This window comes from Pseudomonas sp. O230 (assembly GCF_045447035.1).
GTDB lineage: Bacteria > Pseudomonadota > Gammaproteobacteria > Pseudomonadales > Pseudomonadaceae > Aquipseudomonas.
Genome location: NZ_JBJGXN010000019.1, coordinates 1 through 48083, shown reverse-complemented (window position 1 = coordinate 48083; position 48083 = coordinate 1). Strand labels below are relative to the sequence as shown.

Genomic DNA, 48083 nt, shown 5'->3' with positions numbered 1-48083 from the left:
GATTGTTGCCTGTCGCAAAGGGCTGCAACCGGCCAGTAATGGCCGTTGGCGGAAAGCTCACATGACTGAATGACAAAACGCTCAGGTTTGCCATCTCTCATGACGCCGTCAAACAGGCCAAGCACGATTTCGCAGGCCTGCTCGGCGGTTAGCACGACGTTGATCTTTGTCACGCTTTGCCAAAGCCGAACAATGAACGCAGCCAGCCTGCCGACTTCCGTTCATAGAAGGGTGCGGTTTGCTTGAGGAAGTAATCGCTAAGGCCTGATTCCCCTTCGTGAACGCGATAGAGGTCAACGGGGTCGCCATCCGGAGCGGTATCCCCGGCAACGTTGCCGGCTTCGCGCATGACCAGTTCAATATCTCCGTCCGCTTCAATACCAATGATTAGATGAGGCTTTTGATCAGACGATGCGTCATGCATCAACGCCAGAAATGCACGCTTTACGTTGCGATGTTTGGCGAGTAATTGTGTGAGCGAGTTGACCATCTTCGACGGATATTGCGACGGCTGTCCGAGCAGCACTTTGGTGTCTTTTTCGACCGTGCGCTGCACCGGCTTTTGGCCGATCTCGTCGGAGAGCAGATGGCGCACTTCCTCCGGGAAAAACTCTTTCCCGTAAGGAGACTTTGGATTGAGGAAAAGAGGGGTGCCCAGTGTGATTTCAAACAGCGATCTGGCCGGGATCTCTACGTAGGACTCTTCGCTATCTATGGATCTTAGTAGTGTTTGCAACGAAGAAAAAAACGGGATGACAGCGGAGCCGTCAGGCTTTTGCCAATGCGCGATGCTGATGTTGCTACCAGCCTCGAGGTTGACTTGACCTTCGCCAGTGCCGGCAGTGCCAAGGACGTAGATAGTGGAATTCAACAGAGTCTTGAAAAAGTCAGGTCGATTGGCCGGTTCATCCGCCGCCAGCCTGAGTGATTTTTCGAGGGTGTTTTCTTGCTTGGTATCCATGATGTCCATCGGCAGTTCCATCAAAACAGACAAAAAGTGAGCGGCAAAGAGCGCGCAGTTTTTCACGCGACGGTGAAAACAGGAAGAACAGCAGGCTAATAAATCTGGAGCATACGGAGAGTCACCCTGAACGGTTTTCCAAGGATAGCTCCTCCATATCAGTGGTGTATGAAGAGCCAAATGCGGTTAACCTCGAAGGGCTGCTTCTGGCCGATTCTGTTGAAAAAGTCGGCTTCGGTTTCCAGGGCAGAAAAGTACGCGTCGTAGATTGAAATCCTAACTTTCGGCAGTGGCTTCCTAGCTCAGATTTCACGTAGCAGCGCGCAGACAAGGCGTTTTCACGAGTCAATACGCGGGTGGTTCGAGCAAACCGACTTTTTCAACACAATCGGCCGATTACTGCCTATGAGGGAGCAATCGGCTGAGCGGTCATTAAAGTATGCTGGCCTTCGCGATTTCAAGTTCGCACAGCAACGACTCGGGCAAAGCTTGCAATGCTTGCGGTCGCTGCGAATCCAGCGGCTCCCCATAACGCTAACGTTGCTCCATGCTCGCTCGATAACATGAAGCAATACGCAACCAGCGCCGCACCAATCGCCTGTCCAACCAATCTTGACGTAGCAACCATTCCGCTTGCACTGCCAGCACGTGTCAGTGGCGCGCTGCCCATAAAACCTTTGAGGTTAGGAGCTTGGAAAAAACCAAACCCAATGCCTGACATAGCCATGCGCCAGCTAATGTTCAAAGTCGACGGGGCATCAGGCATAAGTACTAGAGCTACCAACCCAACCGCCAGTATTGAAAGGCCAATTCCGCCTAATGCGCCGGGAGAATAGTGATCACTCAAGCGTCCGGCAATTGGGGCCATTATCGCTACCATGACAGCCCATGGCGTCATGAGAAAACCAGCCTCTACTGGGGATTTTCCAAGCGCCGTAAAGAAATAAAACGGCAGGGCTACGAACGCCAGTCCTTGTGCTGCGAAGGTGCATACGGACGTCACGACAGAAAGCGCAAACATGGGCCGACGCAGCAGATCAATCGGCAGCATCGGCGCCTTATGGTCTGCCTGCCGATTCAAGAGCAGTGCGAAGAACAAGGCAGTTGCGGCCAATTCCAATGCTAGGGTAGTGAATTTTTCTTGGTGGGCAGCATCCCCGAATAACAAAATCAAAAAGCTGAACGCGACTATGTTGTAGAGGGCAGTCAGACCATCAAACTTGTGAGTCGCCCGGCGGGTATCAGGCAATACTTTACGCCCCAGGAAAAGTGCAACCAAGCCAAGCGGAACGTTGATTGCGAATAACCATGGCCAACTGGCAACTGACAAAATGAGGGATGACATGGTCGGTCCGATTGCAAAAGCAACCGCAACAACCAAGGCATTGGTTCCGTAGCCACGTCCTAGCATGCGCGTCGGATAAATAGCTTTAAGCATGGCTGTATTGACACCCATAACGGCGCTAGCCCCTATTCCTTGGAATAACCGAGCTATGACCAGTGAAGGCAACGACCAGGCCAGAGCACAGGCAAGCGATGCCAATGTGAATAAAAACAGTCCGAAAAGTAGAACCCGCCGGTAGGAGATGATTTCACCCAGCGCAGCGAATGGAAGGAGCGTTGCAACCATCGCTAACTGATAGACGTTGATGATCCAAACCGATGATGCAGGTGTTGTCTGCAATTGAGTGGCTATTGCAGGTAAAGCGACATTGGCAATTGCGGTGTCGAGTGACGCCATGGCGACACCGATCGCCAAAGAAAATATAGCGAGGCGGCGGGCGTTTTCAGGCAACCCATCTGGCTGAGAACTGATGGTCTCCGCATCCATTGTTGTTAGTCTGGACATGCTGGCTCCTAGATGTAGAAGAGCTGGTTTCTTCTATCAAGTTTGCTTCGTTGGAATTGCTTAATGGGTGGTGCTCAGGTGTGAAGCAATCTTCTGTCGCTTGCTTGATAGCGTCCAAGACCGATATGCAATCCTTTAGATAAGTCCAGCCTATAGATGTAAGTCGTGTCTTCTTGATCGCAGAGAGACACCCATTGGCCAACCGCCTTAAGTGAAAGTCAGTTTTGTGGCGGTTAGCGGCCACCATGCACTGCGACTGATCCACCTTGTTCTCCCCCGACGAGGAGGACAAGGCATAAGCACAATCATGAGAAGAAATCATCTGTCCAGGATCAACTCAAAGCTTGGAGGGCAGAAGTCCTCGATCCGAGTCGGAGTAATCGAGTCCTTGGTTAAGTCTTCAGCTTGCTGAAGGAGGCTTGCCGAGCTTTACCTGGCCATCGATACGAAACTGAGTACCTGAGACTGTCAGTTACTCGGAGTATTTTGTGAAGATCAGATCCGTCGCCGGGGGTAATTTTGTATGGCAGGCGAAGCAGCCGTTGATGATTTGTTCACTGGGATTGGGTTTGCCTTTTTCAAACTGCCCGTAGCCCCAACCGCCCGTACTGGCGTAGCGTTTTGAGTCTTTGACTTCAATCTGGACGTTGGTGGGCTCCCCAGCGATGAAAGACTGTTCCCGGCCAAAGGCGGCGTTGTTTTGCGCGGAAGACTCATACTTGTAAGCGAGTCGAGCGATGATCGTGCCATCTGGAAATGGAAGAGTTCCATCCCGGAACGCCTTCATGGCGACATCATTTCCCAGAATGACTCGAATGTCAGGCTTGTCACCTTCTTCATGAGCGATGCTGACGAACTGCCAATTTCGGTAGCCCGGTGGGAGTGTTACGCCAAACACTGGCGATCCTTCTGCGACTGGGCCCGGGGTTGAATCAGCGGATGCAGCAACTGAAAAAACTAGCCCACAGAGAAAACTGACGGTCGCGGTTAGAACAAGCAATTTTGAAGTCATCACACATTCTCCAACGATGAATGTACGCAGTTTTGTCGACTACATTGTCGAGGGTCTGTAAGTGCATCCGGCCTTGCGGCCAGATGCGGTAGATCGAATGCCGCGACCGCTCCATTGACGGTTGCGAGCAGTCGTCATTTGGCGGAGGCAGCCGTTTCAATCAGGCTGGCGACAACCTTCGGATTGGACACCATCACGACATGGGACGCGCCTTTGACCACAACGGTCTTTTTAGCGTGCGCACGTTCAGCCATGAACACTTGGGCTTGTGCCGGGATGTTCTTGTCCTTGTCACCGTAAACGAACCATGAAGGGATTGTTTTCCAAGCGGGTTCGCTCGACTTTTCATTGAGCGCTGCTGCGGTCACAGGGCGTTGGGTCGCAGCCATCACTTTGGCGTCGGCGTTCGAGACGTCCGCAGCGAACTGATCGTGAAACTTGTCCTGCTGGATGTAGAGGTCCTTACCGCCGTCGGCCAATTCAACCGGTGGCGCCAGGGTTGGACCCAGGGTGTTACCGGGGAAGCGGCCAGCCAAGTCGGCAGTGGATTCACCTGCATCGGGTGCAATACCGGCGACATACACCAGAGCTTTGACGTTGGCATTTCCATAGGCAGCTTCGCTGATGACCGGACCGCCATAAGAATGACCGACCAAGACGATTGGTGTCTTGATGCTCGCCAGCACATCGGCTACCGACTGTGCATCGCCCTTGAGCGAACGAAGAGGGTTGGAGGCTGAGATCACCGGGTAGCCATCTTTCTCTAAGATCTTAACTACACCGTTCCAAGAGCTGGAATCGGCGAAGGCACCGTGCACCAGCACCACGGTCGGTTTGACCGGAGCGGCGAGCGCGGCGGTCGAACTGACCATTGCCGTCGCCAAGGCCAGACCTGCGAATAACTTGTTCATCTAATGTTCCTGTACGTGAAGAGGATTGATGCAGGTAGGGCAATTTGAAATCGGTGCAAAGGCGCCTATGCCTTCCTTGGGAAAATGCATACCTTCTGTGGAGCATTTAGGGCTCGCGCCTCTACGACCGGCTGCAAATCGATAACTGCGAGGGTCATGGTCTGCTTGAATCAAGCACGTGAGAACGACCAGAAACTACAATCGACTGTTTCACTCACTGAAATGGCCGAGGCGCTCGCATTGGCCTCGCCAGGCACACTGTTGTGGCTTAGCAATACGATGGGCACGGCTGTTAGTCCACTTGGTTCTGACGGGCACTGTCTAGCGCCCAAGCTGTCCATTGGCAGGGCCGATTTTCGTCCTCGCGGATGAGATGACACCGCTCAAGCAGAGGTGTGGTGCGCTGAAAGATTTCAATGCGCTGATCAGGCTACACAGAGCCGTACTCGATGCGTCTCGGCGGCAAGGAGAGTGCAGGTCCCTCAAGGGATTTACAGCGAATAGCTGTAGTTAAAAATAATGCGTGTTTGATCTTGGTCCGGCACCACGGAGCTATCGCCGCGATAAGTGCCATGGCGCAATGTTGTTCCAAAGCCTTTCAAAGGGCCTTCTTGAATGACGTAGTCCACCCGCATGTCGCGTTCCCACTCCTCGTGATCGCTTCCCCCGGCAACATCCTTAATCTGGTCACCCTTGAGATAGGAGATCGAGGTTTTCAACCCGGGCACACCCAGCTTGGAAAAATCGTAGGAATACTGACCAAAGTTCGTCTGTTCGCCGGCTCGGGAAAAGTTGCCCACGATGGCATCCGTAAACAGGTAGAAGGCAGTACCGCCGTTACCCTCCGGTCGATTTCGGCTATCTACGACGTTGCCTTGGTTGAGCCAAACGAACCCTCCATCGTCGCTGACGCTTTCGTGACCGAGCAAGAACGCATGTCCTCCAAGGGTGTAGGTGAACATTGCAGACCAGGTCTTGTTATCAACCTCTCCAGGTGTTTTCGCAAAGCCGCCGTTGTTGTTGAAGCGGTACCCGACGTCGCCGTTTTTCCCATCAGAGTTGCTGTCGAAGTATCGCCGATCTGTTTTGAATGATTGCTCATTGCCTAGGGGTAATACGTGTACCAATCCCAGGTAACTCTGTGTGTAATAGTTTTCAAGTTTGGCGAAGTAGTACTGGAGTAGTAGATCCTTGGTAGGCTTCCAATCGCCGCCTGCAAAGCGGAAATCGTTCGAGTCCTTGGTGCCACCTGCAACAGCCAGTCCAGTGGGGTTGCTGGTAGCCCTACCAGAAGACTGTTCAATTTTGCCGGCGGTAATCGTAAGGCTGTCGATTTCCTTGGAAGTGATTATCCCCCCCCCGAAATTTTGTATGACCAAACGCGAGTCTGTAGCTAAGAGTATTGGCAGACTGGGCGTGAAAATATTACCGACTGCTATCTCGGTTTTTGAGAAACGCGCTTTGACGTTAGCACCCGCTCTGCTCCATGAATGAGCTGCTGAGCCATCCGTGTCACTGGGGAAGAAAGTGTTAGCGTCGGGGTGATGCCCCTTACCCCCGTCCAAGTGAATAGCTACCAGAGATGCCACGTCGAGGCCGAAACCTACTGTGCCTTGTGTGAAACCCGAAACGAACCCGAACTTGAGTGCTGTAGCTGTTTCACGTTAGTCGGCACCACCTTCGTGGTTGTCATTTGAGTAATACATGGTGCGATTGCTGATGGTCGTCAGACTGTCCTCGATGAACCCATGCCCGTTAGCGTCAGCGGCATTGGCCCCAATTGAGAAGCCGGCGAGAACAATCGCGGCGGGCAGGGTTGTTCTTTGCATAAAGACTCCCGAGTAGCCGGCGCTAATGAGAACTGACCTATCCCTGCCTTTTGAAAACTGACCCAATGCGGACTGCCGATTTTGTTACTGCAATTGAAGGAGCTTAGCAGCAGACCCTCGGTTGAAAAGCAAGGAAGCCAACTTTCCCCTTTGAGCATTTGAGGTATTTCAAACCTCTGCAATGCCTGCTAGCGCCAAGCATTAGGATGCTTTGCTGGAAGCCGGCTATGCCGGAACCTGCCATGGGGCCGCGCAATGGTGCTCTCTGCTCACTTAAAGGAGCCGCTTACAAGCCGACGGATCAGGTCAGAAAATCAATTCCAACCCCCACCAACATCAGGGCGAAAAGCAGCTTCAATGTCCTGGGTGAAAGCTTGTGTGCCAGCTTCGCTCCAAGTGGGGCAACGAACATACTGGTGAGTGCAATACCGATCACCGCAGGCAGGTAAATAAAACCAAGGCTATGCGCTGGAAGCAGTGGGTCGTGCCATCCAAGAATCATGAAACTAATCGTACCCACAACCGCAGTAGGAAATCCGCAAGCGGCGGATGTCGCAACCGCCTGCTGCATAGTGAGGCTGCGCCAAGTCAGGAACGGCACAGTCATAGAGCCACCGCCAATTCCGAAAATGGCGGAAGCCCAACCGATAAACACGCCGGCTAAAGCCAGACCTGGCTTACCCAGTAATCCGCGGCTGACTTTTGGTTTAAAGTCCAGAGCCATCTTGGCCGCTACTACGATCGCGAACACGCCAATGATCTTTTGCAAATCTGGGCCGGCGATGAAGCTGGCAGTGCCTGAACCCAACCCGGCACCGATCAGAATGCCAACCGTCATCCAAGCGAATACTCTCCAATACACTGCGCCGGCGCGATGATGTGCTCTTACTGATAGGATCGTTGTAAAGATAATGGTGGCCAGTGAGGTGCCCACTGCCAGATGCGTCAGTACCGAGCTGTCAAAGCCCTGTAGGGTGAAGCTGAACACAAGCACTGGGACGATGATGAGCCCGCCGCCAACACCAAACAGGCCAGCCAATACTCCAGCGCATGCGCCAAGAACTAAATAGAGTAGAAATTCCACGGGTTTCTCCGGAGGTCACGCATGTTGTCTACGCGGCGATCCGCTGTGTCAACGTGCGATGTCAGATGGATATGGGCATTCGACTCGTTATTCGCGTCGACGGGCCATCCTCCACTCCTGTCTAAAACTCCGAAATGACCACCTTATACAATCCAGCGTTTCATCCGCTGAAATGATCAGCGGTTAAGCCCAAAAACAACGACGCTCGACGGAGCTTTAGCTGGCCTCATGACGTGGGTGCCAATGCTGTCAATTGCCATTTTTAGGAAGACACTATCTGTAAATCGAGACTGGAACTAACAGACCCGTTGGTGGACTCAAACGCAGATTTCGATGTGGAGGTGACGGTATGACTCAAGAGCCATTCGGGTGCGGATTGGAAGCCGTGCTCAATCTTGTCGGTGGAAAATGGAAGTTGCTGATCTTGTTTCACTTGAGCAGGCAACCGCGACGCTTTAGTGAGTTGAGACGACTTGTCGGCTCGGTTAGCGAGAAAGTGTTGAGCCAGCAACTGAAGGAAATGATGCGCGATGGGCTAGTGCGTCGCATCGATTTTCAGAAGGTCCCACTTCACGTTGAGTACGAGCTAGAGGCCTTTGGGGTTGATATGGGACGTGCGCTTCAACCTGTATGCGAATGGGGCACCCAAAACATGGACGTCATTGCTGTAATCGCCAGAGTCCGTGATAAAAAATCAGTGAAAGAGGACCTGATTCTCAGTTTATCGCGTGAAGGCTAGGCGGCAGGTCCCTAATCAGGTGGCTTCGCTTTAGATCTTTTCGTGTACTTACCAAATGGTGCGTACTAGGAAACTCAATTTCGTTATTCGACAATGCGATCCTTCAAAACGACCAGAGATTTACCGACGATGAACGGGCAAGCCAATTTCGAGTTCGCACAGGACTTTTTGCAGAAACTGGGTAGTGGCGATGCTCAGGCACTAACGCTTCTATTCGATGAAAATGCAAAATGGGAAATTGCGGGGGATGTGGGAGCGCTACCTTGGCTCGGCAAGCAGCAGGGCAAAGAAGCAATTGTTAATTTCGTAAGGGACACTGCAACGCTGCTTACTAGCGAGAGCCTTACTGTTCAGGATATTCTGGCTAATGAACACCGCGCAATGATCCTGGGGGCACTTGCATCCCGGGTCAACGCGACGGGCAAGCTCATCGAAACATCGTTTGTACTTGTACTGGAAATTAGCGATGGGCTGATCATCAATTTCAAGATGCTCGAAGATACATTTGCTGTGTCGCAAGCCGCTCGGGGCTGAGCCGTCCTTACGAGCGTATTTATCTCCGACAAATGGAAAGGTCGGAGAAATTAAATTCCGCGGCGCACCCGTCCCGGCGCCTCGCCATAAATCTCCTTGAATTTCTTGCTGAACGCCGCCTGCGATTGATACCCAACCTGGGCCGCAATATCGTTCAATCCCAAGTGGGAATGACTCAGTAGGCTGAAGGCCAATTCCATCCGGACCTGCGTAAGCAACACCCACGGTGAGACGCCGGCCACCTTTACAAAAGCCCGCATAAAGGTTGCACGAGACATACTCGCAGTCTCGGCCAGACCCTCTATTGTCCATTCATAAGCGGGGTCAGCCAACATCGACTGCCAGGCGCGACCCAAACGTTTATCACTGAGTAATGCAAGCGTACCGCTGTCTTGGCCGTGACTCGCCAGATGCGCGCGCAGAATCAAAGTGAACAATGCTTGAGACAACGCATCGAGCAAAAACCGAGCGCCTAACTGATCGCCATCTGCTTCACTGCGCAATATCTCGACCAACGCCGCTAGTACACCATTGTCCGCTAAGGCTCCACTGGGAATCACCAGGTACTCAGGTAGTGCTGCAAACAACATCGAAGCCCGATTGTAGTGAAAGCCACCACACAGCATGTCCAGATCTGTGCTGACATTCCCAATGCGGTATGTCGGCAAAATCCCACCTGAGACGAATGTGGGTGATGTTGGTTGTACAGTTTTCCCAAGGCTATGCATGACATGTGGTGCGCCCCTGGGCAGCAGCAATATGTCGCCGGCGTGCATGGGGAAGCGCTGACCATCCGAAAACTCCACTCGGCACGCTCCCTCCAACACAATGTGATAGGGCGCTTTCCCCAAGGCTTCCTGTTCGTGATCTCGAGCCCAATCCCCCTGAAACCGACAACGCAGATCCAGACTGCCCCGAACGTTGGCCAAGCTGATGAGTTTGTCGATTGAATTCATTTGAGAGCTTCGCAGAAAAAACTGAGCGGATTGAACAAACCTGAATCTCGTCACAGGGGAAAACTGAACGTGTTGAAACAGTACACCAACCCGTTCAGGAGTTTATGCAATGTTCAGTAATTGGTCCGAATTATTGCCCACTATCCAGAAAGCCTTCGGCGCACTGGGCAAGAGCAATCCAAAAATGGTCAAGGCCTACATGGCCCTCGGTGAAGCCGCTGCCGAAAACGATGTGCTGGATGTCAAAACACGCGAGCTGATCTCTATCGCCGTTGCCGTCACTACTCGCTGCGACGGGTGTATAGCTGCTCATACGAACAGTGCGATTAACGCTGGCGCGAGTCGAGAAGAAGTGGCCGCTACTTTAGCAACCGCGATCTCGATGAACGCAGGTGCTGCATACATCTATTCACTACGCACACTCGAAGCGTACGACACGTTGAAAAACTAGCCTGAAATGCGCTCACCTAGCGCCTCGTCACTGCAAAGTGCCGAGGCTTTTTTTACGCCATCAGTACGCCGAGGACACCTTGAGACGATCAAGCAACAACTTGAGCATGACGAACAAAAACACCTTTCGCTGACACCGCAGACTACCTCCACATTCAATCTTCTGGAGAAGTCTCATGCTCACCTCATTTACTGCTTGGTTAAGATTCATCAGCAAGCTGGACACCTTTGGCGCATCGCTAATGCGACTGGCGATCGGAGTTGTGTTCCTCTGGATTGGCGCGCTCAAATTCGTGCCCTACGAGGCGGACAGCATCACACCGTTTGTCGCCAATAGCCCGTTCATGTCGTTCTTCTATGAACACCCGCAAGAGTACAAGGCTCACCTGACCCATGAAGGTGAACTGAACGTCGAGAAACGCGCCTGGCAGACAGCCAACAACACATACGGGTTCTCGACCGGGTTGGGCATTGTCGAAATCCTGATTGGCCTGTTGGTGCTGTCCAACCCGATCTCCCGACGCACCGGGCTGCTTGGTGGTGCATTGGCCTTCGGCACGCCACTGGTGACGTTGAGCTTTTTGATCACCACGCCCGAAGCCTGGGTGGGTGCTCTTGGTGACGCACATCACGGTTTTCCTTACCTGTCCGGTGCCGGTCGCCTGGTACTCAAGGACCTGCTGATGCTCGCTGGCTCTCTGCCCGTGATGGCGGACTCCGCTCGGCAATTGCTCCGCGAACATCGCGCTTGATCGTCACATAGTTACGCAACACCTGCCGTCCTATAGCCCACGTTGTGGCGTAGGGCGGCCAAGTGGCTTTCGTCTTTGATGTCTCTACCGTTACCGAACACCATTCTTTCACCCGGTGAAATACCGCATTGTCACGGGTAGTTATTCCGCTCGGTTACCGATGTGTTGAGTATTCACTTGAGCGCCAGACAACGCGCTGACTCGAACCTCTCAGCAGAGCGACTCTGCACGACGCGGGAGTACCGGTGATGTCCCTGTTCAAATACCTGATGCTGCTCGCATTGCCGTTCATGTTTGGCTTCGGCCATGCTCAAGCGGAAATGCCGAAAATGATGTATCGCCACGTGATGGTCGATGGCGTGAACATCGCCTATCGAGAAATCGGCGACGTCAATGCCCCGAACGTGCTGTTGCTGCATGGCGTACCCAGCTCGTCACGCATGTATGACGGACTGATGCGGCAACTGGGCAACCACTTTCACTTGATCGCACCGGACTACCCCGGATTCGGCAACAGCGATGCGCCTGCGCCGGATCAGTTTGTCTATACGTTTGATCACCTTGCCACCTTGATCGAACACTTCACCGATGCTGTCGGGCTCAAGAAATACAGTCTGTTTATGCAGGATTACGGTGCACCCGTCGGTATGCGGCTGGCGATGGCGAGGCCGCAGTCGGTGACGTCCCTGGTCTTCCAGAACGGCAACGTCTACGCCGAGGGTTTGGGCAAGATATGGGAGAGCCGCAAGGCCTACTGGGCCGACCGTAGCGCCTATGAGGCCAAGTTCCAGGCGGCGCATCTGTCCGTTGAGGTCACCCAGCAGCGCCACATCGGGAGTGACCCGGATGTATCGGCGTACAACCCCGACCTCTGGCAAGACGAAGTCGCGTTCCTCAATCGCCCGGGTAAAGGCGCGATTCAGATGGCGTTGATTTATGACTATCGCACGAACCTGGAAGCCTACCCGACCTGGCAGCAATGGCTTCGTGAACATCACCTGCCCACACTGGTGGTCTGGGGCAAGCATGACCTGGCCTTCACTGTCGCCGGTGCGGAGGCATTCAGGCGCGACTTGCCCGATGCGCAGATCAATATCCTCGACGGCGGGCATTTCGTGATGGATACCCGACTGGACGAGGTCGCTGCCCTGACGCGTCAGTTCCTGATCAAGCAGTAACGAAAAACGCACGCCCCGGCATTTCCGGTGCGTGCGTTCGATGTTGCTCGCGGCTCAGCGTTTGACTGACAGATCGACCTGGGTCATGCGGCTGCGAATGGTGAACACGCCGTCTCCGGAGAGAATCGCGCTGCGGGCAAACAGGCGTCCGCTCTCCCAGTTCGACAGGCCCAGTTCCGGCTTGTTGAGTGCGTACTGGCCATCAACCCAACGGGTAATTCCGTTGCCTACAAAGGGCGCGTTGACAGCGTTGTAGAAGCGTTCCTGGGTTGCTGCGTCTTCGCTGATCAACGACACGGTGAACTGCGGGCTGTAGCGATTGAACAAGGCGATGGCGCCGTCCAGGTCGTCAACGATCTTCAGGCTGACTTCCGGGGTTTCCTCCCATTCCCACTCGCGGCCCATTTGCGCTTGCGGCAGCGGTTCGGCAAGGGCTTCGGTCTGATAGCCTTCGGCGCGGTAGACCTCGACGGTTGCGCTCTGCCAGTCAGCCGGCAAGTGCTGTTCACTGCCTTCGACGATGTGCAACTTGCAGCCCTGACCTCGTGCCGCGCCGGCCTGTTGCAGCGCCTCCAGAAACAGCGGCACCAGTTCGGCGGCGCGGGCGCGATGAATCAGGCAGACATTGAGGGTGTTGCAGACCTTGCGATCCAGGGAGTTGCGCACCACGCTGGCGAAGCGCGTGGCGTCGGCGTCCTTGTCGGCGACCAGCCAGGCGCCACCGGTGCCATGCAGACTCACGGCGGTGCCGGCCTGTTGGGCGATGCTGCCTAATTGACTGACGGCACGCCCCGACCCACGGGCCACCGCCAGCGACAGACGCCGGTCGGCGAACATGGCCCAACCGGCGGCGTGATTGATGCTTTCCACCAGCGACACCGCGCCCACCGGCAAACCGGCCTCGCTCAATGCCGGGTTCAGCGCGTGGGTGACAATCGCTTGCGCCGTGCCTAGGGCATCGCTGCCAATGCGCAGCACTGCGGTGTTGCCGGTGCGCAGCACGCCAGCGGCGTCGGCGAAGACATTCGGCCGGCCTTCGAAGACGAACGCGACAATCCCCAGCGGCGACACTACCTGCTCGACTTTCCAGCCGTCATGCTCGACGCAACTGATCACTTTGCCGCGCGTGGCCGAGGCATCGCGCCATGCGCGCAGGCCGGCGATCATGTCGCGACGCATGCGCTCATTGGCCAGCAGGCGCGTGGTCGAGCGGCCACGGGCCTTGGCCCGCTCGAGGTCGGCCTGGTTGGCCGCTTCGATCAAGGCCCAGCAATCCGGCGTTTCCAGGCGTTGGGCGAACAGATCGAAGAAGGTGCTGATGGCCTGATCCGACACCGCCGACATCGCGGTGAATGCCGCTTCGGCGCGCTCGATCGCCACTGCTGCGGCTTTCTGGTCGGCCACCGGGATCAGCAACAACTCGCCACTGGTCTGCTCCACCAACAAGTGGTCCCCGGGCTGAAACCGCAAGGCCAGTTCGGGGCTGACCACAGTGACGCGGTTACCAGCGAAAGGAATTGGCGTGCCAGCGACTAGACGTTCGAGCGCAAGAGACATGAAGCGGTTTCACCATGGTGTGGGCGGTCGGGAAGGGGACCGGTCGGGTTTATCAGTAGCTCGGCAGAGAGCTGATTTTTTCAAAGACACTGTTGGCTATGTGTCCCGAAGATTCTCCATTTTAACTTCATACATCTCAAAGGACACCAGATGCATTTCAGTGCATTGCGATGCCTCCGCTTAACCAACGGTGCAGTCGAACCAAGAGGAGTTTCGGAGACTTGGAATTTTGAAACTATCAATGACCTCGCATAAGACGCTGACGCCAAGCCTGATCAGTATGTTCAGAACAACGCCTCGCTGGATTATTTCACACAGCACAATTAAGTCATGACATCCCTGCTGGTTCTCTAATTGCCCATACATGGTGAGACTGAACGCAGAAGCAATTGACCCATTTCGGGTTAATGCAGTGTCCATCCAGGGAGTCCCCACATGATTGATGTCGCTCATTCCTGCGACGGTAACCCTTGGTTGGATACTCCAGCCATGGCCGTTACCGAATACGAAGGCGGCTTATTGCTGCCCCAATTGATGGGAGCGCTGGCTAGCGAATCTAGAGCGGCTCATGTCACGCACAGAGCCAGCACGCATCAGAACAAGGCGTCGGTCCTGAAACTATGCGCCCTAATTTTGCGTGCATTGAAGCTTCGTTTTTCTCCCCTATAACGACATTCGGCGCCCAAGTGTTGTGCGACCTTGCAGAGAATTGAGATGACCTACGACTTTGATTTATTTGTGATTGGTGCAGGTTCCGGCGGTGTCCGCGCGGCGCGTTTTGCCGCAGGGTTCGGCGCGAAAGTGGCGGTTGCCGAGAGTCGCTACCTCGGTGGTACGTGCGTCAACGTCGGTTGCGTACCGAAGAAACTGCTGGTCTACGGGTCCCATTTTGCTGACGACTTTGAACAGGCTGAGGGCTTTGGTTGGGCTGCCGGCAAGGCACAATTCGACTGGGGAAAATTGATCTCCAACAAGAACCGTGAGATCGAACGACTCAATGGTATTTATCGCAAACTGCTGATCAACAGCGGCGTAACGATACTCGAAGGTCATGCACGACTGGCCGACGCGCATCATGTGGAAATCAATGGACAGCGTTTCAGCGCCGAACGCATTTTGATTGCAACAGGCGGCTGGCCACAAATTCCGGATATTCCAGGTCGCGAGTATGCCATCACTTCGAATGAAGCATTCTTTTTGGAGCAACTGCCCAAGCGAGTACTGGTGGTGGGCGGCGGTTACATCGCCGTCGAATTCGCCGGCATCTTCAATGGCCTTGGCGCCGACACCAGCCTTCTGTATCGCGGTGATCTATTCCTTCGTGGGTTTGATAAGGCGGTTCGCACGCACCTGGTGCAGGAGCTGACCAAGCGCGGACTGCAATTGGAATTCAACACCGATATCGTCCAGATCGATAAACAGTCTGACGGTAGTCTACTGGCGACACTCAACGACGGTCGTCAACTGGAAACCGACAGCATCTTCTACGCCATTGGCCGCCGGCCAATGCTCGACAATCTGGGCCTGGAAAATACCCGAGTCGAACTCAATGACAAGGGTTACATCGACGTTAACGACAACTTCGAAACCCGCGAGCCATCGATTCTGGCGTTGGGTGATGTGATCGGCCGAGTGCAACTGACCCCAGTCGCCACGGCGGAAGGCATGGCGGTCGCTCGTCGATTGTTCAAGCCTGAAGAATATCGTCCAGTAGATTACCGCCACATTCCCACTGCTGTGTTCAGCCAGCCCAACATCGGAACCGTTGGACTGACGGAGGAACAGGCGCTGGAGAATGGCCACAATGTGACCGTTTTCGAAAGCCGATTCAAGCCGATGAAACTGACCCTCACGGATTCATCTGAGCAGACGTTGATGAAGCTGGTGGTGGATGCTGTTACTGATCGGGTCTTGGGCGCGCACATGGTGGGGCCCGACGCCGGAGACATCATCCAAGGGCTGGCCATCGCGTTGAAAGCGGGTGCGACCAAGCGTCTGTTCGACGAAACCATCGGTGTGCACCCGACCTCGGCAGAAGAGTTTGTGACCCTGCGTACACCTGTATCTGGCCGATGACAGCAGACGGCCAAACCAAATACTTTTTCAAGAGCCTTGTTATGAAAGTCCAATTACCTCGTTACGAAGGCTGGTCGCTGTTCGGTCTGCTGTGTTTGCTGATATTGGTGATGACGGCGTTGATACTGGCGCTGAATCAAGATTTAGTTGAAGGTCTACGTAGCGCAATCCGCGCCACCGCGCGAACCTCGTTTGCTCTGTTTCTTGTGGCTTTCACCGCCTCTGCATTCGCTGTTTTGGTACCGTCCCCGTTTTCCAAAGCGCTTGTGCGCGAGCGTCGTTTCATTGGTCTGGCATTCGCGTTTTCTCACCTGCTGCATGCGGTATTGATCTACAAGTACGGTCAGCTGAACACCTAGTTCTGGCCCGGTCGAAGCACTATCACCAACATCCCTGGCACGCTTGGCTATTTGTTTATCCTGTCGATGACAATTACGTCCTTCAAAACCACCACACGTCTGATTGGTCCCAAGACCTGGAAAGCCTTGCACCTCACCGGCATGTGGGTGCTAGCAGCCGTTTTTGCTTACTCCAACTTCAAACGCATCCCCCTGAGCGCTTGGTATGTATTGCCGTTTAGCATCATGTTTTCGGCAATTGCCATTCGGGTTGTGGGTAAGCTCGCACAGAAGAACAGACGAAATCAGCCTCGCGCTTTTGCTTGAAATTCGATTTGGTTTGAGCGGGGCAGGGGAGAGCGTATGTCGACAAATAGGGTCGTGAACACGCCGTTCACTCGTCATTGAATTGGTCTACATTGAATGGGCTTGCCTAGGTGTACGTCACCACCAACATCGGTTACAGCACCGTCAAATTGACGTTGACCTCCCCCGCGGCCGCCTGCCGCCGTTGCTCCCGTATACCGACAAGCTCGTTTTGATGTATTGCAGACTCGATTCCTCTGGCATCGCAACACTGCTTACAAGCCAGGGGCTCGATAACGTCTATCTATGTTGGAGCACGCGTCATGAGCCTTACTCTCTACGGTTTTGACGGCAGTCCATACGTTCGTACGGTGAAAATGCTGCTGAAGGAAAAAGGAGCGGAATTCAATCAGTTACAGGTAAACGTGATGAAAGGTGAACCGCATCAGCCGGAACACCTCGCACGGAATGCGTTCGGGAAAGTGCCGGTCATCGATCACGACGATTTCAGGGTGATTGAAACCAGTGCGATCATGAGCTACCTAGATGAAGTCCTGCCTGGCATTTCACTGACGCCCAAAACTGCTCGGGACCGCGCCAGGAGCCACATGGCCCAGGCGATCTATGATTCCTATGGTTATGGTTCGATGGCCTCCGTCTTCGGTTATTACCTGTTCCCCGACTTCATTGGCGGGCAGAACGACGCCTCTCGCCTTCAAGGCATCGAGAAATCGAAACTGGTGCTCAGCGAGCTGATGAAGATCAAAGGTAACGATCCGTTTCTGGGCGGGCCCGCATTGAGCATCGGCGACCTGTACCTAGCACCGGCATGTGCTTACTTATCGATGACGCCGGACGCAGAGGAAATATTTGCCACCAAAGGCTTCGCTGACTGGTGGACACGAATTCAGGAGCTGCCCAGCTTTAAGGCCACACCACCGCAATAGTTTGTAGGGTGATCTAAGAAGTTTTGCCCTACGCAATGACGGAACATCACCATTAGATAAGCTTGGATCTGACATTCGAAACCCCCTCTTTGACGTTTTTACACATCCTCTATTGAGGTTGTGTAAAAACGTTTTTATGCGACTGCAGTCCAGTTTATTTTTCGCGTCGCACATCCATCTGCCGGAATAACCTTTGGTAGTCTCCTTAGTCCAACCATTCCCATTTTGGTGCGTGGACCCAGTTTGGTGCTTTGCATTTCATAACACCGTTTAACATCTCTTTACTCGTTGCCACGTCTCCGGACGCTCATAGTTTTTCCTTCTCCCGCTCATAACATGATCCGGTGTCACTGATCTCGTTGCCAGCCCACGGAGTTGAAAAATGGCAGACCAATCTCCGCTTTCCCATGATGAGGCGACGCGCCGTAGCCTCGTGATAATCGGCCTAGGCGCAGCCATTACCACCGTGTTGCCAATGTCCGCTCAAGCACAGACAGCTGAGCCGGCTAAATCGCATAACGTCACTTCCAACACAATCACCACTAGCGACGGTGTGATTCTTTACTACAAGGATTGGGGCCCAAAAACTGGGCCGGTAGTAACCCTCAGTCACGGCTGGCCTCTCGACTCCGACAGTTGGGATGGTCAAGCGTTTTTCCTGGCAAATCAAGGATTCCGGGTGATTGCTCATGATCGCAGGGGACATGGTCGTTCCAGCCAACCGTGGGACGGAAATGACATGGATCACTATGCCGATGACTTGGCCACGGTGATCAATACCCTGGATCTGAAAAACGCCACAATCATGGGTTTCTCCACTGGCGGCGGCGAAGTGGCTCGTTATGTGGGCAGGCACGGCACATCGCGAGTGGCGAAAATTTGTCTGATATCTGCCGTACCCCCGCTGATGTTGAAAACTGCTGCGAATCCAGGCGGTTTACCTATTGATGTATTCGACGGTATTCGTGCTGGGATGATCGCCGACCGCTCGCAGTTGTTCAGGGACATTCCAGCGGGCCCATTCTATGGTTTCAACCGGCCAGGGGCCAAAACCTCCCAGGGGATGATCGATTCCCGGTGGCGTCAGGGAATGGTGGGCGGGTTTAAAAACACCTTCGATTCCATAAAGGCTTTTTCGGAAACTGACTTCACCCAAGATCTAAAAAAATTCGATAAACCGACCCTGATCGTCCATGGCGACGATGACCAGATCGTGCCGATCGATGCCGCCGGCCGAGCCTCGAAAAAGCTTGTTCCTAATGCAACCCTGATGGTCTATCCAGGGGCGCCCCACGGACTGACGGAAACCCATAGAGAACAACTCAACAAGGACCTATTGGCATTTCTACGCAGTTGAAGGTCATAACTGACTGGAGAGAAATCATGTCTGAGAAATTCTACCCCATCGGTAGGCGCTCATTTGTAATGGGTGCTGTTGCAACCGTGGCAGCAGGCGCAATGCCTTCATTCGGCGCCGAAAAATCTGCTCCCGCAGGACTTGAGAAATACGCCGCTCCGAAAAATCCAGCGCTGCCGAAATCGACTATGAAGCTCGATCTTTCCCGGACAGCTCTTGTGGTGATCGATCCGCAGATTGATTTCATGAGTTCCAAGGGCCTTGCGTGGCCAATGACGGGGGAATCAGTGACGGAACAGAATCTCGTCCCGAACCTATTGAGCTTGTTCAAGGCCGCCAAAGCGGCAGGTATCACCGTGGCGATTTCACCGCACTACTACTGGGCCACTGATCACAACTGGAAAATCCAGGCTCCCGTGGAAGTCATGCAGCACTCAATGAAACTGTTTGATCGCAAGAGTGCCATCGATCTGGAGGGGTTTGCCAACTCGGGAAGCGACTTCATGCCGGAGTTCAAGCCCTATATTGAGGACGGTAAAACCTTCGTTTGCTCACCTCACAAGCTGTACGGCCCACAGGTCAACGACTTGACTCTCCAGTTGCGTAAGCAGCTCGTTGACCAGGTCATTTTGACGGGGATGCTGGCCAATCTCTGTGTTGAATCACACATGCGCGAGCTGCTCGAACAGGGGTTCGAAGTGGCGGTGGTGCGTGATGCTGTGGCGGGACCGAAACTTCCTGAAGGTGATGGTTATCTGGCAGCGATAATCAACTACCGGTTCATGGCGAACGCTGTATGGACTACCGAAGAAGTACTCAGAATGTTGGGTGGCAAGGTTTGATTGAGCCGTATGTCACGGGGTTGAGTCCGGCCTCGTGGCAGGACGTCCTCTTGGGGTGAGTTGCAATGCGCTTTGCTTGTTCAATGAGTTCAGCAATTGTATTGCAGCACGCAGATCAGCTGAATCAAAGCCCTCGGAAAATCGACTGTAGACGCTCTGAAGTCGCTGGCCTGCCTCGGCGTCCCGACCTTGCAAAAGATGCAGACGGGTAAGAGAGATAGCGGTGCGCAGTTCCCAAGCCAAGGCCGATAGGCGTTCGGCGCAGGCCAGTGAGCGATTCAAGTATTGCTCCGCCAAGGCCAGGTCTGGGCCCGGTCGATACGCATACAAGTCTGCGGTCACCCGCAAAATTTCTGGGGTATCAAATGTTTCTCCGACGTTCTCGACCATTTCCAGTGCGCCGCTGGCGATCTCGATCGCATTGTCATATCGGCCTTTGGCCGCAACACCCTTTGCAAGGCATCTCACAAACATGGTATTGAGCACCTGATGGTTCTCAATGCTCAGCACGTTTAAGCAGTCATGTAAGAGATGTATGCCTGCATCCACTCTATCTTGGCCGATCAGCAGAATGCCTTTTAAACCTATACCCGCGGCATGATCGTGCCCAAAGGCATTCTCTTCGGCCGTCGAGATCAGTTTATCAATTGTCTGTGCCGCATTGTTCCAATCACCCATCCATAAAAAAACCGTTGTCACATAAATGAGCGAAAGGCAGATGGTCGCGGGATGGCGCAAGTCGTAGGCATCACCCAAGGCTTGCCGTCCAATTCGGGCAGCTTGATCTGGGTATCCGCGTAGCCATAAAACTCTAGCCAAAGATGCCAGTGCACGAATGCGATAGTCATAACCGAAGGAGAACTCGTCCTCGTTCACGAGCGGCGGCTTTAGGTCTGAATTGGCTTTGCATGTTCGGAATGAGAACCCCGGCACACCGACAGGATTGCCACTGTCTTCCAACGCCCGCTGCATCATGGCGATAATTTTAGGTTCAGTCATTCGCGTACTGAGATTTAGCTTCTGCCACTGGATATCATTAGGGCTCCGTATCCCCTCGGATCCAGGCAGAACAGAATGCTGCAATTGACGAAGCAGGATGTCGTTAATATTTGCGACGGATTCAATTCCCTTGTGAGGGTTGACCGGCAGGGTTTGTGAGGTGCCTGACGCCATCATTGAAGGGATTGAACATGGCCAATGCTGCACTTTGAGCAGTGGCGCTCCATTGGCTACTTCGACTCGTGCCGTCAGGGCCCGCTCACTCCACCGCCGACACTCATCCAGCATCGATAAACCGAGGAATAGGGGGGCGGCTGCCGCGGCGAGACGGATGCCGAGCAGCAGGTTGCGACGATTGGAAAACGCCCATTCCAATGCTGAGCAAATGTTCCCCAAGTGCTCAATGTACAATTGAATTCGCTCGTATTCAGGAAGCGGCTCACCTGGCACGTTCAGTTGTTCCAGCATTGATAACAGGCAAATGGTATGACGCTCGATCGCCAAATCCACTTCACCATGGGCACGTAGCTTTTCCAGTGCAAACGCCCGCAGTGTATGAGGCAGCTTGTAACGCATCGTTCGACCAGCACGCTCAACCAGAATCAAAGATTTTTTGACCAGGCGTCCAATCGCGTCGATAACCAATGACTCATCGATTTCCGCCTTGACGATTGCCGTGACCATTTCCAGGGAAAAAATACCGCTCAGAACCGACAGCCGTCGTAGCACGATAGCTTCGGTTTCCGATAGCAGGTCACAACTCCAATCGTACATAGCCATTAGCGTTTGATGGCGTGGCAGCGCTGTCCGCCTGCCGTCCCAAAACAGGCTGACGCTGACTCGACTATTCAGTAACTCGGCAATGCCCTGGATCCCATAGGCCTCGACTTGGCCAGCTGCCAGTTCTATCGCTAAAGGCATGCCATCGAGTTTGCGACAAATATGCGCAACCATCGGCGCGTCGTTGTCGCTCAGGATGAACGCGTTATCGTTGTTATGAACTCGCTCGACGAGTAATTGCACTGCTGAGAATTTCAGCGCGCCAGTTGCCGTCAAGCCGCACATCTCTGGCGGGTAAGTCAAAGAACACAATCGATGGACATGCTCGCCTTCAGCCCGCAATGGCTCGCGACTGGTCACCAGAATGTGTAGTTGTTCGGTTTCTCCAAATAGCTTCTCTGCAAGATAAGTAGCGGCCACGATGACGTGATCACAGCTATCGAGCACCAGCAGCAATCGCTTTTCTCGCAAAAAAGCGACCAGCGCTTGAAGAGGGTCCATGCCGTGAAATCGAATGCCTAACGCGGACGCCAGAATGCCTGGCAACAAAGCAGGATCGGTGATGGAACTGACATCTAGGAAGAGAAGAAGGCCTTCAAAATGCGCCACCAAATGATGGGTCACCGCCAGCGCAACCGTCGTTTTGCCCATACCGCCGGGACCGCAGATCGTTACGAAACGGTGGTGCATTATCAGTTGCGAGATGTCAGGGACTGTTTCGTCACGGCCTATCATTCGTATCAATCGCGGCGGCAGCGCGCTGATCGAGGTCGGGGGCGATACCTGGGCAGTGTCGGAATCAGAATCACGGGAGACGGAGGCTACGAAGCTATAGCCGCGACCTGGAAAATTGGCGATATAGCTCACGTCCGTTTCGGCACACGATAAGGCTTTTCGTAACGCGGAAATATGCACACGCAGGCAGCTCTCAACGACAATCACGTCCTGCCAGACCATTCTGATCAGATCGCGGTTGCTGACCACCTCACCCGAATGCTCAACCAGGGCAATCAGGACGTCGAGGGCGCGACTTCCGAGTTCAATCGGTTTCCCTGTTTTCAATAACAGCCGTTGGGCAGGGAGCAGATTAAATTGGCCGAAGGTGATCGACTGGGGACATTGTGAATCCGAAGAACCGGTTGCTGACCCGTTCATGATTCGCAAGCTCGGGCGACCTGGCACAGTGGTTTTCGGTAAAGTGACCGCAAAAGCGAGTCGATAGCTGATGCCATATTCATAGGCGTCACTGACTATAGATGAACTTACCCAGGCAGCTCACTCTGTAGCGTCCGTGACTCCAGTTCTCGCGTGCCGGTTTGTTATCTCCATATACAAAATTTCGCTCATCTTGCAGTGTAGGCGCCGTGAGGTTGTTTGGTAATGAAATATCTTTCCCGCTGCTGAAGCCGCGCGATAGCAGATTTGAACCAGTGGAAATCTTTATATTCGTGATGGGCGTACGCCCTTCAGGGTAGAGCTGAATGTGCAGTCTGAAATTTTGAGCTGTTGCATCATATTTTCTAAGTAATTGTCTTGAACACGACATTTTCAAGTGAACATCGCTTCAGATCAGGCTGCACATTCAGCGTTGTGGTTACTCAGCCCGTACTGCAACCACCACCCTCGACCAGGTACGTTGCAATATGCCGCTCACCTTTGGAGTCTTCATACACCATCTCGGCTTGCACAACCCCTCATGCCTGGCTGGTGTCGGAGATGCTGATGGTTTTTGCCACATCGAATGGAACGCCGGTGCGCGCAGTCTGTGCGTCATTGGCGGCGAAAGCGCTACCGGCGGCAACGGTCAGGAACAAGGCAATAATCGTATTCATGGTTTTCATGGTCTTTACTCTGGAAATATTGGGTGGTGGGTGATGGCCCGCAGGAGTGCGGGCCTGTATCCGCTTAGAAAGGGCGCAGTGGCAAGAACTTGCCGTCGAGGGTGATCACTGCACGATGGCCGCCTTCCGGGTCTTCGACTTTCTTCATGTTCAGCTTGAAGTTGATCGCGCTGATGATGCCGTCGCCGAACTGCTCATGAACCAGGGCTTTCAAGGTGGTGCCGTAGATCTGGATCATTTCGTAGAAGCGGTAGATGGTCGGATCCGTTGGAACACCTGACAGGCTGCCGCGCAGCGGGATGATTTGCAGACGGGCTACCGAGTCGGCGTCCAGGTCCAATTTTTTGCCGATCAGTTTGGCAGCGGCTTCAGGCAGCGGGTGCTGGCCGAGCAGGGCAGCGGTGACGTAAGCCAGGCCAAGGCCGGTGCCTTCAGTCACTTGTTCGAAGGACAGGTTTTTGCGCGCCTTGGCGTCGAGGATTTTCGCGGTCAGCTCGAGGCTGGTGTCGTTGTAAGCGTGGGACTGTTGCATGGCGTTTCTCCTATCGGGTTTGCTTGGTGGCGGTTGCCAGGTTTGTGTTGCTTGGGTGTGAAGCAATGTTCTGCTGGTTGCTCGATAGCGTCCAAGACCGATATACAATGCAACGCATAAGCGGGGCCTATAGAGGGGGAATTCCATGCTGCTACGACACTTGCGCTATTTGTTGGCGGTCGCCGATAACGGCGGCTTCACCCGCGCCGCCGAGGCGCTGCATGTTTCCCAGCCGACCTTGTCGCAACAGATCCGGCAGTTGGAAGAGACCCTCGGCGTTGTGCTGTTCGACCGGACTTCGCGCACGGTAAAACCTACCGATGCGGGGCAGGCTTACATCGAATGTGCACGTCGCGTATTGGTTGAGTTGGAAGCGGGCAAGCGCGCATTGCACGATGTGAAGGATCTGTCCCGCGGCACCCTGCGCCTGGCCATGACACCGACGTTCATGGCGTACTTGGTAGGATCGTTGGTGCGCGACTACATGGCTCTCTATCCGAACATCCATCTGGAGATCTTTGAACTCTCCATGGCCGATATCGAAACCGGCCTGGCGGATGACTCACTGGATATCGCCATTGCGTTTGACGATGTAAGAAATGCTGACATCGAAACGATCCCGGCTTTTATTGAAACCCTGGGGCTGGTGGTGGGGCGGAATCATCCGTTATATGACTGGAAGAAACCCTTGACCGCCGAGCAGGTCGCTCAACTGGACTTTGCGTTGCTGACTCCCGATTTCGCCACCCGTGTCTGCATCGATGAGTATTTCGCCAAGACGCAGATCACTCCCAAGGTGGTGATCGAGGTCAATTCGGTCAATACGTTGCTGGAAGTCATGCGGCACACGGCGGTCGCCACTATTCTTCCGGAGCCCATCGCTACCCAGGACCGCGCCCTGCGCAGGATCGCGCTGCTGGACAAGGGGCCACGGCGCGGAGCCGCCTTGCTGCGGCGTAAAAACAACTACCACAGCGCGGCGTCAGTCGCCTTTATGGACTTGATGTTGGGAGTGTCGGTGGGGCAGTAGGTTCGGCAAATAATGATCATTACACGCAATGAAATGCTGGATTGTAATTGCTGGTCATTCCGCTGTTTACGAGGGGAGGGGAAGATAACTCCATCGACGCGATCACCGGGTCGAACTCAAACAACAATCGGAGCACGTCATGTCCCAGCAAGCGATCAAACTTTATCGTCACCCTTTGTCTGGCCACTCTCATCGAGTCGAACTGATGCTGTCCCTGCTGGGGCTGCCAACCGAGCTGGTATTCGTGGATCTGATGAAGGGCGCGCACAAAGCGCCTGACTTCCTGGCGCTCAACCGTTTTGGCCAAGTGCCGGTGATCGATGACAACGGCACTGTCCTGGCAGACTCCAACGCCATCGTGGTTTATCTGGCCGCCAAATACGGCAAGGGCCAATGGCTGCCGACTGATCCGGTAGAGCAAGCCAGGGTTCAACGCTGGTTGTCAGTAGCCGCCGGTCAAATCAGTTCGGGTCCTGCCACTGCGCGCTTGATCACCGTGTTTGGTGCCGGTTATGACGCCGAAGAAACGATCAAACGTTCTCATGCCCTGCTCAAGGTCATGGAGCAGGAGCTGGGACAGAGCAAATTCCTGGCCGGCGACAAGCCGACCGTCGCCGATGTTGCCGCCTACACTTACGTATCCCACGCACCGGAAGGTAACGTGGCGCTGACTGACTACCCGAATGTCCGTGCCTGGTTGAGCAGAATCGAAGGGTTGCCGAACTTCGTTGGCATGCAACGTACCGCTGTAGGCTTGCAAGAGGCTTGACCCGATTCCGAAGGAGCTTGCCGGGAAAATAATCCCGGCCAGCTCCTTTTCATTTGTTTCGCAGTTCTCCCAGGACGCTTTACGTACATGCCGCCAGCCCGACGGCGCGTGCGAAAGTCGCTGTAGCCGACGATACTGGCAAACAGTTCTTCCCGCGCAAGCGGCCAGATACCTCGCTGTCCTCTCATCAAGACAGGGGCGCTTATGGATCGTTTTCAAGAAATGCAGATATTCATGGCAGTAGCCGAGGAAGAAGGCTTTGCCGCCGCCGCCCGTCGGTTGAAAATCTCTCCCCCCAGCGTGACCCGTGCCATCGCCGCGATGGAAGAGCGAATCGGCACACAACTCCTTTCTCGAACCACTCGCAGCCTGCATCTCACTGAAGCGGGTCAACGCTATCTAGAGGATTGTCGGCGTATCCTCAGTGATATCGACGAGGCGGAGGAGGCGGCTGCCGGTAGTTACTCGATACCGTGCGGACATTTGACCGTGACTGCGTCGGTGCTGTTTGGCGAGTTGTACATCGCGCCGCTGCTGGCCGACTACGTGGACCAGTTTCCCTCAGTGCACCTCAATGCATTGCTGGTGGATCGTGTCGTGAACATGGCCGACGAGGGTATCGATGTGGCCATACGAATCGGCCATTTACACGAGGCCAATCAGCAGGCCATCAAAGTCGGCGAAGTACGTCAGGTGATCTGCGGTACCCCCGATTATTTCGAGCGCTATGGCAGGCCGCGTCATCCCGGTGAACTCAATACGGCCAACATCGTCATGTCTTCGGCCAGCCATTTGCTGAGCGACTGGCAATTCGTCAACGACGGCAACGCACTGAGCTTTCGATTCGAACCGCGCTTGGTGGTCACCGCCAATCAGGCCGCGATCAATATCGCCAGCCTTGGCTGGGGCGTCACGCGGGTGTTGTCCTATCAGGTGGCCAACCAGGTGGCAGCTGGCGAACTGGAATTGGTATTGGAGGACTTCGAACCGCCGGCGCTGCCTATTCAAGTGGTTTACCTTAAGAGCACCCGAATACCGGCAAAGGTTCGTACCTTTGTGGATTTTCTCGCTGATCGACTGGGCAAGGACAAGGCGCTCAAAGCTGTGGTGAAGGGTTCCAACTGATGGATCGCTACCATGAATTGCTGATGTTCGAAGCGCTATCGGAGCGCCCTAGTCTGGCGGCTGCGGCCCGTCGTCTGGATGTGTCCGGACCTACGGTCGTTCGCGCCATTGCACGGTTGGAGGAACGTCTTGGCGTGCCGCTGTTGCTACGAAGCACCCGCGGGGTGTCGCTGACCGAGGCCGGCGCAGGCTTCATGGCCGATTGTTCACGCATTCTCAGGGCCATCGAAGATGCAGAGGCTTCGGCCAAGGGCCTGCACGTTCAGGCCCAAGGCAATCTCACGGTACTGATGCCTTTGCTGTTCAGCCGTTATGTCATGACCTCGATTCTGACGGACTACATGAGTCTGTATCCCGAGGTAAAAGTCTTTGCGCAATACCATGATCGTTTTCCGAACATGAATGAAGAGGGAATCGATGTGGCGGTGCTGGTCGGCAATCTGCCCAGTTCGTCATTGATCGCACGGCAGGTGGGCTTTGTTCGCTCGATGGTATGCAGCAGCCCTGCTTATCTGGCTGCTCACGGTGAGCCCGGCGTACCGGAGGATTTGCGAAATCATCGGCTGGTCGCCACACACGCTTATCGAGACAGGGTCCAGTGGGACTTTCACCACGATGGTGGGGTGAATCACTTAAAAGCCCGGACGCGAATCAGTTGCGCAACAGTGCAGGCGGCCATCGATGCAGCCGCTCATGGCGCCGGTATTACCCAGTGTGTGAGCTATCCGTTGTACGAGTATTTGAACACTGGGCGATTGCGACGTGTGTTGCAGCCCTATGAGTTACCGGCGCTGCCGGTGCACGTGGTGTACCGCGAAGGGCGCAAGGCCTCGATGCGGGTGCGCAGTTTTGTTGACCACATCGTCGACGGCCTGCGCGAGCATCCGGCCATGCAACCGGATGTTCTTTGAACGCTTGCTGCGCACGCAACAGCGGAGGTCGCTGCTAGTCATTACTTAGCAGTGGCAGCTGTTTCAATTTTCGAACGGTTTTCCAGGCGGGTTCGCCCGAGGAAGCCGCGATCACGGGTAGCCGTCTTTATCCAGAAGCGGTGTCTCGCCTGTGTCTGACTTGCCCGCCCGGCGTATGGAAATACGTCTGAAATCGCCTGAGCTATAAACGCCGTTCGGGCATTTCAGTGAGCGAAATAGTGGATTGTATTTTGTGGTCGTTCTCTACATCGCGGTTAAGGCGGAGCATAAGCACACACACTCTTCCATGCTGCACAGCAGAGGCTTATGACCGATGAAACGCGTGCTTATGTTACTGGCCAACGGCGTAGAGCCCTTGGAAATGGCCGCTTTTACCGATGTGCTTGGCTGGGCCAACCTGCTGGGTGATCACCCTGTGGAACTGGTCAACGCCGGCCTTCGCAGAAAGATCGTGACCACCTTCGGTCTCATGCTCAATCCGAGTTTTCTATTGAGCGATCTGGACGTGAGCAGCTTCGATGCCTTGGCACTACCTGGTGGTTTTGAACCGTCGGGTTTTTACGAGGAAGCTTTGAGCGAACCCTTCCTGGCGACCATCCGGCATTTCGTCGAAGCCGGTAAACCCGTTGCCAGCGTTTGCGTGGCTTCCGTGTGCCTGGGCGTGGCCGGCGTGCTGCGTGACAGGAACGCCACGACCTATCACCAGGAGGGCGGCAAGCGGAAAAACCAACTGTTGGAAACCGGTGCACGCTTTGTCGATCGCCCCGTGGTTGTCGATGACCAGATCATCACTTCAAGCGGGCCGGGCACTGCCACGGAGGTTGCATTCGCACTGCTGGAAAAAATAACCAGCGTCGAAAATGCCGCTTTTATCCGCAAGAAGATGCGCTTCGCCACCCCCGGCCGTGATTGGTACGAAACGCCGCAAGTGCCCTGAAATGATCCACCCGCTCCGAATCGACTCTTTACCAAGGTAACCGTATGACTCACACAGCACTCATCGTCGTTGATATTCAGAACGACTATTTTTCCGGCGGCAAATGGGAACTCAACGCTACTGACGCTGCCGCTGACAATGCGGCTCGTGTGATTGGAGCAGCACGGGAGCGGGGTGACTTAGTCATCCATATCCGTCACGAGACTTTAGCCCCTAATGCACCGTTTTTTGTTCCAGGCTCCGACGGCGCGCAATTGCACGAGAAGGTGCGCAATCTTGGGGACGAGTTGGTCATCGTCAAACACTTCATGAACCCATACCGCGAAACGGAACTGCTCGAAGTGCTTGAACACAACGAGATTGAACGGGTCACCGTGGTCGGCAACATGAGCCACATGTGCATCGATGCTGTCACCCGCGCGTCTGACGACTTCGGGTTTGAGGCGACAGTCATTCACGATGCTTGTACGACCCACGACCTGGAATTCAACGACGTCAAGGTTCCTGCACATCTGGTACATGCGGCGTTCATGGCCGCCTTGAAGTTCGGGTACGCCGAAGTGCTAAGCACTGACGAGTATGTGGCCTAGATTTTCATTCTGCTGCCGAAAAAGGTAACCCAATGTTCAATCTTTCCAATGCTGTCGATTACTACTACTGGCCAACCCCCAATGGGCAGAAGGTCGCCATTTTTCTTGAGGAATCAGACCATCCTTACGTCTCGCATCCCGTCAATATCAGCAATGGTGAGCAATTTTCCACTGAGTTCACCCGGATTTCGCCCAATCAGCGCATCCCGGCGATAGTCGACAGAGAGACGGGTATCTCGGTCTTTGAGTCAGGGGCGATTTTGTTGTACCTGGCTCAGCGCCGCGGGCAATTCATCCCCGACGATGCGAAAGGGGCGGCTGAAGTCATGCAGTGGCTGTTCTGGCAAGCGGCGAACCTGGGGCCGATATTGGGACAGGCAGTCTTCTTCCTTAATTATGCCTCTGAACATGTGCCGCTTGCTGTGGCACGGTTCAGTAAAGAGAGCGAACGTTTGTATGGCGTTCTGGAGCAGCAATTGAGCGAACGACCTTACGTCGCCGGCGGGTACTCCATTGCCGATATGGCGATCTATCCTTGGGTGCTGCAACATGACAAGCAAGGAATGACGCTCGATGGTTATCCTAACGTCGCCGCTTGGCTAGAAAAAATCAGCATGCGCCCAGCAGTGGTTCGGGCCTACGCTAAAGGGGAGCAAATTCGTCCATCTGGTCAAACTGATCAAGACAGAAAAAAGCTTTATGGGCTTCCATAGCGGGGGCGCTACCCCTTAGTCGATTCCAGGTTGCTCGAGTGGGTGCAGGGGCTGTCTCGAGCTTCATGAGGTTGCAAAGCGCAGAGTTGATAATCACCGGCAACTGCGTATTAGACCCCGCTGCCGGGGATTCAACCATTCCTCGCCGGGCGGCGGGTGAAGGGCACCTGTTTACGAATGCGTAGAGGTGATCATGAATCAGTCGGACGCGCCAGGAGCATCCCCTTGGCATGCGGGTGAGCGTGTATTGCAGGAAAGCGTCGGCGTCGCCGATCAAATGGAGATATTCGGACGCAAGGTCGTACGTGACTACATGCCTGATCAGCATCGATTGTTTTACAACCAGTTGTCTTACCTGGTGGTGGGCGCGGTCGATGAACAAGGGATGCCTTGGGCCACGTTGATCGAAGGCCCCCCTGGCTTCATCCATTCACCCGATCCGCGAATGCTGCAACTCGACCGCCTGCCCTCCGAGGGTGATCCAGTTAGGCCGGCCCTTAAGCAAGGCGCTGCGGTGGGACTGCTGGGCATTGACCTGAAAACCCGAAGGCGCAATCGCATGAACGGCAACATCAGCACCGCCTCGTCAGGCGGTTTTGCCGTTTCTGTGGTGCATGCTTTCGGCAACTGCCCGCAATACATTCAGTTGCGAGGCGTTGAGCCGGTCAGACTTGGCCAAGCTTCAGCAAACGTAGCGGCCGAATGTCTCAGTGAACTGGATGAAGCCGCGAAGTCGACCATCAGCAAGGCCGATACCTTTTTCATCGCCAGCTATGTCGACCTGGATGGCGATGCATCCCGGCGCTCGGTGGACGTTTCTCACCGGGGTGGCAATTCAGGTTTCGTCAGGATCGAAGGCAACGTGCTGACGATTCCCGATTTTGCTGGCAACCTGCACTTCAACACCTTGGGTAATTTCCTGCTTAACCCGCGCGCAGGGCTGGTGTTCATCGATTTTGAAACAGGCGACATGCTGCAAGTCAGCGGGCGTACCGAGATCATTCTCGAGGGCCCGGAGATTGCTGCCTTTCAGGGGGCTGAGCGACTTTGGACGCTGACCGTGGAACAGGTGGTCCGACGTCAGGCTGTGTTGGCCCTACGTTGGCGGTTTGAAGGTTTTTCGCCTAACAGCCTGATGACGGGCAGTTGGGAGCAAGCTGAGGGCCGATTGCAAGCCGATAACCTGCGCGATCAATGGCGACCGCTGAGGGTGACGCGGATCGTTGACGAGAGCAGCTCCATTCGCTCCTTCTATTTTGAACCGGCCGATGGCGCGGGCATACCGCGGTTTGAGGCTGGCCAGCATCTGCCGGTGCGCTTTTGCCTTGCTGAAGGACAGGCACCTCTGGTCAGAACCTACAGCCTGTCGAGTGCGCCGTCGGACAGTTTTTTCCGCATCAGCGTCAAGCGTGACGGACTCATCTCGTCGCATCTGCACGACCGCATTCAGGTAGGGGATCTGGTTGAAGCCCGTGCCCCTCAAGGGCGCTTCACGGTGCAAGCCGATGAATATCGACCGTTGGTTTTGCTGGCCGCGGGCGTGGGCGTGACTCCACTGCTGTCGATGCTGCGTGAAGTGATTTATGAAGGCGAACGTATCCGTCGCACTCGACCGACCTGGTTCATCCAAAGTGCGCGCAGCCTGAGTGAACTCGGGTTTCGCGATGAGCTGTACGAACTGGCGACCCGTGCCAAGGATAAAATTCGTGCGCTGCGTCTTCTCAGTCAGCCGGAAGCTCATGCTCGCGTTGGTGAGGATTTTGAGGTGGCGGGGCGTGTGGATGTCGATCTGCTCAAGGCATTGCTACCTCTGGACGATTACGACTTTTACCTGTGTGGCCCTGGTGCTTTTACCCAGGCGCTGTACGACGGTCTGCGTCAGTTGCGTATTGGCGATGATCGTATTCACGCGGAGACTTTCGGTCCTTCGACCCTGGTTCGCCAACGAGATCATTTAACCCCTGAGGTCGAGCAGATACCCGCGGCAAGCAGCCCGGTCAAGGTGCTGTTTTCGGCATCGGCGAAGGAAGCTCGTTGGGAGCCGGGTGGCGGGAGTTTACTGGAACTGGCCGAGAGCCGTGGCCTGAATCCGGACTTCAGTTGCCGGGGCGGATCGTGCGGTACATGCCGGACCCGATTGGTCAGTGGTCAAGTGCATTATCTGAACATGCCGGCTGAGATGCCCGCCAAAGGGGAAGTGCTGATTTGCTGTGCGGTGCCAGCGCAAGCCAAGGAGGGCGACGCCCCCTTGGTGCTGGATTTGTGAGCTGGCGTCATCGGTGCTCATCCCGCCATGCGCGGGTTGAGTACCTGGTCGATGCCGCCTTCGCTTTCAAGTTGAGCCAAGTCATCGAAGCCGCCAACGTGCCAGTTTCCGAAAAAGATCTGCGGGACAGTACGGCGACCGCTTCGGCTGACCATTTCGTTCTTCACGTCGATTGAGCGTACATCAATTTCCTTGTACGCAATCCCTTTGGCATCAAGCAAACGCTTGGCATTACGGCAGTAGGGGCAGGTCGCGGTGGTGTACAAAGTGACTTCAATCATGTTGAGTACTCCTGAAAATTAGAGGCTGATTTAGGCAACAGCTTTTGCTGGACGGGCATGAACGGCAACGGTGTTTGGATGCTTGACCAGTGACTTGAAGGTCTTGTTGTCGGCGTCCAGGGCGTCGATTGAACCGGTCCCGATGTCGTAGACCCAGCCATGCAGATTCACCAGACCTTTTTCCTGCGCCAGTCGCACGCTTGGATGAGTCTGAATGTTGGCCAGTTGGGCGATGACGTTTTCACGCACCATGGAACTGACTTTGGCGGCTTCACTGGTGTGAGGACGCGATTCGTTGATGACTTTCGCCGACTCGGCATGTTGCAACCAGCCGGAGACCGCAGGCAGGTGATCCATGCACTTGCACTTGGCGACAGCGGTCATGGCACCGCAATCGGAATGGCCGCAGATCACGATATCGGTCACACCCAGTACGGCGACGGCGTATTCGACCGTGGCCGACACACCACCGGAATGCGGGCTGTAGGACGGCACGATGTTGCCAGCGTTACGGATCACGAACAGTTCGCCAGGCTCTTGCTGCGTCAGCAGTTCCGGTACAACACGGCTGTCGGAGCAGGTGATGAACAACGTGCCTGGATGTTGCGTGGTGGCCAAGTGTTTGAACAGGTCAGTGCGTTGTGGAAATGCTTCTTTTTGGAACTTCAAAAAACCTTCGATGAGCGCTCTCATGATGTTTACCTTTCATTGAGTGTTGAGTGAGTGACAATTAGTTGGTGCAGCCGCTACCGATCACGTTGTATTCCAGGATGTGGGTTTCACCGTGCGAATCGCGGTAAGTCATTTGCACTGGCGTCGGGCCACAGACGTCAGCCTTCGGGGTGATGTGAATGACTTTGGCGACATCCAGGTGCATGCCATACGCATATGGGACGGCCTCAGGTGCTACCACAGGTTCCTGTGCGTAGGCTGACAGCGAAGCCGTCAGGGACAGGGCGAGAAACAGAACTTTTTTCATGACGAATCCTCCATTCAAATGTGGTGATTGATCGAAAAGGGTTAAGAAATTTTTTGAAGCAGGCCCGCAAGGCTGCGGGCCGATTTACAGGTCCGGTTGCATCCTTAGAAAGGACGCAGTGGCAGGAACTTGCCATCGAGGGTGATCACTGCACGGTGGCCGCCTTCTGGGTCTTCGACTTTCTTCATGTTCAGCTTGAAGTTGATCGCGCTGATGATGCCGTCGCCGAACTGCTCGTGAACCAGGGCTTTCAAGGTAGTGCCGTAGATCTGGATCATTTCGTAGAAGCGGTAGATGGTCGGATCCGTTGGAACACCCGACAGGCTGCCGCGCAGTGGGATGATTTGCAGACGGGCGACCGCGTCGTCGTCCAGGTCCAGTTTTTCGCCGATCACTTTGGCCGCGGCTTCAGGCAGCGGGTGCTGGCCGAGCAGGGCAGCGGTGACGTAAGCCAGGCCAAGGCCGGTACCTTCAGTCACTTGTTCGAAGGACAGGTTTTTGCGCGCCTTGGCGTCGAGGATTTTCGCGGTCAGCTCGAGGCTGGTGTCGTTGTAAGCGTGGGACTGTTGCATGGTGTTTCTCCTATCGGGTTTGCTTGTTGGCTGTTTGCCAGTTGGTGTTGCTTGGGTGTGAAGCAATGTTCTGCTGGTTGCTCGATAGCGTCCAAGACCGATATACAATCCTGCGCATAGGTCGTTCCTATAGATACAGGTCGGAGTGTTCATGAATGTTGAAAACTCAGAGGCGCTGCTGTTGATCCCCAACGGCTTTCCGGTGTGGATTGACGTGGCTCAAGCAAGCATTGGAGGGGCGGGCACGGCGATGCGCTTTGTATTGCCCTTGCATGCTCACAACCTACCGTTGATGCATCGTCAGGAAACCAAACTGGTGGTGGCGCTCAAGGGTGAACTGGATATTCGTGCCGGCCGGCATCGGATCGCGTTACTTCAGGAAGGCGAGGCTATAAAACTCAACCCCGGGATCGCTCACCGCATCCATCAGTACGGAACGGTGGCGAGCACTGTCGGTGCGGTGTTATGGCCAGGTGCGGTCGAACAAGCCTTTCGAGAGCTTGCGGTGGCCGCCCTTCAAAAGACTCATCAGCGCAGCGACATGATTGAGATCCTCGCTCGTTACGATGTGGTCTGGACCACGCAATTTCATCAAGATGATCCTGAATCGATAACGGTCCGGCCTTTGCGGGATTGGCTAAGCGATCTGCCAGAGGCATTGGCGAGGCTATTGGCGCTGCGGTGGGGAGGGTGAAGCTTTCGCCTCGATCTGGCCGACGAGGCGAAGCTTTGTGTAGGTCGCAGAGGTATAAGTCAGGGACTGGCGTAATCTACTTCCACCCCGTAAATTTTTAGGGAGTAACGGCATGCAGTCGTCTGCCTTTGACAGTTACCTGTTGGCCGATGGCAAACTCTTCGCGCGGAGAGCGCACTACTTGCTCTTCGCCTGTATTACTTCGAACGGTGTAAGCGCGCTCCTCCAAACCGCTTGCTGTCTGGACCTCACGTCCTCCCAACAATCCTAATCCTGCTCCGATCAACGCTCCTAAAGGTCCGCCGACTGCACCTCCAACTAATACTCCAGTTCCTGCACCAAAGGCGGCGCCCGCGGTGGTGTCGCCGGTTTGTGAGAGGACCTCGTCGGCTCTCGTTGGACCTGCGCTGAACAGTGAAAGTCCGACAACAACGGTTAAAACACTTAGGTTTTTCATGCTGACTCCAAATGGCAAGCACCCGGTACCTACCATGTTGATCATCATGAGCGACTGACATACATCGCTCCCTAACCTTTCTTGAACGTCAAACAACACGGGTATTTCTGTGGCACTGGCTAGCAATCACCTCAGCCAACAGGCACCACTATGTGGGAGCCTGGGAGCCATAGGGGAAGAGCTATTCCTTGAGTTTCGCTGCAATTTTTGCGACGTATTGCCCTTGGTGGTGAGCAATACCTAATTCACGCGGGTCCGGTTGGCGGGAGCCATCAGCGCCCGCAATGGTGGATGCCCCATAGGGGGTACCGCCGCCTGGTTGCGATACATCGAACAAGGCTGGATCGGAATAACCGATAGGCACAATGACCATGCCGTGATGAGCAAGTGTCGTCCACGTCGAGGTGACGGTCATCTCTTGGCCACCGCCGGTACCCGTTGATGTAAATACACTGGCGACCTTGCCAACCAGTGCTCCGCTAGCCCACAGGCCGCCGGTCTGATCGAGGAAGTTGCGCATCTGTCCGGACATATTGCCAAAGCGCGTCGGCGTGCCAAAGATGATGGCGTCGTAGCCAGATAACTCGGCAGGGTTGGCTACGGGAGCCGCCTGGTTAGTCTTGCCATGTGCCGCTTTGAATGCCTCAGGATCCATGGTTTCAGGAACACGCTTTACCGTGACTTCAACCCCCGGGACGCTGCTGGCACCCTGAGCTACATGCTGCGCCATCGTTTCGATATGGCCGTACATCGAATGATAGAGAACCAGAATCTTGACCATCTTCAGTTCCTCGTTTCGCTACATCGTCTGTCGAACGCTGGTTGTTACAGGCCTAAATCAGAAAGACCTGGATGATCGTCAGGGCGACGGCCTAACGGCCAACGAAATTTTCGCTCCGACTCTTTGATTGGCATGTCATTGACGCAGGCAAACCGATGAGCCATCAGTCCGTTTTCAGCAAACTCCCAATTCTCGTTTCCGTAAGAGCGATACCAGTTACCTGAGTCATCGTGCCATTCGTAGGCGTAACGCACAGCGATGCGGTTATCGGTAAAAGCCCACAGCTCTTTGATCAGTCGATAGTCCAGTTCTTTGTTCCATTTGCGTGTCAAGAATGCTGCGGCCTCGGCCCGGTTTACCGCGAAGTCGACGCGATTGCGCCAGCGGGTATCGGGTGTGTAGGCGAGTGAGACTTTTTCTGCATCGCGGCTGTTCCAGCCGTCCTCGGCAAGCCTGACTTTGAGAATTGCCGATTCGCGATCGAATGGGGGTAGTGGGGGACGGGTTTCAGCTTCAGCCATGATTTTCACTCCGAACGTGTAGGGACATCGTGGTCAAGCAAGCAATGTGCTTAGGGAACAGGTGAGCCCTATGCCGTTGTTTCTGGAAATTCCGCCAATGGAACGAATGTGTTGGTTCTGCCATCGAGCGCGACGATGGACCCTGTTTCGATGTCATAGACCCAACCATGCAGATTCAGCTTTTTCTGTTCTAGAGCCAATCTGACGCTGGGGTGGGTTTTCAGGTTGGAGAGCTGAGCGATTACATTTTCCCGAACCATTGAGCTGACACGTTCTTTGTCGGATGCGTGGGTACGAGTCGCGTTTATTACCTTGGCCGACTCCGCATAGCTCATCCAGGCCGCCACTGCGGGTAAATGATTCAATGATTTGCAACTGGAAACCGCCGTCATTGCACCGCAATCCGAGTGACCACAAATGACGATGTCATGGACCTCAAGTACCGCAACGGCGTACTCGACAGAGGCGGTGACACCACCCGGCTGCGGCCCATAGGATGGAACTATGTTTCCAGCGTTGCGTATAACGAATAGCTCTCCGGGCTCTTGCTGTGTGAGTAACTCCGGAATGACTCTACTGTCGGAGCAGGTGATAAATAACGTTTCTGGATTTTGGGTAGTGACGAGATATTTGAAAAGGTCCGTTCGCTGCGGGAACACTTCTTTTTGAAACTTGATGAAACCTTCGACGAGTGCTTTCATGTTCAAGTTCCGGTGTAAGTGTCTGGGTGAAATTGCGGAGACCAATTCTAGAGGTCGTGCTCACTATCGTCTAAGAATCAGAGGGAGTAATGATCTGTTTGTTATGTGGGATAAATCTAATACTGTTTAACTTTCATGTTCTCAGTTTTTTTGACTGAGGGACAGGTCGTGCCTTTGCTCATCAATTATTGAAATAATTAGACTGGGTTAGCCTGAATTATTGCCAGAATTTTTAAGCTGCTTCTTTTTTTGCACTTATTTCGAGCCATGTTGCACTTTTTTCGCTCAGGTAATGACTGAAGCGCGAACGAAGCCAGCGTTCGCCTGGATCATTGTCCAGCGTGGCGCTCCATGACATGGATAGATCCAGGTCTGGAAGCGTCATCGGAACCGGATCGGCACGTAAACCACCTTGCCGTGTCATGGCCTTGGCAATGTAATCGGGTACTACGGCCAACATCTGCGTGTCCTCAAGCAGTGATTTAAGCGCGCTATATTGCGGAACAGCCAGGACGATCTGACGTTGCCGCCCCAGGGATCCCAATGCTCGGTCAATGTAATCGGATGCTTCGCCGTTGACCGAAACAGAGACGTGTGGGCGATTACAGTACTCGTTGAGATCCAGAGGACCCGCCATGGTGTTGGCGCTTAAAACCGTGGGGCGAATGCTGCGCAGGAATTTTCGTTTGGCATTGGCGGGGAGTTCGCGGCAATGGCATACGCCCAGTGACACCTCGCCTGTCGCCAGCTGATTGGCCAGCAATGAGTGGTCGGTACGACGCACGACAAAACTGACTTGAGGTGCTTCCATACGCAGGTGACGCAGCAGGCCAGGCAGCAACGAGTATTCAATATCATCCGAAAGGCCAATTCTGAACACGCTGCTACTGGTCAGGGGATCGAATTCATTCATGTTGCTCAGCGCAGCCGCCATGGTGTCCAGGGCAGGGGTCAAGGTGAGTTGTATTTCAAATGCTCTGCTCGTCGGCTCCATGCTTCTCCCCATGCGTATGAACAGCGGGTCATCGAAAAACTGACGCAGTCGATTCAAGGAGGCACTGATCGCCGATTGGCAGAGAAACAATTTCTCACCGGCACGGGTAAGATTTCGTTCGTGCATCAGCGTTTCGAAAACGATCAAAAGACTGAAGTCGATTTTGCGAAGATCGTTTCTGTTCATCGTCATCACCAAAAGGGCTGCGGCCCGCCATTGTGCTTCTGTGAGCAAGAGCAATGTTCAATGGACATCTGACTCATTGCCTATGAGCCTCTAGGCGGACGGTAATAATCAAATAAATTAATTGACTTTGAAGACCGGTATTTACTTGAAGTGCCGCTTTCGTTGGCTTGATTGTAGTGTGAGTGATGAAGACTTGATTAGCACTTCTACGTAGGTTTCACTTGTCTAAGGTATAAGTGGTACGGGCTAATACTTGAGTATAGGTGTGTTAAGCAAGCAGGGTGGGTGGCGTCGGAATAGAGATGATCAATATTTCTTAGTTAAACAGTGGGGGTTTGACAGGGCGTTTCGCGGTTGTCAGTTTACGATAAAGCCTGTCTCTCTATTTCTCAGGATTTGTTCAATACAGTCAATCATCACTTGTCCGTCAAATGGTTTGCTGAGAAAGCAGATCGCTCCCGCAGATTTTGCACGTTTGCGAACCGATTCCTCCGGGTATGCAGTGATGAAAATAATGGGGATGTCGTGCCCTTTACTAAGGAGTTCAGATTGCAGATCGAGGCCAGTCATGCCCGGCATTTGAATGTCCGAGATCAGGCAGTCCGTGCCGTAGCTTTTGGCGCAGGCGAGAAAATCTTCGGCACAGGAAAAAAGACTGGGTTCACAGCCCATCGAGCGCACCAGGCTGCTAAGTGCGATTCGGCCAGATTCGTCATCGTCGACAATGGAGATCACAGGGACTTTATTCATTGCGCAGATCCTGGCGCGGCATCAATGGATTCGAAACAGCTGAAAAGCTATCGCGCCATTCCACTTTATTTGCCAATAGCCTTAAAAGAAATCATACACACGTATGTGTTGCTCAGCGTTTTGGTCCGATCCCCAGGGCTTGTGCCATTCGAACCAGGTCTGCAAACGACTTTGCGTGCATTTTTTTCATCACATGCCCGCGATGGATTTTGACGGTGATTTCACTCAGATTCATTTCTCCCGCAATCTGTTTATTCATCAGACCCTTGGCTGCGTGGGCCATGACTTCTCGCTCACGGGCTGTCAGCGTCTGGTAGCAGGTGCGCATTTCGGCGTCCTGCTGGTCGATTTCCCGGCGCTTGGCATCCCTTTGGTGCGCAGCGGCGACGGCATCCAGCAAATCCTGGTCGCGGAACGGTTTGACCAGAAAATCCACGGCCCCGGCTTTCATCGCCTTGACTGACATGGCGATGTCGCCATGACCCGAGATGAAGATGATGGGCAATGCGATCTTCGACTCCACCAACTGATGCTGGAACTCCAGGCCACTGGCGCCTTGAAGCCTTACATCGAGGACCAGACAGCTGGGCGCATCGAGATCGGGCAGTTGTAGAAACTCTGTCGGCGAGGCAAAGGTCTGCACTTGAAGCCCGACCGAACGAAAGAGACTACTGAGCGCTTCGCGCATGGGGGCCTCGTCGTCTATCACAAAGACAACAGGGCCCTTGTCCGTGCGCCCCTTATCCATGGAAGAAATATCTTCTTTCACGCAGGCTCCTCATTGCTGGAGGGGAAGGACAAGTGGAATGTCGCGCCTTCCCCTGCTTCACTCGTTGCCCATATACGGCCGCCATGGGCATCAATGATCGATCGACAAATGGATAACCCCATACCCATTCCGTCGGGCTTGGTGGTGTAGAACGCATTGAACAGCTTCGGCATGCTTTGCGGCGAAATACCAGGGCCGCTGTCTTTGATATCAACACACACTTCGTCTGCATCAGAACGTCGAAGGCTTACATGGAGCGTGCGATGTTTACCTTTGGTATTGGCCATTGCCTGCACACCATTCATGATCAGATTGATGATGACCTGCTGGAGTTGTACGCGGTCACCAATAATCTGGGCTGCCTCGGTATCGTATTGATGGTCTAGCACAATTTTGTTCCGTCTGACCTCCCTATCGACCAGCGCCAATGACTCTTCTATGACCTCCTGGAGGTGAACCGGGACGCTTTGAGGATCGGTCTTGCGTGACATGGCCCGGATACGCCGAATCACCTCGCTCGCTCGATGGGTCTCGCTCATCATCCGCTCCATCGCACTGCGCACCTCGTCGATGTCTGGCACCTCGCGATTCAACCAGCGCAAACCGGCCGTGCCATTGGTGGTCACGGCGGCCAGGGGCTGGTTGACCTCATGGGCGATCGATGCGGCCAGTTCACCCAGGGTAGTGATCCGGGTCACGTGAGCCAGTTCGGTTTGCGAACGATGCAGTGCTTCCTCCGCCATTTTTGCATCCGTGACATCCATCAGCGCCCCGATGTATTCAAAATTCCCCGTGGCATCCTGGACGGGATGAGCGAGCATTTGCACATGCTTGATCCGCCCGTCGGCCATCAACAGCCGATACTCCACTTTGATGTGAGGCTCTTTCTGGTAAGCGTGCTTGATCGACACTTTGACCAGGTCCAGATCATCCGGATGGGTTTTTTTCAGGACGCTGGACAGCAGCGGTTCCTCGGCGTCACCGAACTCGAATATCCGCCGGGCCTCGTCGGACCAATACATCTCGCCGCTTGGGATTTTCAGGCCAATGCTCCCGGTCTGACTCAGCCATTGAGCACCGGCCAGAAACGCTTCGCTTCGTCGCAGGGCATTGATGGCCCTTTTTTGCTCGGTGATGTCGTTGTGAGTGGCCAAAACCGCTTTTGGTTGATTGCTCTCGTCCCGTGACAGGGAGCAACGACTTAGAACCGTCACGGCCGTCCCGTCACGTCGGTGTTCCACAACCTCGCCTTCCCATCGGCCGGTTTCAATCAGCGAGTTCATTACCTTTTCCCAGGTGAGCGTCAGTTGAGGCCGCAGAAGCTTTCGAAAATCCTGCCCGATAGCTTGTGCTTTGGACCAGCCATACAAGGCTTCGGCGCCCGGGCTCCACGTAGTGATGATGCCATTCATGTCTCGAACGATGATGGCGTCGTGGGTTTGCGCGAGCATCCGCACCTGCTCCTGCAACTCGTCATTGGCTGCTTTGTTTTTCAGTGCCAGTAAGGTGGTGATACCGATCGCGGACAGGCTGACCAGGCAACGGGCGAACGCGGAGCTATTGAAGTCGCTGCCATGGGAAAGAAAGAAAGCAGCCAACGTCAATCCAAAGCAGGAGAGCGAAACGCCAATCACACCTTTACGGGAAAACAGGTTCACCGACATCAGAATCACGGCGACGTAGAGCACCGCTATGGCGATATGGATGGACGTGAGTGTGTCGATGATGAAGATTGCACCTGCAAGCGTAGCGGCGCCAAATCTCTGGAGGAGCGTATTTGGGGCAGGATGTTCGGGATTTTCTACAGCTACCGTCGGTTCAATTGAGATTTTCATATCAATCAATACGCCTGCTGGGAATGCAATTCGTCACGGGTGATTGCAGTGAACACCCATGGTGAAAATGCAGCAAGCAAAACCCATATCGGATAGCGAAGCGTGCTGGTTCGCAGCACAGTTAACGTAAAGTTGGGGAAGCGTACGACAGAGACTAAGCAATCAAACCCGTCCTCGACGAGAAGAGCATGCGCACCAGGCCGAAAGGGCGATGGAGATACTCGGCAACTTGTGCGCTATAGCTATTGCCGTTGATGCACCAATTGCAAAAGTGTTCGCAGTTGTTGGACAGAATTTTGTACTGTGATTCTCCGACTCTCGACATGGCCCGTACAATAATCTCGTCGCTGGAAAAGGCGCACTGTTCCTCATGCACCCAAATGGAACTGCCGTTGCCGAAGCGATCCAGGTCAGAAATTTCAATCGGGCCGGCTTGCAGCGATGCGCTCAATCCAGAGTAATGGGCGACCTTGCCATCGCCAAGGTAGATGCCGTGATGAACATAAAACTTGCGCGGAGTTACAAGGTGCGATCCTGCGCTCAGGCGATCAGCGTCGCGGACTATGGAGGCTGCATGCTTTGAGTGTGCCTCCAATGATGTTGGCGCACTATTAGCGTTGCAGGCAGGGGATCCATTTTCAAAGAACGGGTCATTCAGGTTTGAGCCACATTCCATATTGACGACTGCCGAGTTCAAATAGATCGAACCCAGGGAGGATACAATGCCAATTGTTTTCACCAGTAGCTTGTTCATGATGAATTCCTCTGGAGCCTTTGAAAATAGAATATCTTGCCGGAGGAAAATAATCAGTCGCACATTGGTTTATGCGAATAGTCAATTTATATGCGTTTCTAATACTTCAGTATTATTCTCGCTGCTTACGAAAATTTTTGAGCTGGCGGGCATGTCGGAAGATGTGTTTCATGCGCATAACAGTGCGACGTAGGTAGGTCAATGGAGATATCACGATGCTTGTATCGAAATGTATCTCGACGATTGTTAGCTAACTCAGCTTACAAAACCCCGGTCCTCCCGACACGTGTCAGATACACCTTTGCCTCGAAACAGATTCACCGCACGAGCGGAATTCCACACGACCTTTGCCGTGCACTGACCGGAGAAAATTAATGTCACACCTTAACGCTCGAGAATCTATCGGCCTGTTTGGTGCTGCCCTTGCTGCTGCCGTCACTCTTTCTGCATTCGCGGGGATGGCGCATGCCCAAGACACGCCGGCCGCGAAAAGCTGGCAGACAGGGCTTCACCGCACGGATCTCGTGAAACTCGATCTCGGTGTTTCCGACCGTGAAGTTATCCAGGTTCGTGTCGACTTTGAACCTGGTGTCGCTGCACCTAAGCATTCTCACCCAGGCGTGGAAGTGGCTTACGTAATCAGCGGCACCTTTCAATACCAGCTCGAAGGGCAGCCAACGGTGACGCTCAATGCCGGTGACTCCTTGTACATTCCGGAAGGCACTGCGCATATCGCAACGAACATTGGCACCACCACGGGATCAGAATTGGCGACCTATATCGTCAAGAAAGGCGAACCGCTGGTTAACCTGCAAAAATAGGCAGCACCTGCCGGCTGCTTGGGAGCACGACCTCTAGGCAGACGGCATGCGTCATATGGGCGTATCGATGAGCCGCTAACCTCTTTGGGCTGATTTCGATCCAATGGCTTGCATGAGGTGGCGAAGCTCATCTTTTCGCGTGCGCCTAAAAAAATCTCAGCTCAGACACATTGCAGATACATAACTGCTGTTTCATGTATCAGTTCGCCTCCAGACAGAGAGTGTTGTTATGTTTAACAAATTGGGTAAGGTCCTGAAGTCAATCAGCCAGAGCGCGCGTTTAATGGTTGGGGTTCCCGACTACGACAATTACGTGGCTCAAATGGCAATCAACCACCCTGATCAGCCAGTAATGACCTATTCGGAGTTTTTTCGTGAGCGGCAGGATGCTCGCTATGGGAAAGGAAAATGTACAACGCGCTGCTGCTAATTCCTCAAGCGTTCAACCACGACTGCGAGCAGCCGTATGCCGTAAGATTTATCAGGTGCATTCGGTAGAAATCACCCAAGTGTTACTCAGCGACCTTCATGTTTTTTGCGATAGGCCCCCGGTTGCATACCCACGGACTTTGCAAAAGCGCGCGTAAAGGCAGAGGTCGACTGGTATCCCACGGCTGGGCTGACGGCTTCAACCGTGTGATTGGTCTTAAGTAGTTGGCAAGCATGGCGTATCCGCAAAGCTAGCAGTACTTGCCCCGGTGACTGTCCCGCCAGCTCGTTGAAGCGCTTGAAGAACGCCGAACGTGAAAGGCCGGTAAAGGCCGCCATACTTTCCAATGACCAAGCCTGTTGCGGGTGTTCGATCAGTTGATCCAGAAGCGGGGCAAAGACTGGGTGTCGTGCCACCGCTACCAGCCCGCCGAGGTTCTGATTGTCTGCCACCTGTTGGCGCAGCACATACAGAAATAGCAGGTGGCTCAGTCGCTCCAGCAGCGCAGATGAAGGCGTTGGCAGTCGCTCGCACTCCTCAAGAATTAGCTCAAATAAAGCCCTTGCCGCCTTCAGGGAGGGATCGCCAGCACGAAGGATAATACAGTCGGGCAATCCTTCGATGATTAGTGACGACAGCCCGGATTTAAAGTGAAAAAAACCGCAGACAAGTCCCACACCATCCTCGGCCTGTCTATCCAAGGGAACCATGTCGATTTTCGGAAGGAGCTGCGCAGTGTGGGCCTCCTCAGTGCTGGAAAGCCGATACTCAAAATCCCGTAAAAGAAATATCGCATCCCCTGCATTCAAGCGTTGCGGCTCGGTTTGGCCAGCGATATGCAGCCAGCAGTGACCTTGGACAACCAAATGAAAGCTGGAGCGCGCGGCCCCAGAGGTGCTGGCATGCCAGCCACCGCAGTAACGGCCGACATGAAATAGGTTTGCCTCCAATTCGAGGCTTTCTAATAACCAATCCATCAGCGAGCGCGACGAAATCATCTATTCAAAACACTCATGGGCATGTAATCGCTACTAATGAATCTGGTTGGATTTCCTGATAAACAAGAGACTAGCCGGACTTCAATCCACATGAGTCCATCCCATGTCACGTGTCACTCTACACACATTGCAAAGCGCACCTGAAGCCGCAAAGCCCTTCCTGGAAAATGCGCAGAAAAACTCCGGCTTCATTCCCAACCTTCTAGCTGTGCTGGCCAATGCTCCGGCAGCATTGGAAACCTACGTTACGGTATCGGCTCTCAATGGAAAGTCCGACCTTAGCTTGGCTGAGCGTGAAGTGGTGCAGTTGATTGCTGCGACGACTCACGGCTGTGATTTTTGCGTGGCAGGCCATTCTGCGGTAGCAGTAAACAAGGCAAAGCTACCAGATGAGGTCGTTGACGCTCTGCGTGATCAAGCGACCATCCCGGAGGTGAAGCTCGAAGCCCTGGCGGCCTTTGCTCGCGAAGTGATTGCCACACGAGGTAATGTCAGCGAACCCACCTACAGTGCTTTTAAAGATGTCGGGTACAGCGAAGGCAACGCGCTGGAGGTGATTCTCGGCGTAAGTCTGGCGACCCTGTGCAATTTCGCAAATGTGTTTGCTGGCACACCACTCAACGCTGAGTTGGGTCGGTATCGTTGGAAATCCGGTGAATAGCTTAAAGCGTTATGTGTCGAACATATCGGTTTACACGGGATCCTGAAATGCTCGACTCAGCGTGAGCCATTTGGCTGGACGCTTTTGCCTGAGTACTGGTGTGGAGCGATGTGACGTAGATGCTGTTGTGTCTTGCAACATCAACGTTCATCGCTACGCCACCAGTTCACATTACGGTATCAGTGGTGAGTACGTTTCAAGCCTGCTGAACGAACGCCAACCGTACGGCAAATCCAATAAGCAATGTGCCGAATAGCCACTGCTGCACCCGCTGGGCGGTAGCGCTTCGATTCAACCACCGGCCTACCCAAGCACTTGCTGTTGCGTACAAGCTGTCGAATACGAAGCCCGTAATAACCAGAACGACACCCAGCGTAGCAAACTGCTCCCATACCGAAGACCGGCTGGGATCAATGAATTGCGGTAGCAGCACTGAGCTGAACAGCAACGCTTTCGGATTGAGCAGATTAGTCAGGAGGCCGCGGCGGAAAGCGGCTATCAAGGATGAAGATGCAACCCCATTCTCGTGTGCTGCTGGTGAGCTTGCGCCACTGCTTTTGAACATTTGTAACCCAATCCAGAGCAAATAAGCAGCGCCCGCATATTTCACGATATCAAAGGTCCAGGGCAGAACTTTAAACATCGTTGCCAGCCCCAACGCAGTCAGTGTGACATGGCAAGCGCGTGCAAGCGCAAGACCCAGAGCGGTCGCCAGTGCAGCAGTTCGGCCTTGTTTTGCTCCGGTTTGCAGCAGCAAGACCATATCGGGTCCCGGCATAAGAAAGATCATTGAGAGGGCTAGGAGATACAGCGCTTTATCTTCCATTTAGAGCAGCTCGATGGCGGTTAAGGAAGACAAAATTCTAGGGCCAAGGGGTAGGGCAGGTGGTTGCGTATTGAACTCATTTAGCGGCTAGTTTTGGCAGAATCTGCCAGCCTAGATTCTTAAAAGGTCGAGTAATGCCAAATAATCGTAATTTATGTATCAAGCTTGATAACTCCGATCGAGCCATCCTTGAAGCCTTGCAACGGGATGGTCGCCGGACCAATGTAGAACTGGCTGAAGAAATTGGTCTTTCTGCATCTCCTTGTCTACGCCGCATACGCAACCTAAGAAAGACAGGTGTCATTCGCGGCTAAAAGGCTCAAGGCCAATGTGGCTTCTTTGCTGCTAGGCTCCCCTATGGTGGTAGAATTCCATCCTGTGTCTGTAGTCCGTCCTCGTTCGCATTGCGAGATTCAAATGAAAGAAAATCTAAGCGAAGAAGAGATGCGCCAGGCGCTTTTTGGTCCATCCAAAAACAACGAATCAGAGCCAGAGAACACTCCAGAAGAACCTGCTTCCCCTGATGCCCCGCCGTGGAAGGTTGTCAAATCGCTCTCGCCGAAATTGAGAGTTACGCTGCGGGTTTCGAAAGAGTTTGAAGGTAATACTGAGCTATTCACCTACGATGCGAATACCTTGAGCACATTTGTCGCCGAGCAATCAGCAAAGGCCGAAGCTAAGAAGAAAAAATTCAAATACTTTGAATTGGTGTCAATCAAGCCGAGTTGATAACCGCGTTTTTATTAAGGCGTAAAGCTCCCGCAAGTGGAGCCAAGTTGTCCGGGCTCCAACATTTTCACGCCGTACCCAATCTTCCAAATTTGAGCGTCGAGGGCGGGCATAGCTATCAACGTGCGCAGTTCACTATCAATGCGCAGTTAGGTCGCCGGTCAGTGTTCGCAGCTCACCGCGGACGATGCCGAGGAATGTGCGCAACAGCAGCCCGAAAATCACGACGGAAGCTAAGGTCAGCAAAGATATGGCTATGCCATCGGCGTATCCGTTTTGTGCATACGTTGCGTAACGCATTGCAGCGCTAGACGACGCTAGCGGGAAGCTTACAGACCACCACGCAACGCGAAATGGACAACACCCCGCCAAGCTCAACAGACGACCTAGCAGAACTGTCAACAAGAAAAGCATCAGCATGAGCATGAGCATGAGCATGAGCATGAGCATGAGCAATGCTTCGGCGAAAGCATCGATTTGTCCAACGGCCGTGACATACGAGGAGAAGCCGACAGCGAATGGCGCGACTAAAAACAGCAGGGACGGCTGTAAAGTTGTGGGCATCGGATCTCCCACCATCAATCGCGAAAAAATTAGCGTAAATAGCGGTACAGCGAAGAACAAACCGATTGCCAGCGAAAATATCATAAGGCCGTGCATGGATTGTAAGTGCAGCGCAGGTACCGCGAGCGGCACGTTGATCATGCCCACAACCGGGATAATCCACGCTGGAGTGGTGTGCTGTATTTGCTGTCGAACACTCATCCAGCGATTGACGATGAACCAGGCAAACACCGTCATGCCCACCGTGCCGAGTACCCAAAAAATGCGTGCCAGTGGAAGACTGATGTCGGCCAACAAGATGGGCAGCAGGAGAAGGCTGATCAGCGGTGTACCGAACATGTTGCCGGCGATGGGGTGATTGAATTCGGCCCGAACTAAATCGAAGCTGCTCCACAGCTTTATTGCGTAACCACCTACCATAGCTAAAAAGCACAGCATGGCCGTGTAGCCGATGTATTCGCTGACCCACTGCGGTGTACCGAAATAAGCATGCGCTATGCGCCACGCCACGGTCAGACTGCTGAGGCCCATAATGGACCCGAACAGTGCCACTGGCAGGTATCCGATCGCCCCAATCTTGGTATCGAT

50 protein-coding genes and 3 pseudogenes are annotated in these 48083 nt (G+C 54.1%); 25 read left to right on the top strand and 28 right to left on the bottom strand.

Features of this window, described 5'->3' with window-relative positions; translation table 11 throughout:
* Nucleotides 1–169: 169 nt before the first annotated feature.
* The 6 genes and pseudogenes from sseB to ACI77H_RS29720 form a co-directional block, all read right to left on the bottom strand.
* The gene (gene sseB / locus ACI77H_RS29745; protein WP_407015472.1) at nt 170–970 is read right to left on the bottom strand and encodes an enhanced serine sensitivity protein SseB; all 801 of its coding nucleotides are present in this window, start codon (nt 968–970) and stop codon (nt 170–172) included.
* 448 nt (nt 971–1418) lie between these two features.
* Entirely contained in the window at nt 1419–2810 is a 1392-nt protein-coding gene (locus ACI77H_RS29740; RefSeq protein ID WP_407015471.1) for an MFS transporter, read from the bottom strand.
* 472 nt (nt 2811–3282) lie between these two features.
* Nucleotides 3283–3822, bottom strand: coding sequence for a cytochrome P460 family protein (locus ACI77H_RS29735; protein WP_407015470.1), 540 nt, complete (start codon nt 3820–3822; stop codon nt 3283–3285).
* A 134-nt stretch (nt 3823–3956) separates the two neighbouring features.
* On the bottom strand, nt 3957–4733 hold the full coding sequence (locus tag ACI77H_RS29730) for an alpha/beta fold hydrolase (RefSeq protein WP_407015469.1): 777 nt from the start codon (nt 4731–4733) through the stop codon (nt 3957–3959).
* Nucleotides 4734–5224: 491 nt separating this feature from the next.
* A pseudogene (locus ACI77H_RS29725) lies at nt 5225–6562 on the bottom strand (OprD family outer membrane porin).
* A 301-nt stretch (nt 6563–6863) separates the two neighbouring features.
* A complete protein-coding gene (locus ACI77H_RS29720) occupies nt 6864–7646 on the bottom strand; it encodes a sulfite exporter TauE/SafE family protein (RefSeq protein WP_407015467.1) in 783 nt (260 codons plus the stop codon).
* A 349-nt stretch (nt 7647–7995) separates the two neighbouring features.
* Between ACI77H_RS29720 and ACI77H_RS29715 the strand changes: the two genes are divergently transcribed.
* Both ACI77H_RS29715 and ACI77H_RS29710 read left to right on the top strand, forming a co-directional pair.
* Nucleotides 7996–8385, top strand: coding sequence for a winged helix-turn-helix transcriptional regulator (locus tag ACI77H_RS29715; protein ID WP_407015466.1), 390 nt, complete (start codon nt 7996–7998; stop codon nt 8383–8385).
* A gap of 129 nt (nt 8386–8514) precedes the next feature.
* On the top strand, nt 8515–8919 hold the full coding sequence (locus tag ACI77H_RS29710) for a nuclear transport factor 2 family protein (RefSeq protein WP_407015465.1): 405 nt from the start codon (nt 8515–8517) through the stop codon (nt 8917–8919).
* Nucleotides 8920–8969: 50 nt separating this feature from the next.
* Here ACI77H_RS29710 and ACI77H_RS29705 read toward each other — a convergent pair whose 3' ends face one another.
* The gene (locus ACI77H_RS29705) at nt 8970–9875 is read right to left on the bottom strand and encodes an AraC family transcriptional regulator (protein ID WP_407015463.1); all 906 of its coding nucleotides are present in this window, start codon (nt 9873–9875) and stop codon (nt 8970–8972) included.
* A 109-nt stretch (nt 9876–9984) separates the two neighbouring features.
* Between ACI77H_RS29705 and ACI77H_RS29700 the strand changes: the two genes are divergently transcribed.
* The 3 genes from ACI77H_RS29700 to ACI77H_RS29690 all read left to right on the top strand — a co-directional run bounded on the left by ACI77H_RS29700 (nt 9985) and on the right by ACI77H_RS29690 (nt 12255).
* Nucleotides 9985–10326 (top strand): carboxymuconolactone decarboxylase family protein, encoded by a 342-nt coding sequence (locus ACI77H_RS29700; protein WP_407015461.1) that lies wholly within the window; start codon nt 9985–9987, stop codon nt 10324–10326.
* Between the two features lie 175 nt (nt 10327–10501).
* Nucleotides 10502–11077 carry a reactive chlorine resistance membrane protein RclC gene (gene rclC / locus ACI77H_RS29695; protein ID WP_407015460.1) on the top strand — a complete coding sequence of 192 codons (576 nt, stop codon included), beginning with the start codon at nt 10502–10504 and terminating at the stop codon, nt 11075–11077.
* A 248-nt stretch (nt 11078–11325) separates the two neighbouring features.
* Nucleotides 11326–12255, top strand: a complete 930-nt coding sequence (locus ACI77H_RS29690) for an alpha/beta fold hydrolase (protein WP_407015458.1) — start codon at nt 11326–11328, stop codon at nt 12253–12255.
* Between the two features lie 54 nt (nt 12256–12309).
* Here ACI77H_RS29690 and ACI77H_RS29685 read toward each other — a convergent pair whose 3' ends face one another.
* Nucleotides 12310–13812, bottom strand: coding sequence for an aldehyde dehydrogenase family protein (locus ACI77H_RS29685; protein WP_407015456.1), 1503 nt, complete (start codon nt 13810–13812; stop codon nt 12310–12312).
* A 435-nt stretch (nt 13813–14247) separates the two neighbouring features.
* On the opposite strand from ACI77H_RS29685, the gene ACI77H_RS29680 reads away from it, so the two are divergent.
* From ACI77H_RS29680 to ACI77H_RS29655, 6 genes and pseudogenes are all read left to right on the top strand, one after another.
* Complete coding sequence (locus ACI77H_RS29680; RefSeq protein WP_407015455.1) at nt 14248–14481, top strand: hypothetical protein; 234 nt, start codon at nt 14248–14250, stop codon at nt 14479–14481.
* Between the two features lie 45 nt (nt 14482–14526).
* Nucleotides 14527–15888, top strand: a complete 1362-nt coding sequence (gene gorA, locus ACI77H_RS29675) for a glutathione-disulfide reductase (RefSeq protein WP_407015453.1) — start codon at nt 14527–14529, stop codon at nt 15886–15888.
* Between the two features lie 41 nt (nt 15889–15929).
* Nucleotides 15930–16553 (top strand): annotated as a pseudogene (locus ACI77H_RS29670) (ferric reductase-like transmembrane domain-containing protein).
* Nucleotides 16554–16855: 302 nt separating this feature from the next.
* Entirely contained in the window at nt 16856–17479 is a 624-nt protein-coding gene (locus tag ACI77H_RS29665; RefSeq protein ID WP_214383458.1) for a glutathione S-transferase family protein, read from the top strand.
* Between the two features lie 475 nt (nt 17480–17954).
* Complete coding sequence (locus ACI77H_RS29660) at nt 17955–18836, top strand: alpha/beta fold hydrolase (protein WP_407015479.1); 882 nt, start codon at nt 17955–17957, stop codon at nt 18834–18836.
* A gap of 101 nt (nt 18837–18937) precedes the next feature.
* The gene (locus tag ACI77H_RS29655; protein ID WP_407015478.1) at nt 18938–19678 is read left to right on the top strand and encodes a cysteine hydrolase; all 741 of its coding nucleotides are present in this window, start codon (nt 18938–18940) and stop codon (nt 19676–19678) included.
* 12 nt (nt 19679–19690) lie between these two features.
* Here the strand turns inward: ACI77H_RS29655 and ACI77H_RS29650 are convergent, their stop codons facing one another.
* The 4 genes from ACI77H_RS29650 to cynS (ACI77H_RS29635) all read right to left on the bottom strand — a co-directional run bounded on the left by ACI77H_RS29650 (nt 19691) and on the right by cynS (ACI77H_RS29635) (nt 23830).
* Nucleotides 19691–22612 carry a winged helix-turn-helix domain-containing protein gene (locus ACI77H_RS29650; RefSeq protein ID WP_407015476.1) on the bottom strand — a complete coding sequence of 974 codons (2922 nt, stop codon included), beginning with the start codon at nt 22610–22612 and terminating at the stop codon, nt 19691–19693.
* Nucleotides 22613–23055: 443 nt separating this feature from the next.
* Nucleotides 23056–23145 (bottom strand): DUF2790 domain-containing protein, encoded by a 90-nt coding sequence (locus ACI77H_RS29645; RefSeq protein WP_407015451.1) that lies wholly within the window; start codon nt 23143–23145, stop codon nt 23056–23058.
* Between the two features lie 6 nt (nt 23146–23151).
* Nucleotides 23152–23298: a hypothetical protein gene (locus ACI77H_RS29640; protein ID WP_407015449.1), complete on the bottom strand. Its 147-nt coding sequence runs from the start codon at nt 23296–23298 to the stop codon at nt 23152–23154.
* A 64-nt stretch (nt 23299–23362) separates the two neighbouring features.
* Nucleotides 23363–23830, bottom strand: a complete 468-nt coding sequence (gene cynS / locus ACI77H_RS29635; protein ID WP_407015447.1) for a cyanase — start codon at nt 23828–23830, stop codon at nt 23363–23365.
* Between the two features lie 145 nt (nt 23831–23975).
* On the opposite strand from cynS (ACI77H_RS29635), the gene cynR reads away from it, so the two are divergent.
* From cynR to ACI77H_RS29595, 8 genes are all read left to right on the top strand, one after another.
* Nucleotides 23976–24860, top strand: a complete 885-nt coding sequence (gene cynR, locus ACI77H_RS29630; RefSeq protein ID WP_407015445.1) for a transcriptional regulator CynR — start codon at nt 23976–23978, stop codon at nt 24858–24860.
* Nucleotides 24861–24999: 139 nt separating this feature from the next.
* Nucleotides 25000–25629, top strand: coding sequence for a glutathione S-transferase family protein (locus ACI77H_RS29625; RefSeq protein WP_407015443.1), 630 nt, complete (start codon nt 25000–25002; stop codon nt 25627–25629).
* 204 nt (nt 25630–25833) lie between these two features.
* Nucleotides 25834–26754 (top strand): LysR substrate-binding domain-containing protein, encoded by a 921-nt coding sequence (locus ACI77H_RS29620; RefSeq protein WP_407015441.1) that lies wholly within the window; start codon nt 25834–25836, stop codon nt 26752–26754.
* Nucleotides 26754–27665 carry a LysR family transcriptional regulator gene (locus ACI77H_RS29615; protein ID WP_407015440.1) on the top strand — a complete coding sequence of 304 codons (912 nt, stop codon included), beginning with the start codon at nt 26754–26756 and terminating at the stop codon, nt 27663–27665. The genes ACI77H_RS29620 and ACI77H_RS29615 overlap by 1 nt, the downstream gene beginning before the upstream one ends.
* A 349-nt stretch (nt 27666–28014) precedes the next feature.
* On the top strand, nt 28015–28623 hold the full coding sequence (locus ACI77H_RS29610) for a DJ-1/PfpI family protein (RefSeq protein ID WP_407015438.1): 609 nt from the start codon (nt 28015–28017) through the stop codon (nt 28621–28623).
* 44 nt (nt 28624–28667) lie between these two features.
* Nucleotides 28668–29213, top strand: coding sequence for a cysteine hydrolase family protein (locus ACI77H_RS29605; RefSeq protein ID WP_407015437.1), 546 nt, complete (start codon nt 28668–28670; stop codon nt 29211–29213).
* Nucleotides 29214–29245: 32 nt separating this feature from the next.
* Nucleotides 29246–29926 (top strand): glutathione S-transferase family protein, encoded by a 681-nt coding sequence (locus tag ACI77H_RS29600; RefSeq protein WP_407015435.1) that lies wholly within the window; start codon nt 29246–29248, stop codon nt 29924–29926.
* Nucleotides 29927–30119: 193 nt separating this feature from the next.
* A complete protein-coding gene (locus ACI77H_RS29595; RefSeq protein ID WP_407015433.1) occupies nt 30120–32192 on the top strand; it encodes a pyridoxamine 5'-phosphate oxidase family protein in 2073 nt (690 codons plus the stop codon).
* 17 nt (nt 32193–32209) lie between these two features.
* Here the strand turns inward: ACI77H_RS29595 and grxC are convergent, their stop codons facing one another.
* From grxC to cynS (ACI77H_RS29575), 4 genes are all read right to left on the bottom strand, one after another.
* Nucleotides 32210–32473: a glutaredoxin 3 gene (gene grxC, locus ACI77H_RS29590; protein ID WP_407015432.1), complete on the bottom strand. Its 264-nt coding sequence runs from the start codon at nt 32471–32473 to the stop codon at nt 32210–32212.
* A gap of 30 nt (nt 32474–32503) precedes the next feature.
* Nucleotides 32504–33166: a carbonic anhydrase gene (locus tag ACI77H_RS29585; protein ID WP_407015430.1), complete on the bottom strand. Its 663-nt coding sequence runs from the start codon at nt 33164–33166 to the stop codon at nt 32504–32506.
* 37 nt (nt 33167–33203) lie between these two features.
* Nucleotides 33204–33452: a DUF2790 domain-containing protein gene (locus tag ACI77H_RS29580; protein WP_407015428.1), complete on the bottom strand. Its 249-nt coding sequence runs from the start codon at nt 33450–33452 to the stop codon at nt 33204–33206.
* 104 nt (nt 33453–33556) lie between these two features.
* Nucleotides 33557–34024 carry a cyanase gene (gene cynS, locus ACI77H_RS29575; protein WP_407015426.1) on the bottom strand — a complete coding sequence of 156 codons (468 nt, stop codon included), beginning with the start codon at nt 34022–34024 and terminating at the stop codon, nt 33557–33559.
* Between the two features lie 151 nt (nt 34025–34175).
* Between cynS (ACI77H_RS29575) and ACI77H_RS29570 the strand changes: the two genes are divergently transcribed.
* Complete coding sequence (locus tag ACI77H_RS29570; protein ID WP_407015424.1) at nt 34176–34718, top strand: hypothetical protein; 543 nt, start codon at nt 34176–34178, stop codon at nt 34716–34718.
* Between the two features lie 97 nt (nt 34719–34815).
* Here the strand turns inward: ACI77H_RS29570 and ACI77H_RS29565 are convergent, their stop codons facing one another.
* The 9 genes from ACI77H_RS29565 to ACI77H_RS29525 all read right to left on the bottom strand — a co-directional run bounded on the left by ACI77H_RS29565 (nt 34816) and on the right by ACI77H_RS29525 (nt 42466).
* Nucleotides 34816–35175 carry a hypothetical protein gene (locus ACI77H_RS29565; protein ID WP_407015423.1) on the bottom strand — a complete coding sequence of 120 codons (360 nt, stop codon included), beginning with the start codon at nt 35173–35175 and terminating at the stop codon, nt 34816–34818.
* Between the two features lie 181 nt (nt 35176–35356).
* Nucleotides 35357–35956, bottom strand: a complete 600-nt coding sequence (gene wrbA, locus ACI77H_RS29560) for an NAD(P)H:quinone oxidoreductase (protein ID WP_407015421.1) — start codon at nt 35954–35956, stop codon at nt 35357–35359.
* 44 nt (nt 35957–36000) lie between these two features.
* Nucleotides 36001–36477, bottom strand: coding sequence for a nuclear transport factor 2 family protein (locus ACI77H_RS29555; protein WP_219095979.1), 477 nt, complete (start codon nt 36475–36477; stop codon nt 36001–36003).
* Nucleotides 36478–36545: 68 nt separating this feature from the next.
* The gene (locus tag ACI77H_RS29550; protein WP_407015420.1) at nt 36546–37178 is read right to left on the bottom strand and encodes a carbonic anhydrase; all 633 of its coding nucleotides are present in this window, start codon (nt 37176–37178) and stop codon (nt 36546–36548) included.
* A 232-nt stretch (nt 37179–37410) separates the two neighbouring features.
* Complete coding sequence (locus ACI77H_RS29545; RefSeq protein WP_407015418.1) at nt 37411–38358, bottom strand: LysR substrate-binding domain-containing protein; 948 nt, start codon at nt 38356–38358, stop codon at nt 37411–37413.
* Nucleotides 38359–38715: 357 nt separating this feature from the next.
* Nucleotides 38716–39108 carry a response regulator transcription factor gene (locus ACI77H_RS29540; RefSeq protein WP_407015416.1) on the bottom strand — a complete coding sequence of 131 codons (393 nt, stop codon included), beginning with the start codon at nt 39106–39108 and terminating at the stop codon, nt 38716–38718.
* Between the two features lie 112 nt (nt 39109–39220).
* Nucleotides 39221–39856, bottom strand: a complete 636-nt coding sequence (locus tag ACI77H_RS29535) for a response regulator transcription factor (protein WP_407015474.1) — start codon at nt 39854–39856, stop codon at nt 39221–39223.
* Nucleotides 39857–39873: 17 nt separating this feature from the next.
* On the bottom strand, nt 39874–41712 hold the full coding sequence (locus tag ACI77H_RS29530) for an ATP-binding protein (RefSeq protein ID WP_407015414.1): 1839 nt from the start codon (nt 41710–41712) through the stop codon (nt 39874–39876).
* 154 nt (nt 41713–41866) lie between these two features.
* A complete protein-coding gene (locus tag ACI77H_RS29525) occupies nt 41867–42466 on the bottom strand; it encodes a lecithin retinol acyltransferase family protein (RefSeq protein WP_407015412.1) in 600 nt (199 codons plus the stop codon).
* Nucleotides 42467–42840: 374 nt separating this feature from the next.
* On the opposite strand from ACI77H_RS29525, the gene ACI77H_RS29520 reads away from it, so the two are divergent.
* Together ACI77H_RS29520 and ACI77H_RS29515 are read left to right on the top strand one after the other, a co-directional pair.
* Nucleotides 42841–43287 carry a cupin domain-containing protein gene (locus ACI77H_RS29520; protein WP_407015410.1) on the top strand — a complete coding sequence of 149 codons (447 nt, stop codon included), beginning with the start codon at nt 42841–42843 and terminating at the stop codon, nt 43285–43287.
* 229 nt (nt 43288–43516) lie between these two features.
* On the top strand, nt 43517–43717 hold the full coding sequence (locus tag ACI77H_RS29515; protein WP_407015409.1) for a YbdD/YjiX family protein: 201 nt from the start codon (nt 43517–43519) through the stop codon (nt 43715–43717).
* Nucleotides 43718–43803: 86 nt separating this feature from the next.
* On the opposite strand, the gene ACI77H_RS29510 is transcribed toward ACI77H_RS29515, so the two are convergent.
* The gene (locus ACI77H_RS29510; protein WP_407015408.1) at nt 43804–44715 is read right to left on the bottom strand and encodes a cupin domain-containing protein; all 912 of its coding nucleotides are present in this window, start codon (nt 44713–44715) and stop codon (nt 43804–43806) included.
* Nucleotides 44716–44818: 103 nt separating this feature from the next.
* Here ACI77H_RS29510 and ACI77H_RS29505 point away from each other — a divergent pair, with 103 nt between their 5' ends.
* Nucleotides 44819–45376 (top strand): carboxymuconolactone decarboxylase family protein, encoded by a 558-nt coding sequence (locus ACI77H_RS29505; RefSeq protein ID WP_407015406.1) that lies wholly within the window; start codon nt 44819–44821, stop codon nt 45374–45376.
* Between the two features lie 196 nt (nt 45377–45572).
* Here ACI77H_RS29505 and ACI77H_RS29500 read toward each other — a convergent pair whose 3' ends face one another.
* Nucleotides 45573–46202, bottom strand: a complete 630-nt coding sequence (locus ACI77H_RS29500) for a LysE family translocator (protein WP_407015404.1) — start codon at nt 46200–46202, stop codon at nt 45573–45575.
* Between the two features lie 158 nt (nt 46203–46360).
* On the opposite strand from ACI77H_RS29500, the pseudogene ACI77H_RS29495 reads away from it, so the two are divergent.
* Nucleotides 46361–46513, top strand: a pseudogene (locus ACI77H_RS29495) (Lrp/AsnC family transcriptional regulator); the annotation flags it as partial.
* A 106-nt stretch (nt 46514–46619) separates the two neighbouring features.
* Nucleotides 46620–46931, top strand: coding sequence for a hypothetical protein (locus tag ACI77H_RS29490; RefSeq protein ID WP_407015402.1), 312 nt, complete (start codon nt 46620–46622; stop codon nt 46929–46931).
* Between the two features lie 138 nt (nt 46932–47069).
* Here ACI77H_RS29490 and ACI77H_RS29485 read toward each other — a convergent pair.
* On the bottom strand, nt 47070–48083 hold a 1014-nt coding region (locus tag ACI77H_RS29485; RefSeq protein ID WP_407015401.1), incomplete at its 5' end, for an SLAC1 anion channel family protein.

What these genes read in the sequence shown, in the direction of transcription:
- sseB (WP_407015472.1), bottom strand. Translation starts at nt 970, where the DNA reads ATGGACATCATGGATACCAAGCAAGAAAACACCCTCGAAAAATCACTC.
- ACI77H_RS29740 (WP_407015471.1), bottom strand. Translation starts at nt 2,810, where the DNA reads ATGTCCAGACTAACAACAATGGATGCGGAGACCATCAGTTCTCAGCCA.
- ACI77H_RS29735 (WP_407015470.1), bottom strand. Translation starts at nt 3,822, where the DNA reads ATGACTTCAAAATTGCTTGTTCTAACCGCGACCGTCAGTTTTCTCTGT.
- ACI77H_RS29730 (WP_407015469.1), bottom strand. Translation starts at nt 4,733, where the DNA reads ATGAACAAGTTATTCGCAGGTCTGGCCTTGGCGACGGCAATGGTCAGT.
- ACI77H_RS29715 (WP_407015466.1), top strand. Translation starts at nt 7,996, where the DNA reads ATGACTCAAGAGCCATTCGGGTGCGGATTGGAAGCCGTGCTCAATCTT.
- ACI77H_RS29710 (WP_407015465.1), top strand. Translation starts at nt 8,515, where the DNA reads ATGAACGGGCAAGCCAATTTCGAGTTCGCACAGGACTTTTTGCAGAAA.
- ACI77H_RS29705 (WP_407015463.1), bottom strand. Translation starts at nt 9,875, where the DNA reads ATGAATTCAATCGACAAACTCATCAGCTTGGCCAACGTTCGGGGCAGT.
- ACI77H_RS29700 (WP_407015461.1), top strand. Translation starts at nt 9,985, where the DNA reads ATGTTCAGTAATTGGTCCGAATTATTGCCCACTATCCAGAAAGCCTTC.
- rclC (WP_407015460.1), top strand. Translation starts at nt 10,502, where the DNA reads ATGCTCACCTCATTTACTGCTTGGTTAAGATTCATCAGCAAGCTGGAC.
- ACI77H_RS29690 (WP_407015458.1), top strand. Translation starts at nt 11,326, where the DNA reads ATGTCCCTGTTCAAATACCTGATGCTGCTCGCATTGCCGTTCATGTTT.
- ACI77H_RS29685 (WP_407015456.1), bottom strand. Translation starts at nt 13,812, where the DNA reads ATGTCTCTTGCGCTCGAACGTCTAGTCGCTGGCACGCCAATTCCTTTC.
- ACI77H_RS29680 (WP_407015455.1), top strand. Translation starts at nt 14,248, where the DNA reads ATGATTGATGTCGCTCATTCCTGCGACGGTAACCCTTGGTTGGATACT.
- gorA (WP_407015453.1), top strand. Translation starts at nt 14,527, where the DNA reads ATGACCTACGACTTTGATTTATTTGTGATTGGTGCAGGTTCCGGCGGT.
- ACI77H_RS29665 (WP_214383458.1), top strand. Translation starts at nt 16,856, where the DNA reads ATGAGCCTTACTCTCTACGGTTTTGACGGCAGTCCATACGTTCGTACG.
- ACI77H_RS29660 (WP_407015479.1), top strand. Translation starts at nt 17,955, where the DNA reads ATGTCCGCTCAAGCACAGACAGCTGAGCCGGCTAAATCGCATAACGTC.
- ACI77H_RS29655 (WP_407015478.1), top strand. Translation starts at nt 18,938, where the DNA reads ATGCCTTCATTCGGCGCCGAAAAATCTGCTCCCGCAGGACTTGAGAAA.
- ACI77H_RS29650 (WP_407015476.1), bottom strand. Translation starts at nt 22,612, where the DNA reads ATGAACGGGTCAGCAACCGGTTCTTCGGATTCACAATGTCCCCAGTCG.
- ACI77H_RS29640 (WP_407015449.1), bottom strand. Translation starts at nt 23,298, where the DNA reads ATGAAAACCATGAATACGATTATTGCCTTGTTCCTGACCGTTGCCGCC.
- cynS (WP_407015447.1), bottom strand. Translation starts at nt 23,830, where the DNA reads ATGCAACAGTCCCACGCTTACAACGACACCAGCCTCGAGCTGACCGCG.
- cynR (WP_407015445.1), top strand. Translation starts at nt 23,976, where the DNA reads ATGCTGCTACGACACTTGCGCTATTTGTTGGCGGTCGCCGATAACGGC.
- ACI77H_RS29625 (WP_407015443.1), top strand. Translation starts at nt 25,000, where the DNA reads ATGTCCCAGCAAGCGATCAAACTTTATCGTCACCCTTTGTCTGGCCAC.
- ACI77H_RS29620 (WP_407015441.1), top strand. Translation starts at nt 25,834, where the DNA reads ATGGATCGTTTTCAAGAAATGCAGATATTCATGGCAGTAGCCGAGGAA.
- ACI77H_RS29615 (WP_407015440.1), top strand. Translation starts at nt 26,754, where the DNA reads ATGGATCGCTACCATGAATTGCTGATGTTCGAAGCGCTATCGGAGCGC.
- ACI77H_RS29610 (WP_407015438.1), top strand. Translation starts at nt 28,015, where the DNA reads ATGTTACTGGCCAACGGCGTAGAGCCCTTGGAAATGGCCGCTTTTACC.
- ACI77H_RS29605 (WP_407015437.1), top strand. Translation starts at nt 28,668, where the DNA reads ATGACTCACACAGCACTCATCGTCGTTGATATTCAGAACGACTATTTT.
- ACI77H_RS29600 (WP_407015435.1), top strand. Translation starts at nt 29,246, where the DNA reads ATGTTCAATCTTTCCAATGCTGTCGATTACTACTACTGGCCAACCCCC.
- ACI77H_RS29595 (WP_407015433.1), top strand. Translation starts at nt 30,120, where the DNA reads ATGAATCAGTCGGACGCGCCAGGAGCATCCCCTTGGCATGCGGGTGAG.
- grxC (WP_407015432.1), bottom strand. Translation starts at nt 32,473, where the DNA reads ATGATTGAAGTCACTTTGTACACCACCGCGACCTGCCCCTACTGCCGT.
- ACI77H_RS29585 (WP_407015430.1), bottom strand. Translation starts at nt 33,166, where the DNA reads ATGAGAGCGCTCATCGAAGGTTTTTTGAAGTTCCAAAAAGAAGCATTT.
- ACI77H_RS29580 (WP_407015428.1), bottom strand. Translation starts at nt 33,452, where the DNA reads ATGAAAAAAGTTCTGTTTCTCGCCCTGTCCCTGACGGCTTCGCTGTCA.
- cynS (WP_407015426.1), bottom strand. Translation starts at nt 34,024, where the DNA reads ATGCAACAGTCCCACGCTTACAACGACACCAGCCTCGAGCTGACCGCG.
- ACI77H_RS29570 (WP_407015424.1), top strand. Translation starts at nt 34,176, where the DNA reads ATGAATGTTGAAAACTCAGAGGCGCTGCTGTTGATCCCCAACGGCTTT.
- ACI77H_RS29565 (WP_407015423.1), bottom strand. Translation starts at nt 35,175, where the DNA reads ATGAAAAACCTAAGTGTTTTAACCGTTGTTGTCGGACTTTCACTGTTC.
- wrbA (WP_407015421.1), bottom strand. Translation starts at nt 35,956, where the DNA reads ATGGTCAAGATTCTGGTTCTCTATCATTCGATGTACGGCCATATCGAA.
- ACI77H_RS29555 (WP_219095979.1), bottom strand. Translation starts at nt 36,477, where the DNA reads ATGGCTGAAGCTGAAACCCGTCCCCCACTACCCCCATTCGATCGCGAA.
- ACI77H_RS29550 (WP_407015420.1), bottom strand. Translation starts at nt 37,178, where the DNA reads ATGAAAGCACTCGTCGAAGGTTTCATCAAGTTTCAAAAAGAAGTGTTC.
- ACI77H_RS29545 (WP_407015418.1), bottom strand. Translation starts at nt 38,358, where the DNA reads ATGAACAGAAACGATCTTCGCAAAATCGACTTCAGTCTTTTGATCGTT.
- ACI77H_RS29540 (WP_407015416.1), bottom strand. Translation starts at nt 39,108, where the DNA reads ATGAATAAAGTCCCTGTGATCTCCATTGTCGACGATGACGAATCTGGC.
- ACI77H_RS29535 (WP_407015474.1), bottom strand. Translation starts at nt 39,856, where the DNA reads ATGGATAAGGGGCGCACGGACAAGGGCCCTGTTGTCTTTGTGATAGAC.
- ACI77H_RS29530 (WP_407015414.1), bottom strand. Translation starts at nt 41,712, where the DNA reads ATGAAAATCTCAATTGAACCGACGGTAGCTGTAGAAAATCCCGAACAT.
- ACI77H_RS29525 (WP_407015412.1), bottom strand. Translation starts at nt 42,466, where the DNA reads ATGAACAAGCTACTGGTGAAAACAATTGGCATTGTATCCTCCCTGGGT.
- ACI77H_RS29520 (WP_407015410.1), top strand. Translation starts at nt 42,841, where the DNA reads ATGTCACACCTTAACGCTCGAGAATCTATCGGCCTGTTTGGTGCTGCC.
- ACI77H_RS29515 (WP_407015409.1), top strand. Translation starts at nt 43,517, where the DNA reads ATGTTTAACAAATTGGGTAAGGTCCTGAAGTCAATCAGCCAGAGCGCG.
- ACI77H_RS29510 (WP_407015408.1), bottom strand. Translation starts at nt 44,715, where the DNA reads ATGATTTCGTCGCGCTCGCTGATGGATTGGTTATTAGAAAGCCTCGAA.
- ACI77H_RS29505 (WP_407015406.1), top strand. Translation starts at nt 44,819, where the DNA reads ATGTCACGTGTCACTCTACACACATTGCAAAGCGCACCTGAAGCCGCA.
- ACI77H_RS29500 (WP_407015404.1), bottom strand. Translation starts at nt 46,202, where the DNA reads ATGGAAGATAAAGCGCTGTATCTCCTAGCCCTCTCAATGATCTTTCTT.
- ACI77H_RS29490 (WP_407015402.1), top strand. Translation starts at nt 46,620, where the DNA reads ATGAAAGAAAATCTAAGCGAAGAAGAGATGCGCCAGGCGCTTTTTGGT.